52 protein-coding genes (2 of these 52 running past the window's edge) are annotated in these 56,681 nt (G+C 73.2%); 20 read left to right on the top strand and 32 right to left on the bottom strand.

The features are described from left to right. On the bottom strand, positions 1 to 27 hold the start of the coding sequence (locus SMD20_RS13060; RefSeq protein WP_329579751.1) for a hypothetical protein. 270 nt of this gene lie to the left of the window's left edge; 27 of the gene's 297 nt are visible here — the first part of the coding sequence; the start codon lies at positions 25 to 27; its stop codon lies off the left edge, out of view. Between the two features lie 656 nt (positions 28 to 683). Between SMD20_RS13060 and SMD20_RS13055 the strand changes: the two genes are divergently transcribed. Then, positions 684 to 1,130, top strand: coding sequence for an ester cyclase (locus SMD20_RS13055; RefSeq protein WP_329579748.1), 447 nt, complete (start codon positions 684 to 686; stop codon positions 1,128 to 1,130). A gap of 227 nt (positions 1,131 to 1,357) precedes the next feature. On the opposite strand, the gene SMD20_RS13050 is transcribed toward SMD20_RS13055, so the two are convergent. Next, positions 1,358 to 2,086, bottom strand: a complete 729-nt coding sequence (locus SMD20_RS13050; RefSeq protein ID WP_329579746.1) for an ABC transporter permease — start codon at positions 2,084 to 2,086, stop codon at positions 1,358 to 1,360. After that, a complete protein-coding gene (locus tag SMD20_RS13045) occupies positions 2,083 to 2,796 on the bottom strand; it encodes an ABC transporter ATP-binding protein (RefSeq protein WP_329579743.1) in 714 nt (237 codons plus the stop codon). The genes SMD20_RS13050 and SMD20_RS13045 overlap by 4 nt, the downstream gene beginning before the upstream one ends. A 130-nt stretch (positions 2,797 to 2,926) precedes the next feature. On the opposite strand from SMD20_RS13045, the gene SMD20_RS13040 reads away from it, so the two are divergent. Then, positions 2,927 to 4,054 carry a sensor histidine kinase gene (locus SMD20_RS13040; RefSeq protein ID WP_329579740.1) on the top strand — a complete coding sequence of 376 codons (1,128 nt, stop codon included), beginning with the start codon at positions 2,927 to 2,929 and terminating at the stop codon, positions 4,052 to 4,054. Positions 4,055 to 4,057: 3 nt separating this feature from the next. After that, positions 4,058 to 4,705: a response regulator transcription factor gene (locus SMD20_RS13035; protein WP_329579738.1), complete on the top strand. Its 648-nt coding sequence runs from the start codon at positions 4,058 to 4,060 to the stop codon at positions 4,703 to 4,705. A 49-nt stretch (positions 4,706 to 4,754) separates the two neighbouring features. On the opposite strand, the gene SMD20_RS13030 is transcribed toward SMD20_RS13035, so the two are convergent. Beyond that, the gene (locus SMD20_RS13030; RefSeq protein WP_329579737.1) at positions 4,755 to 5,615 is read right to left on the bottom strand and encodes a helix-turn-helix transcriptional regulator; all 861 of its coding nucleotides are present in this window, start codon (positions 5,613 to 5,615) and stop codon (positions 4,755 to 4,757) included. 136 nt (positions 5,616 to 5,751) lie between these two features. Here SMD20_RS13030 and SMD20_RS13025 point away from each other — a divergent pair, with 136 nt between their 5' ends. Beyond that, positions 5,752 to 6,747: an aldo/keto reductase gene (locus SMD20_RS13025; RefSeq protein ID WP_329579736.1), complete on the top strand. Its 996-nt coding sequence runs from the start codon at positions 5,752 to 5,754 to the stop codon at positions 6,745 to 6,747. A 16-nt stretch (positions 6,748 to 6,763) separates the two neighbouring features. Here the strand turns inward: SMD20_RS13025 and nadE are convergent, their stop codons facing one another. Further along, the gene (gene nadE, locus SMD20_RS13020) at positions 6,764 to 7,594 is read right to left on the bottom strand and encodes an ammonia-dependent NAD(+) synthetase (RefSeq protein ID WP_329579735.1); all 831 of its coding nucleotides are present in this window, start codon (positions 7,592 to 7,594) and stop codon (positions 6,764 to 6,766) included. A 96-nt stretch (positions 7,595 to 7,690) separates the two neighbouring features. Further along, positions 7,691 to 10,753, bottom strand: coding sequence for an ATP-binding protein (locus SMD20_RS13015; RefSeq protein WP_329579733.1), 3,063 nt, complete (start codon positions 10,751 to 10,753; stop codon positions 7,691 to 7,693). Between the two features lie 124 nt (positions 10,754 to 10,877). On the opposite strand from SMD20_RS13015, the gene SMD20_RS13010 reads away from it, so the two are divergent. From SMD20_RS13010 to SMD20_RS12985, 6 genes are all read left to right on the top strand, one after another. Beyond that, a complete protein-coding gene (locus SMD20_RS13010; RefSeq protein WP_329579731.1) occupies positions 10,878 to 11,228 on the top strand; it encodes a VOC family protein in 351 nt (116 codons plus the stop codon). 24 nt (positions 11,229 to 11,252) lie between these two features. Then, the gene (locus tag SMD20_RS13005) at positions 11,253 to 11,864 is read left to right on the top strand and encodes a glyoxalase (protein WP_329579728.1); all 612 of its coding nucleotides are present in this window, start codon (positions 11,253 to 11,255) and stop codon (positions 11,862 to 11,864) included. A gap of 313 nt (positions 11,865 to 12,177) precedes the next feature. Then, a complete protein-coding gene (locus tag SMD20_RS13000) occupies positions 12,178 to 15,687 on the top strand; it encodes an nSTAND1 domain-containing NTPase (RefSeq protein WP_329579727.1) in 3,510 nt (1,169 codons plus the stop codon). A 226-nt stretch (positions 15,688 to 15,913) separates the two neighbouring features. After that, positions 15,914 to 16,207 (top strand): hypothetical protein, encoded by a 294-nt coding sequence (locus tag SMD20_RS12995; RefSeq protein WP_329579722.1) that lies wholly within the window; start codon positions 15,914 to 15,916, stop codon positions 16,205 to 16,207. A gap of 36 nt (positions 16,208 to 16,243) precedes the next feature. Further along, positions 16,244 to 16,621, top strand: a complete 378-nt coding sequence (locus tag SMD20_RS12990; protein ID WP_329579720.1) for a hypothetical protein — start codon at positions 16,244 to 16,246, stop codon at positions 16,619 to 16,621. Between the two features lie 85 nt (positions 16,622 to 16,706). Beyond that, positions 16,707 to 18,575: an AfsR/SARP family transcriptional regulator gene (locus tag SMD20_RS12985; protein WP_329579717.1), complete on the top strand. Its 1,869-nt coding sequence runs from the start codon at positions 16,707 to 16,709 to the stop codon at positions 18,573 to 18,575. Here the strand turns inward: SMD20_RS12985 and SMD20_RS12980 are convergent. The 6 genes from SMD20_RS12980 to SMD20_RS12955 all read right to left on the bottom strand — a co-directional run bounded on the left by SMD20_RS12980 (position 18,572) and on the right by SMD20_RS12955 (position 24,532). Then, positions 18,572 to 18,889 carry a hypothetical protein gene (locus SMD20_RS12980; RefSeq protein WP_329579714.1) on the bottom strand — a complete coding sequence of 106 codons (318 nt, stop codon included), beginning with the start codon at positions 18,887 to 18,889 and terminating at the stop codon, positions 18,572 to 18,574. The genes SMD20_RS12985 and SMD20_RS12980 overlap by 4 nt on opposite strands. Before the next feature lie 280 nt (positions 18,890 to 19,169). Further along, positions 19,170 to 20,522 carry a cytochrome b gene (locus SMD20_RS12975; protein ID WP_329579711.1) on the bottom strand — a complete coding sequence of 451 codons (1,353 nt, stop codon included), beginning with the start codon at positions 20,520 to 20,522 and terminating at the stop codon, positions 19,170 to 19,172. A 124-nt stretch (positions 20,523 to 20,646) separates the two neighbouring features. Continuing rightward, positions 20,647 to 21,909: a Dyp-type peroxidase gene (locus tag SMD20_RS12970; RefSeq protein WP_329579708.1), complete on the bottom strand. Its 1,263-nt coding sequence runs from the start codon at positions 21,907 to 21,909 to the stop codon at positions 20,647 to 20,649. Positions 21,910 to 21,947: 38 nt separating this feature from the next. After that, entirely contained in the window at positions 21,948 to 22,490 is a 543-nt protein-coding gene (locus SMD20_RS12965) for a copper chaperone PCu(A)C (protein ID WP_329579706.1), read from the bottom strand. 139 nt (positions 22,491 to 22,629) lie between these two features. After that, positions 22,630 to 23,235 (bottom strand): MFS transporter, encoded by a 606-nt coding sequence (locus SMD20_RS12960; protein ID WP_329579703.1) that lies wholly within the window; start codon positions 23,233 to 23,235, stop codon positions 22,630 to 22,632. 58 nt (positions 23,236 to 23,293) lie between these two features. Then, positions 23,294 to 24,532: a phospholipase D-like domain-containing protein gene (locus SMD20_RS12955; protein ID WP_329579700.1), complete on the bottom strand. Its 1,239-nt coding sequence runs from the start codon at positions 24,530 to 24,532 to the stop codon at positions 23,294 to 23,296. Positions 24,533 to 24,691: 159 nt separating this feature from the next. Between SMD20_RS12955 and SMD20_RS12950 the strand changes: the two genes are divergently transcribed. Beyond that, a complete protein-coding gene (locus SMD20_RS12950) occupies positions 24,692 to 25,435 on the top strand; it encodes an SDR family oxidoreductase (RefSeq protein ID WP_329579697.1) in 744 nt (247 codons plus the stop codon). 68 nt (positions 25,436 to 25,503) lie between these two features. On the opposite strand, the gene glpK is transcribed toward SMD20_RS12950, so the two are convergent. Both glpK and SMD20_RS12940 read right to left on the bottom strand, forming a co-directional pair. Beyond that, positions 25,504 to 27,012: a glycerol kinase GlpK gene (gene glpK / locus SMD20_RS12945; protein ID WP_329579695.1), complete on the bottom strand. Its 1,509-nt coding sequence runs from the start codon at positions 27,010 to 27,012 to the stop codon at positions 25,504 to 25,506. An 11-nt stretch (positions 27,013 to 27,023) separates the two neighbouring features. Further along, positions 27,024 to 27,824, bottom strand: coding sequence for an MIP/aquaporin family protein (locus SMD20_RS12940; RefSeq protein ID WP_329579691.1), 801 nt, complete (start codon positions 27,822 to 27,824; stop codon positions 27,024 to 27,026). 105 nt (positions 27,825 to 27,929) lie between these two features. On the opposite strand from SMD20_RS12940, the gene SMD20_RS12935 reads away from it, so the two are divergent. Then, positions 27,930 to 29,609, top strand: coding sequence for a glycerol-3-phosphate dehydrogenase/oxidase (locus SMD20_RS12935; protein ID WP_329579688.1), 1,680 nt, complete (start codon positions 27,930 to 27,932; stop codon positions 29,607 to 29,609). Here the strand turns inward: SMD20_RS12935 and SMD20_RS12930 are convergent. The 7 genes from SMD20_RS12930 to SMD20_RS12900 form a co-directional block, all read right to left on the bottom strand. Further along, the gene (locus SMD20_RS12930; RefSeq protein WP_329579685.1) at positions 29,599 to 30,198 is read right to left on the bottom strand and encodes a maleylpyruvate isomerase family mycothiol-dependent enzyme; all 600 of its coding nucleotides are present in this window, start codon (positions 30,196 to 30,198) and stop codon (positions 29,599 to 29,601) included. The genes SMD20_RS12935 and SMD20_RS12930 overlap by 11 nt on opposite strands. A gap of 68 nt (positions 30,199 to 30,266) precedes the next feature. After that, complete coding sequence (locus SMD20_RS12925) at positions 30,267 to 31,238, bottom strand: RNA polymerase subunit sigma-70 (protein WP_329579682.1); 972 nt, start codon at positions 31,236 to 31,238, stop codon at positions 30,267 to 30,269. A 43-nt stretch (positions 31,239 to 31,281) separates the two neighbouring features. After that, positions 31,282 to 32,022: an SDR family oxidoreductase gene (locus tag SMD20_RS12920; RefSeq protein ID WP_329579679.1), complete on the bottom strand. Its 741-nt coding sequence runs from the start codon at positions 32,020 to 32,022 to the stop codon at positions 31,282 to 31,284. Positions 32,023 to 32,091: 69 nt separating this feature from the next. Then, the gene (locus tag SMD20_RS12915; RefSeq protein WP_329579677.1) at positions 32,092 to 33,843 is read right to left on the bottom strand and encodes a hypothetical protein; all 1,752 of its coding nucleotides are present in this window, start codon (positions 33,841 to 33,843) and stop codon (positions 32,092 to 32,094) included. Continuing rightward, positions 33,840 to 34,772: a protein phosphatase 2C domain-containing protein gene (locus tag SMD20_RS12910; protein WP_329579674.1), complete on the bottom strand. Its 933-nt coding sequence runs from the start codon at positions 34,770 to 34,772 to the stop codon at positions 33,840 to 33,842. Before SMD20_RS12910 ends, SMD20_RS12915 begins: the two co-directional genes overlap by 4 nt. A 31-nt stretch (positions 34,773 to 34,803) precedes the next feature. Beyond that, positions 34,804 to 35,481: a vWA domain-containing protein gene (locus SMD20_RS12905; protein WP_329579671.1), complete on the bottom strand. Its 678-nt coding sequence runs from the start codon at positions 35,479 to 35,481 to the stop codon at positions 34,804 to 34,806. A gap of 101 nt (positions 35,482 to 35,582) precedes the next feature. Next, a complete protein-coding gene (locus SMD20_RS12900) occupies positions 35,583 to 36,098 on the bottom strand; it encodes a PadR family transcriptional regulator (RefSeq protein ID WP_329579669.1) in 516 nt (171 codons plus the stop codon). A 54-nt stretch (positions 36,099 to 36,152) separates the two neighbouring features. Here SMD20_RS12900 and SMD20_RS12895 point away from each other — a divergent pair, with 54 nt between their 5' ends. Next, complete coding sequence (locus SMD20_RS12895) at positions 36,153 to 36,830, top strand: cysteine hydrolase family protein (protein WP_329579667.1); 678 nt, start codon at positions 36,153 to 36,155, stop codon at positions 36,828 to 36,830. 34 nt (positions 36,831 to 36,864) lie between these two features. On the opposite strand, the gene SMD20_RS12890 is transcribed toward SMD20_RS12895, so the two are convergent. Genes SMD20_RS12890 through SMD20_RS12880 form a run of 3 tightly spaced genes read right to left on the bottom strand, consistent with a single transcriptional unit; the run spans position 36,865 to position 38,561 of the window. Then, positions 36,865 to 37,644, bottom strand: coding sequence for an LLM class flavin-dependent oxidoreductase (locus SMD20_RS12890; protein ID WP_329579664.1), 780 nt, complete (start codon positions 37,642 to 37,644; stop codon positions 36,865 to 36,867). A gap of 10 nt (positions 37,645 to 37,654) precedes the next feature. Further along, positions 37,655 to 38,026: an STAS domain-containing protein gene (locus tag SMD20_RS12885; protein ID WP_329579662.1), complete on the bottom strand. Its 372-nt coding sequence runs from the start codon at positions 38,024 to 38,026 to the stop codon at positions 37,655 to 37,657. Between the two features lie 31 nt (positions 38,027 to 38,057). After that, a complete protein-coding gene (locus tag SMD20_RS12880) occupies positions 38,058 to 38,561 on the bottom strand; it encodes a YybH family protein (protein ID WP_329579659.1) in 504 nt (167 codons plus the stop codon). A 93-nt stretch (positions 38,562 to 38,654) separates the two neighbouring features. Between SMD20_RS12880 and SMD20_RS12875 the strand changes: the two genes are divergently transcribed. Next, the gene (locus SMD20_RS12875) at positions 38,655 to 39,110 is read left to right on the top strand and encodes a MarR family winged helix-turn-helix transcriptional regulator (RefSeq protein WP_329579656.1); all 456 of its coding nucleotides are present in this window, start codon (positions 38,655 to 38,657) and stop codon (positions 39,108 to 39,110) included. Positions 39,111 to 39,126: 16 nt separating this feature from the next. On the opposite strand, the gene SMD20_RS12870 is transcribed toward SMD20_RS12875, so the two are convergent. Both SMD20_RS12870 and SMD20_RS12865 read right to left on the bottom strand, forming a co-directional pair. Next, positions 39,127 to 40,488, bottom strand: coding sequence for a glycoside hydrolase family 43 protein (locus SMD20_RS12870; protein ID WP_329579653.1), 1,362 nt, complete (start codon positions 40,486 to 40,488; stop codon positions 39,127 to 39,129). Positions 40,489 to 40,621: 133 nt separating this feature from the next. Beyond that, a complete protein-coding gene (locus tag SMD20_RS12865; protein WP_329579651.1) occupies positions 40,622 to 42,166 on the bottom strand; it encodes an alpha-N-arabinofuranosidase in 1,545 nt (514 codons plus the stop codon). Between the two features lie 104 nt (positions 42,167 to 42,270). Between SMD20_RS12865 and SMD20_RS12860 the strand changes: the two genes are divergently transcribed. Both SMD20_RS12860 and SMD20_RS12855 read left to right on the top strand, forming a co-directional pair. Continuing rightward, complete coding sequence (locus SMD20_RS12860) at positions 42,271 to 43,365, top strand: diaminopropionate ammonia-lyase (RefSeq protein WP_329579648.1); 1,095 nt, start codon at positions 42,271 to 42,273, stop codon at positions 43,363 to 43,365. A gap of 21 nt (positions 43,366 to 43,386) precedes the next feature. Continuing rightward, positions 43,387 to 44,553: an ArgE/DapE family deacylase gene (locus SMD20_RS12855; RefSeq protein WP_329579645.1), complete on the top strand. Its 1,167-nt coding sequence runs from the start codon at positions 43,387 to 43,389 to the stop codon at positions 44,551 to 44,553. Positions 44,554 to 44,561: 8 nt separating this feature from the next. Here SMD20_RS12855 and SMD20_RS12850 read toward each other — a convergent pair whose 3' ends face one another. Then, on the bottom strand, positions 44,562 to 45,476 hold the full coding sequence (locus SMD20_RS12850) for an LLM class flavin-dependent oxidoreductase (protein ID WP_329579643.1): 915 nt from the start codon (positions 45,474 to 45,476) through the stop codon (positions 44,562 to 44,564). Positions 45,477 to 45,521: 45 nt separating this feature from the next. After that, the gene (locus SMD20_RS12845; RefSeq protein ID WP_329579640.1) at positions 45,522 to 46,004 is read right to left on the bottom strand and encodes a MarR family winged helix-turn-helix transcriptional regulator; all 483 of its coding nucleotides are present in this window, start codon (positions 46,002 to 46,004) and stop codon (positions 45,522 to 45,524) included. 256 nt (positions 46,005 to 46,260) lie between these two features. Between SMD20_RS12845 and SMD20_RS12840 the strand changes: the two genes are divergently transcribed. Further along, positions 46,261 to 48,324, top strand: coding sequence for a SpoIIE family protein phosphatase (locus SMD20_RS12840; RefSeq protein WP_329579637.1), 2,064 nt, complete (start codon positions 46,261 to 46,263; stop codon positions 48,322 to 48,324). A gap of 103 nt (positions 48,325 to 48,427) precedes the next feature. Further along, a complete protein-coding gene (locus SMD20_RS12835; RefSeq protein ID WP_329579634.1) occupies positions 48,428 to 50,239 on the top strand; it encodes a spherulation-specific family 4 protein in 1,812 nt (603 codons plus the stop codon). A 5-nt stretch (positions 50,240 to 50,244) separates the two neighbouring features. On the opposite strand, the gene SMD20_RS12830 is transcribed toward SMD20_RS12835, so the two are convergent. From SMD20_RS12830 to SMD20_RS12820, 3 genes are all read right to left on the bottom strand, one after another. After that, positions 50,245 to 53,055, bottom strand: a complete 2,811-nt coding sequence (locus SMD20_RS12830) for an FAD-binding and (Fe-S)-binding domain-containing protein (protein WP_329579631.1) — start codon at positions 53,053 to 53,055, stop codon at positions 50,245 to 50,247. Positions 53,056 to 53,098: 43 nt separating this feature from the next. Beyond that, positions 53,099 to 53,947 (bottom strand): fumarylacetoacetate hydrolase family protein, encoded by an 849-nt coding sequence (locus SMD20_RS12825; protein ID WP_329579627.1) that lies wholly within the window; start codon positions 53,945 to 53,947, stop codon positions 53,099 to 53,101. 64 nt (positions 53,948 to 54,011) lie between these two features. Then, complete coding sequence (locus SMD20_RS12820; protein WP_329579624.1) at positions 54,012 to 54,797, bottom strand: IclR family transcriptional regulator; 786 nt, start codon at positions 54,795 to 54,797, stop codon at positions 54,012 to 54,014. A 90-nt stretch (positions 54,798 to 54,887) separates the two neighbouring features. Between SMD20_RS12820 and SMD20_RS12815 the strand changes: the two genes are divergently transcribed. Further along, on the top strand, positions 54,888 to 55,301 hold the full coding sequence (locus SMD20_RS12815; RefSeq protein ID WP_329579621.1) for an ArsR/SmtB family transcription factor: 414 nt from the start codon (positions 54,888 to 54,890) through the stop codon (positions 55,299 to 55,301). Beyond that, positions 55,301 to 56,212 carry a cation diffusion facilitator family transporter gene (locus SMD20_RS12810; RefSeq protein WP_329579618.1) on the top strand — a complete coding sequence of 304 codons (912 nt, stop codon included), beginning with the start codon at positions 55,301 to 55,303 and terminating at the stop codon, positions 56,210 to 56,212. The genes SMD20_RS12815 and SMD20_RS12810 overlap by 1 nt, the downstream gene beginning before the upstream one ends. Before the next feature lie 16 nt (positions 56,213 to 56,228). Here SMD20_RS12810 and SMD20_RS12805 read toward each other — a convergent pair whose 3' ends face one another. Then, positions 56,229 to 56,681, bottom strand: partial view of a LysE family translocator gene (locus SMD20_RS12805; protein ID WP_329579615.1) — the 3' portion only. 177 nt of this gene lie beyond the right edge of the window; 453 of the gene's 630 nt are visible here — the last part of the coding sequence; the start codon falls outside the window, past its right edge — the gene reads right to left on this strand; the stop codon is at positions 56,229 to 56,231.

Below are 56,681 nucleotides of genomic sequence, written 5' to 3'. Positions count from 1 at the left end.
GGCGGTACGCGGCGGAATCCTGAACACGCCCCCAGCATCCGACATGATCGAGCTGTCGGCCACTCGATATTCGCCCCATACGCCCAGGCATGATCTCGCCGAGCGCAGGCGTGATCTCGACGAGCGACGACGACTCCCCGCCCCTTCCCTCACCGCACCCGCAGCCCATCGCCGGATCCCTCGTCGGATCGAACCGGGCATTTACCCCGCGCTTCCATCGGGCGCCGCTGTCGAGGCCGATTTTGACGGGCGCTTGGCCCCGTCGTGCGTGCCATCGCACGGACACTGAAGGAAGGGATGAAAGCGTCGATAAGGACACGAGGTGGCGCGGGCGCTGTCCGCACCGCGCGAGGCCATGAGCACATTGGGCACGCCCGTATCAGGCGGCTCCCGAACCCGAGCCGCAGAGGAACGACCGCCGTGTCCCGTCACCGCGACCCCTGCCATACCGCTGCCAGCAGTACGGACGCCGCCCGCCGCCCGCCCCTCCCCATCAACGGCCACGCGGCGCACCCACCAGGTACATCGCGAAACACCCGGTTCATCGGGCTCCCCACCGAAAGGACCGTCGTACTGGGAAGCAGCCAACGCGCCAACCACCAGCCGCCCGCCCTCAGACTTCGCCGTACTCCCCGCCCACCCACGATGCTCGCCGGAACGAACCGACTCGCTTGGAGGTGCCCATGTCGACCCAATGGGATCTCGCTCACCGGTTGAACCAGGCCGTCAACGCGCACGACGTGTCCAGCGTGCTCGCCTGCTACAGCGAGGACGCCGTCTTCGTCTCGCCGGCGGGCGTCGCGCAGGGACACGACGAGATCGGCTGGGTCTACCAGCAGAACTTCAGAGCGTTCCCGGACTTTCACATGGCGGCGTGGTTTGAGCTGGACGTCTGTGACAACCCGGTCTGCACCGAATGGACCTACACCGGCACCCACACCGGCCTGCTCCTGATGCCGGGCGGGCGTGAGATAGCGGGTACGGGCCGCCGCATCGCCATCAGAGCGAGCTGCGCCGCCCACATCTCCGACGGCAAGATCGACTCACACCGTGAGTACTTCGACCAACTCGAGCTCTACAGCCAGCTCGGCTTCGGACTGGTGGAGCTGGACCAAATCGATGTGCGATGACCATCTGACAGGAATACTCGGCAGCTGCGGGCTGGAGGGGGGACGGTACGGACTGGACGACAGGACGGGCGGGACTGGATGGTTGGGCGGAACCGGCGGTCCGAGGGACCTGATGGTCCGAGGAACCTGGTGGTCGGGCGGGACCGGGTGGTCCTTGGGATCTGGTGGTCGGGCGGGACCCGTGGTCGCGGCGGGGCGCTGAGTGGCGGGGGCGATCGGGGACCGGGCTATCTCACCTCCTTGCGAGACGTACGGACGACTCCGGCCAGCAGTGGGAACACGATCCACAGGGCGGCTGAGGCGGCGAGCCGCAGGAAGTCGACGTCGGCCCAGTCGCCGGCCGCGAGGGGAGCGGTGGTCCTGTTGGGGTCGAGCCATTCGGCGAGCGTCTGGCCCGTGGTGCCGAGCAGGGCGACGGCGTTCCACACGGCGGTGCCGGCCAGGCAGACGACGATGGCGGCCGGTGCGTTGAGCAGGAGCGCGCCTAAGGCGGTGCCCATCATGACGAAGAGCACGTTCGTCGCGGTCCAGCCCGCCATCGTGGCGAAGGTGAGGTTCCAGTGGGCGGGAGTGTGCTGCGCGGCGCTCGTCAACGCGGTCGCGGGAACCGCGACGAGCAGCGCGAACAGGCTGGCCACGGCAGCCGTCAGCGCCGGCGGGAGCGCTTTGGCGGCCGTCACCCGCCATCGCCGGGGCTCCAGCACGAACGTGGTCAGCGCCGTGCGATGGCTCCATTCGCTCGTCACCGCGAGGACGCCGAGCACCGGCAGGAGGGTGGCGTAGCCGATGCCGGCCGTCCACACCAGCCGCTGCAGGTCGGGGCCGCTGTAGAGGCCCCGACCGACGATCGCCGCGACGGTGAGGCAGAGCAGGCACGCGGTCAGGATCTTGGCGCTGCGGGTGTCGAAGAGCTTGCGGAGCTCGACGGCCAGCAGACGGTGGAAGGGGATCGTCACTTCGGGCTCCGGTCGGTGGACGTGGTCAGTTCGAGGAAGGTCTGCTCCAGGCTGCGGCCCTGGTTGAGCTCGGTCACGGTGCCCTGGACGAGCACCCGGCCGCCGCCGATGACCACGATGTGGTCGGCGACCTGTTCCACCTCGTGCAGCAGGTGGGAGCTGAGCAGCACGGCACAGCCGGCGTCGGCCAGGTCGCGTAGCAGCTCGCGCAACCACCGGATGCCCTGGGGGTCGAGGCCGTTGGCCGGCTCGTCGAGTATGAGCGCGCGCGGCCTGCCGAGCAGCGCGTGCGCGAGGCCGAGCCGCTGCCGCATGCCGAGGGAGTAGGAGCCGACGGTCCGCCGCGCCTCCTTGGCCGACAGGCCGACCAGCGAGAGCACCTCGGCGACCCGCGATCTGGGCAGCTCTAATGCGATGGCGCCGAGGGTCAGTGTCTCGCGGCCGGTGCGGCCCGGATGGAACGCGCCGGCGTCGAGCAGCGTGCCGACCTGGCAGGCGGGACGCTCCAGCTCACGATAGGGACGCCCGAGCACGGTGGCCGACCCCGAGGTGGCGCGGGCGAGCCCCACCAGGATGCGCAGCGCGGTGGACTTGCCCGCGCCGTTGGGGCCCACGAACCCGGTGACGCTGCCGGGCCCGACCGTGAAGGACACGTCGTCGAGCGCCCGCACGTCCTGGTAGGTCTTGCTGACACTGTTGAACTCGATCACGGGCTCAAGTTCATCGTGAGCGGGCCGGTTCGCTCATCGGATCCAGGTCGATCGTCGTATAGACCCAGGGTGGTAAGACGATCGACCCAGGTAGCTAGAGCAGGGCCGGAGAATTCCTAGGCTTGGACGCGTGCACGACCGCCCGGACTATCAGCCGCCCCTCGACGGATGGGGCGTCGCGCTGCGCTACCTCGCCGCGCTGGCGCCGATCCTCTTCTACGGCACGGTTTGGGTCTGGGTCGTCCTGCACCATCCGGAGCGGCTGTCGCGCGCCCTGGTCGACGCCGGCCTGAGCCTGGCGGGGCTGGTCCTCATGCGGTGGAGGCGCCGGTGGCCGTGGCAGGTCGCCGCCGTGACCGCGTTGATCACCGCGCTGTCCAGCATGGCGACCGGCCCCGCTCAGGTGGCCTACGTGTCGCTGTGCACGCACCGCCGCTGGCGGCAGATCATCCCGATCGGGGTGCTGTTGTGGGCCAGCATGGGCCTGTACGCCGTCTCGAACGGCATCACCCAGCAAGGCGTGATCAGCCTCGCCACCGGCACGGCGATCCTCGCCGGGCTGACGGTCTTCGGCCTCTACCTCCGTTCCCTGCGCGACGCCGACCTGGCCGCCGAGCGGGCGGAGCGGCAGCGCATCGAGCAGGCCAAGCTGACCGAACGCGCGAAGATCGCCCAGGAGATGCACGACGCCCTGGCCCATCGCATGTCGCTGCTGGCGATGCTCGCCGGGGGCCTGGCCTTCCGCACCGACCTCGGCCAGGAGGAGATGCGGCAGACCGCGCACGCCATTCAGCACAACGCCCACCAGTCGCTCAACGAGCTCCGCACCGTGCTCGGCACCCTCCGCTCCGACGGCGTCACCGCCGCCCCGCAGCCGACCCTGGCCGATCTGGAGGAGCTCTTCCACGAAGTGCGGGCCGCCGGCCAGAAGGTCGCCGTGACCGACACCGTCGAGCAGCGCGACCTGCTTCCGACGCAGACCGGCCGCAACGCCTACCGGGCCGTCCAGGAGGCGCTGACCAACGCCCGCAAACACGCGCCGGGCAGCAGCGTCACGGTCGAGCTCGACGGACGTCCGGGCGACGGGTTACGCATCCGCGTGAGCAACCCGGCGCCCTACGGGGTCTCCGGCGGGCCCGGCGGCAGGCTGGGTCTGGTCGGCCTGGGCGAACGGGTACGGCTGGCGGGCGGCACGATCACGCACGCTCAGCAGAATGGGCGCTTTGTCCTTGATGTTCGGTTGCCGTGGGAGGTTTGACCTGTGATCCGGGTGGTGATCGTCGACGACGACCCGATGGTGCGTACGGGCCTGCGCCTCATCCTGGGCGGCGGATCCGGCGTGGAGATCGTCGGAGAGGCGGGCGACGGCCGTGAGGCGCTGGGCGTGATCCGCGACCTGCGGCCCGCTGTCGTGCTGATGGACATCCGCATGCCCGGCCAGGACGGCCTGGTCACCACCGAGGCGCTGCTGTCCTGGCCCGAGCCGCCGCGCATCCTCGTGCTGACCGCCTTCGACGCCGACGACATGGTGCTGCGGGCGCTGCGCCTCGGGGCCGCCGGGTTCCTGCTCAAGCACACGCCGCCGGCCCGGATGGTCGAGGCGGTCCGCGCCGTGGCCGCGGGCGAGCCGGTGCTGTCGCCGAGCGTCACCCATCAGGTGATCGCCGCCGCCACCGGCGGTCACGAGCCGGGCCGCGAGGAGGCGCGGCAGGAGCTGGCCAGACTGACCGAACGGGAGCGGGAGGTCGCCATCGAGGTGGCCCGAGGCCGCTCCAACACCGAGATCGCGGAGCGCCTCTACATGAGCACCGCCACGGTCAAGGCCAACGTCACCCGCATCTTCGCCAAGCTCGGCACCGACAATCGGGTGCAGGTTGCCATGAAGGTGCGTGATGCCGGGTTCGTGTGATCCACCCTTCGTCGCGCCCGGCTCGGCCCGGAAGATCTGGATGATCATGTCATGGACGCCTGTCCCTGACCTCTCCGGTGGGGAAGTCCTCGGTGCCCAGCACGCGCAGCAGCTCAAGCCGTTCGCGGGCCTCGTCGTCCACCGGGGTGAACACCAGCAGTTGCTGCCCCTGGTCGGGGGTGACCAGGGTGGTGCAGTCCATCACCAGCCGGCCCACCCGCTGATGCACCATGCTCTTGCGGTCGGTACGCCGGACCGCCACCTCGTGCTCCGGCCAGAGCCGGCGGAAGTCGGCGCTCGCGGCCAGCAGGCGTTCGACCAGCCGGGTGACCACGGGGTCGCCGGAGCGGCGGCCGGCGACCGCGCGCAGGTCCGCCACGAGCTGGCGGGCGTGATGCTCCTGCTCCTCGGGCGGGTGGATGGCGCGTACGGCGTCCTCGGTGAACCAGCGGTAGACGAGGTAACGGCGGTCCCCGGTGAGGCCGGTGTGGTCGCCCATCAGCAGGACGGCCATCCGGTTCTGCGCGAGGAACTCGCCGAGGTCGGACAGCACCACGGCCGGGGTGTCGCCCAGCAGGTCGAGCATGCGGATCAGCCCGGCGCGGGCCAGGCCGGCGAGGCCGTCGGCGGGCGGCGGCCGGTGCCCGGCCAGGTGGAACAGATGGTCGCGTTCGTCATCCGAGAGCCGCAACGCCCGGGCCAGCGCGCCGAGCAACTGGACCGACGGCTGGCTGCTGCGGCCCTGCTCCAGGCGTACGACGTAGTCCACCGACATGCCGGCCAGCATCGCGACCTCCTCCCGGCGCAGGCCGGCGGCGCGGCGGCGGGGGCCGTCCGCGAGGCCGACCTCGGTCGGGCGGATCGCCTCCCGGCGGCGGCGCAGGAAGTCGGCGAGCTGCTCACGTTCCATGACGTCATCCTGCCTCGCCGCCGTCGGGCCGAGCCAGGGAGGGGCGCTCCCATGATGAACGCTCCGCTTCCGCCCGTCCCGGACCCGGCACAGGGTGGGGAGGGACGGAAACAACGTGACAACAAGGAGAAACGTGATGCGGACCCGAACCCTGGGAAGCACCGGACCGGCCGTCTCCACGCTGGGCCTCGGCGCGATGGGCATGTCGGGCGCGTACGGCGAGGCCGACCGCGCGGAGAGCATCGCCACCGTGCACGCCGCGCTGGAAGCCGGCGTCACCTTGATCGACACCGGCGACTTCTACGGCGCGGGCCACAACGAGCTGCTGCTCGCCGAGGCGCTGCGTGGCCGGGCTCGCGACACGTACGCGCTGAGCGTGAAGTTCGGCATGCTGCTGCGGCCGGGTGGCGGGTTCGGCGGGAACGACGGCCGTCCCGAGGCGGTGAAGAACTTCCTGACGCACTCGCTGACCAGGCTCGACACCGATTACGTCGACATCTACCGCCCGGCCCGGCTGGACCCGGCGGTGCCGATCGAGGAGACGGTGGGCGCGATCAAGGAGCTGGTGGACGCCGGATACGTCCGGCACATCGGGCTCTCGGAGGTCGACGCGGCCACGATCCGCCGGGCGCATGCCGTGCACCCCATCGCCGACCTGCAGATCGAGTACTCGGTGATCTCCCGCGCGGTCGAGGCGGACGTCCTGCCCACGTTGCGGGAGCTCGGGATCGGGCTGACCGCGTACGGGGTCCTCGGGCGCGGCCTCATCTCCGGGCACTGGACCGCCGACCGCACCGCCGGGCCCGGCGACAGCCGCGCCTTCGGCCCCCGGTTCGCCAGCGGGAACGTGGAGCACAATCTCGCCCTCGTGGCCGAGCTGCGCCGGGTCGCCGAGGCCAAGGGCTGCACCGTTGCGCAGCTCGTCATCGCCTGGGTGGCCGCGCAGGGCGAGGACATCGTGCCGCTGATCGGCGCCCGTACCCGCGAGCGGCTGGCCGAGGCGCTGCCCGCCGCCGAGCTCCAGCTCACCGCCGACGACCTCGCCGTGATCGAGAAGGCGGTGCCGCCGGGCGCGGCGCGCGGCGACCGGTACCCGGCGGCGTTCATGGCCGGACTCGGCGTGGGCAACTGAGCCCCCGGCCGGCGGCTCAGGGCGTGATCGGCGGGCGGCGCTTGTGCTCGGTACGCCGGTAACGGTCGATCAGCAGGGCGAGGGCGGCGTCGTCGACCGGCTCGCCCTCCAGGAAGTCGTCGATGGTGTCGTAGGAGACGCCGAGCACCTCCTCGTCGGCCACGCCGGGGTTCAGCGTCTCCAGGTCGGCGGTCGGGACCTTGCACACCAGGGCGGCCGGCGCGCCCAGCGCCTCGCCGACGGCCCGCACCCGGCGCTTGCTGAGGCCGGCGAGCGGGACCACGTCGGCGGCGCCGTCACCATATTTCGTGTAGAAGCCGGAAATCGCCTCGGCGGCCTGGTCGGTGCCCACCACCAGGCCGTCGTGCGCGTTGGCCACCGTGTACTGGACGATCATGCGCTGGCGGGCCTTGACGTTGCCGAGCACGAAGTCCTGGTGCCGTTCGTCACGGAAGACCAGGCCGGCGGACAGCACCCCCTCCAGCGAGGCGTCGCTCGCGGGTTTCACGTCCACCGTCATGACCCGGTCGGGCCGGATGAACTCCAGCGCGAGCCGGGCGTCCCGCTCGTCGGCCTGCACGCCGTACGGCAGCCGCATCGCGATGAACGTCGCCTCCCGCCCGGCCTCGCGGACCCGTTCGGCCGCGAGCTGGCACAGCCGGCCCGCGACGGTGGAGTCGACGCCGCCGCTGATGCCGAGCACCAGCGCGCGCCGGTCGGAGGCGGTGAGCTGCGCGGCGAGGAAGGCCACCCGGCGCTCGACCTCCGCCGCGGCCTCGAAGGACGCGCTCACCTGGAGCTCCTTGGCGATCTCCTGCTGCTGGGACGTGGGCGCGGGGGCGGTCAAGTCTGCTCCTCAGTCGGTCGTCGGGGGTTCGCGCCGCGTCCGGGGAAATGGACGCGGACACCGTACTGTTCCCGGCCGAGCGCAAGATGAACGGGCTCACCAGATGTCGACGGCCTTCGGCGCGAGGCCGAGGGCGGCGAGCGCGGCCGTCCCGCGTCCGGCGTGCTCACCGCCGGCGAGCAGCAGGGTCCGCGCGGACTGGTAGGGGCAGCGGGCCGCGTCGAACGCGTCCGCCGTGGCGAGCAGCGCGTCACGGTCGCCGTCGAGTACGGCCGCGGCCCGCGCCACGAGGGCCTCGGCGACCGGGTTTCCGGCCACGGCGGCGCGCGCCTCGGTCACGTGGCGGGGGGCGTCGGGGTCGCCGGCGAGCACGACGGCCTCGGTGAGGGCGACGTACCAGTGGTGCCAGATCCAGCTCACCCACTTCCAGACCTCGCTCGCCTCCGGGGCCATCCGCTCCAGGGCCTCCCGCGCCTGCCCGCGGTGCAGCAGCAGCACGCCGTCGAAGACCGCCGCGTAGCCGTGGGCGCGCTCCGCCGAGACGTCGAGCCGGTCCAGGATCTCCCGCCAGTCGCGCTGGGCGTCGTGGTCGTCGCGCAGGCCGTGGACCATCGCCACGGCGGCCACCGCCGGCCCGAGGTGGGCCCGCGCGGGGCTGCCCGCCCGCCGCCAGGCGTCGAGCAGCCGTACGCTGCCGGCCAGCACCTCCTCGACGTTGCCCGCCAGCGCGTCCACCATCAGCGGCGCCCGGTGGCCGACCTCCGCCAGCGACGGGTGCCCGTCGAGCTGCCGGGCCCACCGGCAGGCGTCCGGTACGTCCCCCGCGCCCAGCGCGGCCTCGGTGACCATGCCGAGCGCGTCGATCAGTTCGTGGGTGACGGCCGGCGAGGGCGGCAGGGACGACAGGAGCGTGACCCGCCGCCGGGATCTGGCGGCGGCGGCGAAGGTGTCGCCCGCCCAGATGTGCGCGCAGGTGAGCGCGTCGAGCGCGGCGGACTCGGCGAGCGGGTCACCGGTCCGGGCGGCCAGCTCGACCGCCCGTTCGGCGCACGCGATCGTCTCGGGCACCGCGACGTTGTCGGCGGGGCCCTGCACGGCCCCGAACGCGTCGGTGACCACAGCCGCCTCGGCCAACGCCAACGCGGCCAACGCGGCGGGGCCGCCATCGGCCAAAGCGGCCACGTCGCCATCGGCCGGCGTGGCCAGGTCGTCAGCGGCCTGTGCGGCTTGCGTGGCCGGGTCGCTACCGGCCTGCGTGGCCGGGCCGTCTCCGGCCTGCGCGGCCTGCGCGGTCTGTGCGATCGGTGTGGCCTGTGCGGCCTGTGCCGTTTGCATGGCATGCGCAGTTTGCGTGGCCTGCGTGACTGGGGCGCTACCGGCCTGCGCGGTATGCGTGGCCGGGATGCTGGCCTGCGTGGCCGGGGTGCTACCGGCCTGCGCGGCTGGGGAGTTGGCGGCGGTCTTGCGTGCGTCGGCGATCAAGGCCAGGGCCTCCTCGCGGGACGGCACCCGGACGAACGTGGCCCAGTACCGGAACGCCATCGTCGCGGCGGTCGCCAGGTCCACGGCGGCCCCGGCCGCATCGCCGGCCTCGCGGGCGGCCGTCGCGGCGGCGAGGCGCAGGCGGTACATGTCGTCGCCCGCCGCCCGGCAGCCGGCCACGGCGGCGGCCTGCCGGAGCATGGCGGCGCTCTCGGCGGGGCCGGCCGCGAGTGCCGCCGCCTGTTCGAAGCGGCGCTGGGACTCGCCGGTCAGGTTGCGGGTGAAGGCCAGCTCCGCCAGCCGGCGGGCGAGCCCGAAGGCGTCCGCGCGCCGCTCCGGCTGCTCGGCCGCCCAGGCCAGGGCCGCGCGCAGGTCGTCGGCGACCTGGTCGAACCCGGCCCGCCAGTCCGGCCGGGCCGCCTCCAGTCCGGCGGCCCGCGCCAGACACCAGCGCAGGTGCCGGGAGCGGACCTCGTCCGGCTCGCCGGCCTCGGCGAGCCGCTCGGCGGCGTACTGGCGGATGGTCTCCAGCGCGCGGTACTCCGTGCCGCCCGGCGCCGCCGCCACCACGAGCAGGCTCTGCTCGGCGAGCCGGGCCAGCCCGTCGGCGACCAGGCCCTCCTCGACCCCGGCCACCTCCGCTGCCGCGGCGGCGGTGAACGGCGCCGCGAACACCGACACCCGGCGCAGCAGCATCCGGTCGGCCGGTTCCAGCAGGGCGTGGCTCCAGTCCAGGGCCGCCCGTACCGACCGGTGCCGCTCGTCGGCGCGGGAGCCGCCGGTGAGCATCCGCAACGGGTGGGACAGGGCCGCGGTGATGCCGTCCAGCCCGAGCGTGGGGCAGCGGGCCGCGGCCAGCTCGATCGCCAGCGCCATCCCGTCCAGCCGCGCGCAGACGGCGGCGATCTGGCCGCGCAGGGCGGCGTCCAGAGGCCGGCCGACCGCCGCCGCCCGCTCCATGAACAGCGCGACCGCGTCCGAGTCGCCGTCGGCGGCCAGCGACAGCGGCGGGACGGGATACACCCGCTCGAACGGCACCATCAGCCGCGCCCGGCTGGTCGCCAGCACCGTCAGGCGCGGACACGTGGCCAGCAGCCGTTCGAGGAACGGCGCCACCCCGTCCAGCACGTGCTCGCAGTTGTCCAGGACGACCAGCGCGTCCCGGTCGGCCAGCGCGGCGGCCACGGACTCGGCCAGGTCGCTGCCGGGCTGCTCGCCGAGGCCGAGCGCGCCGGCCACGGCGGCGGCGATCATGCCGGGATCGGTGACCGGCACCAGGTCGGCGAACCACACGCCGTCGGGGTAGGCGCCGGCGGCCTCCGCCGCCACCGCCAGCGCCAGCCGGGTCTTGCCCACCCCGCCGGGGCCGACCGCGGTCACCTGCCGGTGCTCCTTGAGCAGCGCCGCCAGCTCGGCCCGCTCGCGGGCGCGGCCGATGAACGAGGTCAGCGGGGCCGGCAGGACCGCCGCCGAACGGTCCGGTACGGGGGCGCGGCGGGCGAGGGCCCGGCGGTCCGGCACCTCCAGCTTGCGCAGCAGCGAGGAGACGTGGCTCTCCACGGTCCGGATCGAGATGCACAACCGGGCCGCGATCTCGGCGTTGCTGAGGTGGTCGCCGACGAGCTCCAGCACCTCGGCTTCCCGAGGGGAGATCTCGGCAGCTGCCGCTTGCGTCACCACTGTCCTAGTTCCCGTATCCGGTACGTACCGGGAATCCGTGGTCACCACGGATGTGGCGCGGGCGGTCCGGCGGCCAAGCTGTGACCACGCAGAACGCGACCCACGACCATGAGGAGCGACCATGACCGGCACTTCCGGCATCAGGACCGTGCTGCACCCGGTGTCCGACCTGGCGAAGGCCAAGGCGGTGTACGCGGCCCTGCTCGGCGTGCAACCGCAGGCCGACTCGCCCTACTACGTCGGCTTCGAGGCCGAGGGCCAGCACATCGGGCTCGTGCCGGGCGGCGGGCCGCAGGCCATGACGACGCCGGTGGCGTACTGGCACGTCCAGGACCTCGACGCCAAGCTGGCCGAGCTCACCGCCGCCGGGGCCGTGGTGCGGGAGGCCGCGCACGAGGTCGGCGGCGGCCGCCGGGTGGCCACCGTCACCGACCCCGACGGCAACGTTCTCGGCCTCCTCCAGGACCAGTAAGCCCGCACCAGAAGGAGAACCGTCATGACCGCTTTCACCACCGTCACCCTCGAAGTTCCCGACCCGGCAGCCGCGAGCGCCTTCTACGAAGCCTTCGGCCTGAGCCCGTACGTGCGCCTCAGGGCCGCGCAGTCGCCGACGGACGGCTTCCGCGGGTTCGCGCTGTCCCTGGTCGTCGCCCAGCCGGGCGACGTGGTCGCCTTCGTCGCCGCCGCCCTGGACGCCGGCGCGACGACGCTCAAGCCGGCGGAGAAGAGCTTCTGGGGCTACGGCGCCGTCGTCCGGGCCCCGGACGGCGCCATCTGCAAGATCGCGAGCTCGGCCAAGAAGGACACCGCCCCCGTCGCCCGCCGGATCGGCCAGGTCGCGCTGCTGCTGGGCGTGGCCGACGTCAAGGCGAGCAAGCGCTTCTACACCGGGCGCGGCCTGGCCGTGGCCAAGAGCTTCGGCGGCAAGTACGTCGAGTTCGCCACCCCGTCGTCGGCCGTCACGCTGGCGCTCTACCCGCGCCGCGCGCTCGCCAAGGACGCCGGTGTCCCGCAGGAGGGCAGCGGCTCGCACCGCCTGGTGATCGGCGGCGATGCCGGGCCCTTCACCGACCCGGACGGCTTCGTGTGGGAGCCGGCGTCCGCCTGACGGCCGCCCGCGGGATTCAGCCGCCCACCAGGCGGGTCGTGGATTTCCGCGGGCCGATTTTCCCTTGTTCCGCGGGCCATACCGGCCCGTACAATCAGGGCTGATTCGGGGGGAAAGTCGTCAGCCTTTTCGGGGGAAGTGAAAGTCATTGGGGCGGCCAGAGCGTGAACTCGACCCGGAAAACAATCCGCTGCACCGGTTCGCCGCCGAGCTTCGGCGATTAAGGGACGAGGCCGGTAAGCCGAGTTATCGGGAGCTGGCCAGACGCGCGTGTTTCTCGGTAACAGCGCTTTCCGAAGCGGCCGGCGGGCGGGTGGCGCCGACCCTGCCGGTCACCCTGGGGTACGCGGTGGCGTGCGGCGGTGACCAGTCGGAGTGGGAGGCGCGCTGGCACCTGCTGATGCGGGAGCTGGAGGGCGACGTCCCGCCTCCGGCCGAGGAGGTCGCGCCCTACCGCGGGCTGGTGGTGTTCCAGCCGGAGGACGCGAGGTGGTACTTCGGGCGTGAGCGGCTGGTGCGCGAGCTGTGCGACAGGCTGCCGGGGACGCCCTTCCTCGCCGTCATGGGCACGTCAGGAAGCGGGAAGTCCTCTCTGCTCCGCGCCGGCCTCCTGCCCGCGCTGCGCCGGGGGATCACCGCCGACGGCGCGGAGTGGCCCGCCGTCGTCATGGTCCCGGGCGAGCACCCGCTGCGGGCACTCGCCGCCCATCTCGGTGAGGACGACCTCGGGGAGGACGGCCCGCCGCGCGCCGCCGCCCGGTTCGTGGCCGGCAGGCCGGCCGGGGCCCGGCTGGTCGTCATCGTGGACCAGTTCGAGGAGGTGTTCACCCTCTGCCGCGACGAGGGCGAGCGGGCGGCGTTCGTCTCGGCGCTGCTCGCGCTGGCGCGGGAGCCGCGCACGCACGTCGTCGCCGGCATGCGGGCCGACTTCTACGCCCGATGCGCCGAGCTGCCCGGCCTGGCGTCGGTGCTGCAGGACAACCAGCTCATCGTCGGCCCGATGGAGGAGGAGGACCTGCGGCGGGTGGTGACGGGCCCCGCCGGGCGGGCGGGCCTGACGGTCGACGCCGAACTGGTCGAGCTGGTCGTGAACGAGGCGCAGGGGCAGCCGGGCGCGCTCTCCCTCGTCTCCCACGCGCTGCTGGAGACGTGGAGGCGGCGCACCGGCCCGGCGCTGACCGTGGCCGCCTACCTAGCCGCCGGCGGGGTGCGGGGGGCGATCGCGCAGACCGCCGAGCACGTGTACGGCGAGCTGGACGCGCAGGGACGCGAGATCGTCAGGCAGATGTTCCTGCGGCTGACCGTCCCCGGGGACGGCACGGAGGACACCCGGCGGCGCGCGCCCCGCGACGAGCTTCTCGACGGGGCCGGGGCGCTTCCCGGCCGGCGGGGCGGGCCGGACGGTGACGCCGTGGCGGCCGTGCTGGACAAGGTCATCGCGGCGCGGCTGGTGATCGTCGACGAGAGCTGCGTGACCATCGCGCACGAGGCGCTCATCCGCGGCTGGCCGCGGCTGCGTTCCTGGCTGGAGGAGGACCGTGAGGCGCTGCGGGCGCACCGCCGGCTGACCGAGGCCGTCGCGGAGTGGGAGGAGCACGGCCGCGACGACGCCTTCCTCTTCAGCGGGAGCCGGCTGGCGGTGTGGGAGGGGGACAGGACCTACCGGCTGAACTCGCTGGAGCGGGAGTTCCTGGAGGCGAGCGGGCGACGCGAGGAAGCCGTGCGCCGGGCGGGGCGGCGGCGCGTACGGCTGGCGCTGACCGGGCTCACGGCGGCCGTGGTGGCGATGACGGTGCTCGCCTGCCTCGCCGTGGGCCAGGCTCACGAGGCCACGGAGCAGAGGGACATCGCGCTCTCCCGGCAGATCGCGGCCGAGGCACGCAACCAGCTGCACCTGGACCCGAAGCAGGCGCTGCGGCTCGCCAAGCAGGCGTACGCGCTGTGGCCGACCGCCGAGGCGGAGGGGGTCCTCCGGCAGGGGATCGCCGATGACCACCTGCTCGACACGCTTCCCGGTCTGGGGCGCGCGCTCGGCGTGGCCTTCAGCCCCGACGACGCGCGCCTGGCCGCCACCAGCGCGGACGGCCTGGTCCGGGTGTGGTCCTGGTCCGGCGGAGGCGTGTCGCCCGATCCGCCGGCCGTGCTGCGCGGGCACCAGGGCGAGGTGTGGAGCCCGGTGTTCAGTCCCGACGGGCGCAGGCTGGCGACCGCCGGCCTGGACGGCACGGTCAGGGTGTGGGACCTGGAACGCCCCGAGGCGACGGTGAAGCTGACCGGACATACGGGCGCGGTGTGGAACGTGGCCTTCAGTCCCGACGGCCGTGCCGTGGCCGGCGCCGGCGACGACGGCACCGTACGGATCTGGAACCTCGGGGACGGCGGCGGGCAACGGGTCCTGCGCGGGCCCGAGGGCGCGGTCATCGGGGTCGCGTTCAGCCCCGACGGGCGCCGCCTCGCCGCCGGTGGCGAGGACGGCACCGTACGGATCTGGGACCTGGCGGGCCCGGACGCGCCGCTCCTGCTGCGCGGGCACGGGGGCGTCGTGAAGAACGTGGGCTTCAGCCCCGACGGGCGCCGCCTGGCGAGCACCAGCACGGACGGCGCCGCGCGCGTCTGGCGGCTCGACCAGCGGGAGAGCCCGCCTCTCGTGTTCCGGCACGAGGGCACGGCCGAGGGCATGGCGTTCAGCCGCGACGGACACTGGCTGGCGACCACCGGCGACGATTCCACGGTCCGCCTCTGGTCCCCGGACGGTGGGGGAGACCCTCTCGTGCTGCGCGGTCACCAGCGGGTGGTGTGGGAGGCGTCGTTCAGCGCGGACGGGCGCCGGCTGGCCACGGCGGGCGAGGACGGCACCGTACGGGTCTGGGACCCGAGGGGGACGGGCGACCCGGTGGTGCTGCGCGGGCACGACGGCGCGGCGCTGGCCGTCGGATTCTCCCCCGACGGGCGCGTGGTCACCGGCGGCGTGGACAGGACCGTGCGGATCTGGGAGCCGGCGACGGGCGCGCACCGGGCGCTGCGCGGCCACACCGACGAGGTGATGGGGCTCGCGGTGAGCCGCGACGGGCGGCGGGTCGCCGGCGCGAGCAGGGACGGCACGGTCCGGATCTGGGAGGCCGACGGCGCGGGCGACCCGCTGATCCTGCGCGGACACGACGGGGTCGTGTGGAGCGCCTCGTTCAGCCCCGACGGGCGGCGGGTGGCCGGCGCGGGCGCGGACGGCACGCTCCGGATCTGGGACACGGCGGACCCGGGACGGCCGCCCCTCCTGTTCAGGGCCGACGCCCGGCAGATCAGGTTCGCCGCGTTCAGCCCCGACGGGCGGCACGTGGCCACCGGCGGACAGGACGGCACCGTCAGGATCTGGGACGCCACCGGCGCCACGGCCCCGCGGATCCTGCGCGGCCACGAAGGTCTCGTGTGGGCCGTCGCCTTCAGTCCCGACGGCCGCCGGGTGGCGGGCGCCGGCACCGACGGTACCGTGCGGATCTGGTCCACCACCGGCGAGGGCGAGCCTCTGGTGCAGCGCGGCAGCCCGAACATGGTGTGGTACGTCGCCTTCAGCCCGGACGGACGCTGGGTGGCCGGAGCGGGCAAGGACGGCACCGTGCGGATCTGGCGGAGCGACACCGCCTCCCCGCCGATCGTCATCGGCGGATTCGCCGCGACCGTCGAAGCCGTCGAGTTCAGCCGCGACGGCCGGCTGCTGGCCACGGCCCACGGCGACGGCACCGTACGCGTGCGGCGCTGCGACGTCTGCGAACCGGTCCCGGCGCTGCTCGCCCAGGTGGACGACCGGCTGGCCGGCATGGCGGACTGACGCGCTCGCGCACCGCCTCACCTGGGACGACGGGGTTGTCCAGAACGCCGCGATGTTTGTCCATCGCGCCGAGCGTTGCTGGACAACTTCCCGCCGGTCTAGAACGGTCACGCCGCCACGCCCACGTTTCTGGATGCGTGGGCCTGAACGCGCGGCGACTCCCTCACACCGTCCGCTCCTCGCCGTTGCCACGGCGTGGCGGGCACGAAGAGAAAGGAGGAGCACGGTGATCAGAAAGCTGTCCGCGATGGTGCTCGTGACCGCCGGCGCGCTGACGGTCGCCGCCGCGCCCGCCACGGCGGCGACCGGCCGCCTTGTCCTGCACGGAGCGGCCGTCCGCGTGGTGATCGACCCCGGTCCGGGCTGTTACGGCTCGGTGACGCCGTACTCCGGCGTCACGAACGACACCGACACCGCCGTCACCGCGTACTCGGGGAGCGGCTGCACCGGGCTCTCCCTGGTCGTCCCGCCGGGCGGGAGCGCGACGGGCGCGTTCCGCAGCGTCCGCGTCCTCTCCTGACGGCTCCGCCAAGCATTGACATCGAAAGGAATTCCGATGCGCTTCTCCCACAAACTGATCGCAGGAGCGGCTGCCATGGGGGCGGCCCTGTCGATCGGGGTCGCCGCGACCTCCACGGCGGCCTCGGCCTCGCAGGCCGCGGCCATCTGCAACCCTGATTCGAGCAAGGCGCTTCAGTACGACTACTACAATTCCGGCTCCGGCGGCACGGTGGTGTCGAAATGGTACAACTGCACGGGCAGCCACTCCCAGACTACCTATGGGTACCGGATCCGGCCGGGCGGATATTCCGGCTACGTGTATTACTCGAATGGCGGAAGTGACTATTTCTGCGACTACCGGGACATTTATCTCGGGGCCAAGAAGGTGAGCAGAATCTACATGGCCGCCGCCAAGATCGAAGAGTGCTCGTAGGCGTTGTCCATGCCCGCGTCGCCGCGCTCCTTCAGCGGGAGCCGGTGACGCGGGCCGCGAGCCTCCCCGAGGAGGGGTGCGGCGGTTGAGGTTCGGCATTCTCGGGCCGGTGGAGGCGGTGGCGGACGACGGGCCCGTGTCGGTCGCGCAGCCCAGGCACCGGGCCCTGCTGGCGTACCTGCTGTTGCAGGCGAACCGGGTGGTGACCCCGGCGCAACTGGCGGAGGCGATCTGGGGCGGCGCCGAACCCGCCACCGCGCGGTCCCAGATCCACGTGGCGGTGTCCCGGCTGCGGCGGGCACTGCGCGACCACGGGCTGGACGACGTCATCGTCACCCGGCCTGGCGGATACCGCCTCTTCCTGGCGGACGATCAGCTGGACGCCGACCTGTTCGACCGGCAGGTCGAGGCCGCGCGCGCCTCCGCGGGGCGTGGCCGGCACGAGGAGGCGGCCCGTCACCTGCGCGCGGCGCTGGGGCTGTGGCGCGGCCAGGCGTTGACGGACATCACGGCGGCGTTCGCCGAGCCGGTGCGGCAACGGCTGCTCGAACAGCGTCTGATCGCGCAGGAGCTGCTGTTCGACGCGGAACTCGCGCTCGGGTGTCACGACAGGCTCATCCCGGGACTACGGAGGCTCCTGGAGGAGCATCCGACGCGGGAACGCGTGGCCTGCCGGCTGATGCTCGCCCAGTATCGGGCGGGGCTGCACCTCGACGCGCTGGAGACGGCCAGGCGGACGCGGGCTCTGCTCGCGGAGGAACAGGGGCTCGATCCCGGCCCGGAACTCTCGACGCTGGAGACCGCCATACTCAACGGCGACCTGGCGCTCGACGTCAGCCCCAGGGCCGGGGGAGTCCCGGCGTCGTCCGCCGCGACCCCACCGGCCCAGCTTCCGTTCGACGTGCAGGGGTTCGCCGGTCGTCGCCGGGAGCTCGGTCAGCTCGCCGTGCTGACCGAGGCCGCTGATCGGGCGACCATGGTGCTGATCGCCGGCACGGCCGGGGTCGGCAAGACCGCGCTGGCGGTGCACTGGGCCCACCGCCACCGTGACCGGTTCCCCGACGGGCAGTTCTTCGTCGACCTGCACGGCTTCGACGCGGCCAGGACGCCGGCGGAGCCGCTCGACGTCCTGCGCCGGCTCCTCCGAGCCCTGGACGTCGGCGACGCCGTCGTGCCGCAGGAGGTGGAGGAGGCCGCCGCCCTGTTCCGGTCGCGGCTTTCCCGGCGGCGCGTCCTCCTCGTGCTCGACGACGCCCGTAGCGCCGATCAGGTGCGGCCCCTGCTGCCCGGGTCCGGGACCTGCGCCGTCCTCGTCACCAGCCGGAACCAGCTTCGCGGGCTCGTGGCGTACGAAGGCGCCCGGCCGCTCCACCTCGCCCCGCTCACCGAGGCCGAGGCCGGCGAACTGCTCCGGGCCGCGCTCGGCGAGCGGATGGACGAGGCGGGGGGCGCCCTGCTCGCCCGGCGGTGTGCGTACCTGCCGCTGGCGCTGCGGATCGCGGCGGCCCGGCTGTCCTGCGACCGCCATCTGACGGTCGCCGGCTACGCGGGGGAACTGGCGGACGGCGACGCGTTCGCCGTTCTCGACGGACAGGGCGACCTGGACGGCGCGCTCAGCTCCGCGTTCGCGCTCTCGTACCGGGCCCTCGGGCCCGCCGCGCGGCGGCTGTTCCGGCGGCTGAGCCTGGTGCCAGGTCAGGACTTCACGTCGGTCACGGCCGCCGCCCTGCTCGGCGTGACTCCGCGCGCGGCGCGCGGCCCTCTTGAGGAGCTGTGCGCCGCTCATCTGGTCGCCGGACATCGCTCTGGCCGCTACGTCATGCACGAGCTGTTGCGCGGCTACGCCGCAGGCCGCCTCGCCGACGAGGAACCCGGGGCCGGTCGCGAGGCGTACCCGTTGGCAGGCCCCCGGCCTGTGGCACAGGACGGGGGCCGACGATCGGGTCCTCGCTAGACGTTACGGAACAGCCAGCTGCCGGACGCCGGCTCCTCGCTGGTCGTGCACTTGGCCACGGACCTCGCCGTGCCGACCCTGGTCCACGCTCCGTACCTGGTCGTGTAGGAGCTGGAACCGATCCTGTAGCACCGGACCTTCGCCCGGAACTCGTCCCAGTCGGAGGTGTAGCAGAACACCTCGTAGGTGTAGGTGGTGTAGGTGCCGTCGCAATTGTTGGCGGCGTGCGCGGCCGTGGCCGGCAGAACCGTCACGCCCGCTGCCAGCGCTCCGCCGATCGCCGCCAGCTGCAGCATTCTTTTGATGCTCTTCATCGTGCTCTCCACAGGAATGACACCCATGTCGCCATAAACGCCTTTTCGGCATTTATCGCATTTCCGGGATCAGCGTAACTGCCTGCCCTTATTCGACACCTTGCGATCGGCTATGCCAGGCTTACCGGGCTGCGGTTCAGGACCAGGGAGTCGAGGCGCGGCAGCCGCCTGGCGATGCACTCGGCCACCGCCCTGCGCAGAGGCCGCGCCGCCCTCACCCACACGCTCGACCGCCTGACCGCCGCCGGCGGCTGAGGCGGGCAGGGCAACCGTTCAGGATCTACTGGACCCAGGTCCTCGCCGCCACCAAGTGACCCGCTTCGCGGTCCGCCGGGGCGAGCCGCTCGTGGAACCCGCCGTCGGGGGAGCGCACGATGATGCCGGTCTCCACGCCGTGCTCGGCCGCCTCGCGCTCCGCCTGCCGGAGGGCGAGGCAGATCCACCTGGTGACGGCGAAGGCGACGACGGGCCCGATGACCACGGCGTACCTGAAGAAGACGGTCACGGCGTTCACGGTGAGGTGGAACTGGTGGGCGAGCTGGTCGTTGGCGGCGGCCGCCCACAGCAGGCCGTAGAACGTGACGCCGGCGACCGCGAGGCCCGTCTTCACGGGCGTCTCCCTCGGCCGGTCGAGCACGTCCCGGCGTAGGGCCGGCCTGCCGCGGCGGACGGCGAGGAAGCGTTCGGCCGCGGGGTAGGCGGCCAGGGCGGTGAAGAACACCCCGGGGACCACCAGCGTCGGTACGAGGACCGCGAGGCTGAGCGTGTGGCCGCCGACGGTGAGCTCCCAGGCGGGCATGATCCGCAGGGCGCCGTCGAGGAACCCCATGTACCAGTCGGGGACCGAGCCCGCCGAGATCTGCGACGGCGTGGCGGGGCCGTACAGCCAGATGGGCGCGATCTGGAAGCCGAACCCGAGGATGATCAGCATGCCGGTCGTCGCGGCCGCCATCAGCGGACGGGCGCCGCGCCGCTCCGGCAGCGAGGCGACGAACCGGGAGTGACCGTTCCGGCGCACCAGCAGCTCGCGGACGAGCAGCAGCGCGGTCATGACGAGCGGGATCACCAGGTGCAGGCCGTACATGACCGGAATGACCTGATCGCCGGGGAACTCCGCACCGAACAGCAGTGAGCCGGCCCAGGAGCCCACCACGGGGATCGACTGCACCACCGACAGGATCAGCCACAGGCTGCCGCCCGACAGGTTGTCGTCCGGCAGGGCGTTGCCCGTCTCGCCCGCGGCCATCGCCAGCCCGAGCAGCGTCACCCAGATCAGCCACTGCCGGGTACGCGGGCTGCGGAACGCGCCGGTGAGGAACATGCGCAGCAGCTGCAGCGCGACGGCGGCCACGAACACGAGCGCCGCCCAGTGGTGCATCTGGCGGATGAGCAGGCCGCCGCGCACCTCCAGGCTGAGGTGCATGGCCGAGTCGAAGGCCCGGCTGACGAGGAGCCCGCGCAGCGGGCCGTACGAGCCGTCGTAGGTCACCCGGGCCATGCCCGGGTCGTAGAACACCATGAGCACCGCCCCGGTCACCAGCAGGACGGCGAACGACCAGACGGCGATCTCCGCGAACATGAACGACCAGTGCGAGAACCGGAACGAGCGGCGCCCGGCCACCGAGGAACGCATCTGAGGCCCCCTTAACCTTGCCTGTACACAAGACGGTCAGGGGCCGGGCCCTGTGACATTCCGGAGGGCTCCGGCGACGGTGATGCTCGTCACGCCGCCGCCGCCGGGCCTCGTCCGGAGCCGCTCAGCTCAGCAGGGTCTGGCCGATCCAGCCGTCCGGGCCGCAGCCCGGCGGGATGGCGAAGACGGCCGAGCCGATCGGCGTGGTCCACTCGTTGAGCAGGTCCGCCTCGGCCAGCCGCCGCTGGACCGGGAGGAACTGGCGGGCGATGTCGGCCTGGTAGGCGGCGAACAGCAGCCCGCAGTCGGCGGTCCCGTCGGCTCCCACGCCCTCGTCGTAGTTGTAGACCCGGCGCAGCATGCGCAGCCCCGGGTCGGTGACGTGGGCGCGGCGGATGTGGGCGTACTCGGAGATGACCGGGAAGCCGACCGGGGTGAGCCGGTCGAAGTCCGGCTCGTCGTGCTCGCTCCGCCCGGTCAGCGGCGCGCCGTCGGACAGGCGGCGGCCCACGGTGAACTCCTTGGCCGTCGTGTCGGCGGCGTCCCAGGTCTCCATCTCGGCCCGGATCCGCCGCAGGACCAGGGTGGTGCCGCCGCGCAGCCGGCCCTCCTCGATCCACACCGCCCGGTCGAAGTCCGGCGTGCCGGGGACCAGGTTGACCGTGCCGTCGAGCTGCCCCATCACGTTGCGCTGGGTCGTGCCGCCGGGCTGGCTGTGCGCGGCGCGCCGGAACCCGCGCTGGGTCCAGCGGACCCTGGCGAACGCGCGGGCGTCCTTGACGATCATGCGCAGGGCGTGGGCCACGGTGAGCGGGTCGTCGGCGCAGATCTGCGCCAGCAGGTCGCCGCCGCTCCACTCCCGCCGCAACTTGTCGATCTTGAACGCGGGCAGCGCCGCCACCGACTCCGGCCGGTGCTCGTCCACGCCGGCGGCGTCGAAGAGCCCGGGACCGAAACCGTACGTGACGCTCAGCCGGGCGGGCAGCGCCGCCAGCTCCGGCTCGGTGTCGGCCAGCGCGGGCCGCCCCTGGGTGAGGCGGCGGGCGTCGTCGGTCAGCAGCCGCATCATCCGCGCCAGCGCCTCCCGGCCGACGCCCTTACGCAGGTCGAAGGCCACGAAGACGGCGTGGGCCTGCGGCGGCGTGGCCACCCCGGCCTGGTGCGGGCCATGGAAGGGCACGACCGCGCCGCCGTCCGGGGAGTCCGCGGGCGCCGTGGGCGACGGGGCCGCCTGCGAAGCGCCCGTTGGGGGAGCACCGGCCGCCGCGCCGCCCGTCACCGCCGCACCACCGGTCACCGCGCCGGCGGCGGCGAGCGCGCCGCCGCTCAGCAGGCCGCGCCGGGTCAGCCGGCGCCCGCCCCCTCCGGGGGCCTGCCGCTCACCCATGCCGGCCGCCCCCACCGGTACCCATCTCGGTGCCCATCTCAGTGCCCCTCGCCGGAGCCCATGTCCATGCCGGGCTGATAGTCCTCCTTGGCCCCGGCGAAGTCCTTGCCGAGAGCCGTGAAGGTGAACGTGCCGCCGTCCTTCAGCGTCAGCGTGAAGCTGATCTCGTCGCCCGGCCGTACCTCCTGGGCGAGGTCCATGAGCATGATGTGGTCGCCGCCCGGCTTGAGCTCGTGGCTGCCGTGCGCGGGGATCACGAAACCGCCCTCCTTGGGCCGCATGACCGACTTGCCCGCCGACTCCACCACCTCGTGCAGTTCGACCGACGGCGACAGCGGCGTGGCGCCCGACACCACGACCACGTCCGTGCCGGAGTTGTTGACCAGGGTGCCGAAGGCGGCGCTCATGCCCTTCTTCGCGGTCTTGACCCAGGGGTCGGTGATGGAGAGCGCGGGCCCGGCCTGCGCGGCCGGGGGAGTGGTGGCGGCGGCGGGAACGGCGGGCGCGGCCTGCTGCGGCGAACCGCCGCAGGCGGTGAGCACGACGACGGCGAGGCCGGCGACGGTGATACGCGAGAACATGACAAAGCCCTTCATCCGGCTCAAGCCGGAACGATGATGTGGCCCGGCGGCCGCCGCTGCGGGCGCGCACGCCGAGGACACCCCTGGACCAGGGGCGTGACAGGAGAACAGACCGGCCGGACGCGCTCCGCGGAGCGGGTCAGGCGGCCACGGGGACGGCGCGGCCGAAGGGCGGGCCGCGCCGGCCCATCTCGTGCCCGAGCAGAACCGGCCGCAGGACCATCGGCTCCCGGACCGGGGCGGCGATCAGGGGCCGGGCGGCCGGGACGATGACGGCGACGACCACGGCGAACAGCCGGACGGCCAGCCGCCGCAGCACCGCCCAGAGCGCCGCCTCGCCGCGGGCCAGCCAGGTCGAGGTCAGCAGGACCGCCCAGGCGTGCATGACCAGCATGCCGGCGTCCGGCGCCAGCCCGCCCTGGGCGGCGTGGTGGTGACCGGCGACCGCCGCCTCCACGGCGTGCGCCGAGGAGAACAGCAGGTGCAGCGCGACCTGCGCGGCCGCGAGCGTCGTCACGATGACCGGCAGCGCCCGTTCCCGCCCCGCCAGCAGGTACGCGGGACCGAACGCGACGCCCCAGGCCGGCAGCAGCCAGCCCGCCGCCACCGGACCGCCCGCCAGCAGGTGGGCCACCAGGCCGAGCAGCAGCGAGACCGCCGCGAAGACGGCGGCCCGCAGCGCGCGCAGCGCGAAGCCGGCCGGCCCGGAAACGGGCCCGGCGGCGGCTGGTACGGCGATCGACATGGCGCCGTCATCATCCCACGCGACCACCCCGGTGTCCCCGGCAGGTGAGCAGGAGGGATCAGGGCCCGCCGCAGGCGCGGCGCAGCCCGTAGAACCACGACAGGTACTGGTCGTGCACGTCCCTGCCGGCGATCCGCAGCATGGAGTCGTCGGAGTTCTCCAGGGTCGTGAAGTTCGCGCTGCCGGTGTAGACGCGCGGCGTGAGGTCGTCGTCGTAGAACCCGTCGATCATCATGATCTTGGTGTGCGTCACCACCGAACGGTCGCCCACCGCGAACCGGCACGGCGTGACCTGGAGATACTTGCCGTTCGACGCCCGCTCGGCGAGGCGCTCCCTGATGTAGGAGGTGACGCCGGTGCCGTCGTAGTAGACGACGTCGATCCAGCAGTTCTCGCCGCGCAGCCGCAGCAGCTCGTCCACGATCGCCTTGCGGTTGTAGTTGAAGGCGGTCAGCGCCAGGCGGATGTCGGTCTGGCGGGTGACGCCCCCGGCGTCCTTGTAGCTGCACTTGACCAGCTTCAGCACGTTCGCGATCGGGTCGCCGCTGGAGGAGCTGCGCGGGAAGAAGTGGGCCTTGTACGGCGTACCCGTCGGCGTCGTCCAGAAGTAGTCCGGGTCGACGGGCCGCATACGCCGGGCCCGTAGGTCCTTGAAGTAGGTGACGTACCCGTCGTAGGTCACGGCGTCGCTGACCGTGAAGCTGTCGTTGTAGGAGTTGTACAGGTACCAGTCCGACAGGTTGGACGAGGTCTGGAAGACGACCTTCGGGTACGTGACACCCCCGGCCACCACGCTGGAGAAGGTGGCGAACTTGGCGTGCAGGTAGTCCCTGGCGATGCAGCCCCGGTCGGCGCTCTCGTCCGGGTACTCGCAGCGCACGGCCCACGAACGGGCCGTCTCGGTGGTGCCGAGGGCGGCGCTGAGCTGGGCGAAGACGGCGTCGTTGCGGCCGTCGTCCTGGCTGTCGAGTACGACCTGCACGCCGACGCCCCTGGTGTGCGCGGCGGCCAGCTCCGCGGCGACCTCGCTCGACCGGTCGCCGGGGACGAACTGGTGCATCGCGAAGCGGATCTCACCGCCCGCGGGCACCGCCTTGATGAGCCTGATGAGCTGGTCCATGACGGCCGACTGCCGGGCGCTCGGGCTGTGGGCGACGCCCGAGTCCACGGTCGGGTCGTTGAACACCGGGGCGTCGATGACGGGCGGCCCGCTGACCGCGGCCCCGGCGGGGGCGGCCGGCGTGAGGGCCAGGCATAACGCGAGGAGGATGGCGACTGGGGGTTTCACGGCTGTCACGGTGACTCCTTCGTCGTGGGAGGTGACGCTGCCCGGTCAGACGTCCGCCGTTGTCGAGATCATGGTGAACGCCTGTCGAGGGTGTTTGTCAAGGAGCCGCCGGCCTGCTCGTCTAAGGTGGACGGAGTGCCGCCGGGCGACTCAGGAAGGCTGCCGCGCATGAAGATCGTCGTCGTCGGCGGGACCGGCCTCATCGGATCCCGCCTGGTCGGGCTGCTGACCGCGGCCGGTCACGAGGCGGTGCCGCGCTCGCGCTCCACCGGCGTCGACCTGCTCACCGGGCGGGGCCTGCCGGAGGCGCTGGAGGGCGCGGACGTCGTCGTCGACCTGACCAAGCCGCCGGCCTTCGACGACACCTCACCCGCCTTCTTCCGCGCCACCATGGGCCACCTGCTGGACGCCGCCGACTCCGCCGGGGTCGGCCACGCGGTCATCCTGTCCATCGTGGGCGCCGACCAGGTGCCCGACCTGGCCTACTACCGGGCGAAGGTGCTGCAGGAGGACCTCCTCAAGGCCGGCCCGGTGCCCTACTCGATCGTGCGCTCCACGCAGTTCTTCGAGTTCATCGACGCGATGCTGTCCTGGACGTCCGACGAGCACACCGTCCGCCTGCCCTCCACCCTTCTGCAGCCGGTGGCCGGGGACGAGGTCGCCCGAGTGGTCGCCGGCGTCAGCGTGGGGACGCCGCTGCGCGGCACCATCGACCTCGCGGGGCCCGAGGTGTTCCCGCTGGACGAGCTGGGCCGGATCACCCTCGCCGCCCGCGGCGACCGCCGCGAGGTCGTCACCGACGACGGCGCCGGACTGTACGCCGCCGCCCGGGGCCGCGCCCTCGTCGCCGGTGAAGGCGCCCTCATCGCCGTCACCACCTACCGCGACTGGCTCGCCCGCCAGGCTCACTAGCCGTCAGCTCGCGGCGGCCGTAGGGGGACGTCACCGCGCTCAGCCGCCCCGGTTCGCCGCGCCGCCCGTCACAGCCAGTCGAAGGACTTGGTGACGGCCTTCTTCCAGCCGGCGTACCCGCGCTCGCGCTGCTCCTCGCTCCACGTGGGCTCCCAGCGGCGGTCCTCGGCCCAGTGGGAGCGCAGCTCGTCCTGGTCGCGCCAGTAGCCCACCGCGAGCCCGGCCGCGTACGCCGCCCCGAGCGCGGTCGTCTCCGCCACCATCGGCCGGCTCACCGGCACCCCGAGGATGTCGGACTGGAGCTGCATGCACAGGGCGTTCGCGGTCACGCCGCCGTCCACCCTGAGCACGTCCAGCACCACCCCGGAGTCGCGCTGCATGGCCTCGACCACGTCGCGGCTCTGGTAGCAGATGGCCTCCAGCGTGGCCCGCGCGAGATGGGCGGAGGTGTTGTAGCGCGACAGCCCGACGATCGCGCCCCGCGCGTCGGCCCGCCAGTACGGCGCGAACAACCCCGAGAAGGCCGGGACGAAGTACAGGCCGCCGTTGTCGCTCACCTGCCGCGCCAGCGTCTCGCTCTGCGCCGCCGAGTTGATGACGTGCAGCTGGTCGCGCAGCCACTGCACGGCCGAGCCGGTGACCGCGATGGAGCCCTCCAGCGCGAAGACGGCCGGCTGGTCGCCGAACTTGTAGGCGACGGTGGTGAGCAGGCCGCTCTCCGAGCGCACCCGCTCGGTGCCGGTGTTGAGCAGCAGGAAGTTGCCGGTGCCGTAGGTGTTCTTGGCCTCGCCGGGCGAGAAGCAGACCTGGCCGACGGTGGCGGCCTGCTGGTCGCCGAGTATCGCGGTGATCGGCACCTCGCCGCCGAGCGGGCCGTAGCGGTAGGTGGTGCCGTAGGCGGCGGGGTCGGACGACGGGCGGATCTCCGGCAGCATCGCGCGCGGCACGCCGAAGTACGACAGCAGCTCGTCGTCCCAGTCGAGCGTGTCGAGGTCCATCAGCATGGTGCGGCTGGCGTTGGTCACGTCGGTGATGTGCACGCCGCCCTTGCGCCCGCCGGTGAGGTTCCACAGCGTCCAGGTGTCGGTGGTGCCGAAGGCGGCCTCGCCGCGCTCGGCCGCCTCGCGCACGCCGTCGACGTTCTCCAGGATCCACTGGATCTTGCCGCCCGAGAAGTACGCCTCCGGCCGGAGCCCCGTACGGTCGCGGATGACCTGGCCCCGGCCGTCCCGGTCCAGCGCGGCGGCGATCTCGTCGGTGCGGGTGTCCTGCCAGACGATGGCGTTGTAGTACGGCCTCCCGGTGCGCCGGTTCCACACGACGGTGGTCTCGCGCTGGTTGGTGAGGCCGAGCGCGGCGAGGTCGCTGTCCTGCAGCCCGGAGCGCTGGAGCGTCGTCTGGATCACGGCGGCGGTCCTGGTCCAGATCTCGATGGGGTTGTGCTCCACCCAGCCCGCCCTGGGCATGATCTGCTCGTGCTCGAACTGGAACTTGGCGACCTCGGCGCCCTCCCTGTCGAAGATCATGAAGCGGGTGCTCGTCGTGCCCTGGTCCACGGCGCCCACGAAGTCAGGCATGTCGTACTCCCTCAGTCGGACGGCTTGACGGTGTCGCGGTCCTCGTCGCGGGGGAGGTGGCAGGCGATGAGCGCCTGGTAGAGGCCCGCGCCGATTACTCCGCCGATCAGCGGGCCCACGATGGGCACCCAGAAGTAGAGGTCGCCGTACTGGTCGCGCCAGGCGCCGCGGTAGCCGGTGAGGAAGCTCGCCAGCCGCGGCCCGAAGTCACGGGCCGGGTTGATGGCGTAGCCGGCGTCGGCGCCGAGCGCCATGCCGATGCCGACGATGAGCAGGCCGATGACGAACGGTCCCATGTTCGCGCCGGGCGCTATGTTGCGGGTGTCGGACAGCGCGAAGATGACGAAGAGCAGCACGGCGGTGCCGATGATCTGGTCGCGCAGCGCGCCCCATTGGCCGACCGGCAGCGTGCCATTGCCCGGCAGCGTCGAGAACACCAGTTGCGTCTTGAGCGTGTGGCCGGGGTCGACGGCGGCGAGCACCTCGGTGTAGTTCCAGCGGATCAGCAGCGCGCCGACGAAGGCGCCCGCGGTCTGCGCCAGCACGTACGGCATCACCTTGTGCCACTCGAACCCGCGGAAGACGGCGAACCCCAGCGTCACCGCCGGGTTGAGGTGCGCGCCCGTGGTGCGGCCGGCGACGTACACGCCGAGCGCGACCCCGATGCCCCAGGCCCAGGAGATGCTGTCGTGGTTCCCCAGCTCGGCCGCGACCACCTGCGCGACGACGCCCACGCCGAACACGATGAGCACCATCGTCCCGGCGAACTCGGCGATCATCTCGCCGGCCAACCTCCTGCTGCTCAGCGCCACCCCGTCCCCTTCCCGGGCTCCTTCTCCGGCTGAGGTGAGCCTTCCCCCTTCCAGGGAAGGCATACAGTACGAATATGATCAGTTACGGAAAGTGAGGACAAGGCGATGGGAATCACCGGGGCGCTCGACGCGCGTGACCGCCAGGAATGCCTCGACCGGCTCCGGGCCCAGACCTTCGACGTCCTGGTGGTCGGCGGTGGGGTGACAGGGGCGGGCGCGGCCCTGGACGCGGCCTCGCGCGGGCTGCGGGTGGCCCTCGTGGAGAGCCGCGACCTCGCGGCCGGCACGTCGAGCCGGTCCAGCAAACTGATCCACGGCGGGCTGCGCTACCTGGAGCAGTTCGACTTCAAGCTCGTGCGCGAGGCGCTGAAGGAGCGCGACCTGCTGGTCGCGCGGCTGGCCCCGCACCTGGTGCGGCCGGTCACGTTCCTCTACCCGGTGCGCAACCGGATGATCGAGCAGCCGTACGTGACGGCCGGCCTGACGTTGTACGACGCCCTGGAGGGCGTGCGCCATCCGATGCCCAGGCACCGCAACCTGTCGCCGAAGGCGGCCCGCCGCCTGGTGCCCGGCCTGCGGACCGACGTGCTGAGCGGCGGCGTCATCTACTACGACGCGCAGGTGGACGACGCCCGCTTCACCCTCGCCCTGGCCCGCACCGCGGCCGCGCACGGCGCCGCCATCGCCACCCGTACCTCGGTGGTGGCGCTGACCAGGGACGAGTTCGGCGAGCGTGTCGTCGGCGCCCGTGTCCGCGACGAGGAGAGCGGCGCGCAGATCGACGTCTCGGCCGACGCCGTGGTGGTGTGCGCGGGCGTGTGGACCGGCCCCGTGACCAGCCTGCCGGGCGGCGCCGAGCCCGCCTTCCGGGTCAGGATGTCGAAGGGCGTGCACATCATGGTGCCCGGCGAGGCCATCGACTCCCAGACCGGCATGATCATCCGCACGGAGAAGAGCGTGCTGTTCATCATCCCGTGGACCGGGCGCCGCTGGATCGTCGGCACCACCGACACCGACTGGGACGGCGAGCGCGCCGAGCCCGCCGCCACCGGCGAGGACATCGACTACATACTCCACCACGCCAACGAGGTGCTGGTCAGGCCGCTGACCAGGGACGACGTCGTCGGCCTCTACGTCGGGCTGCGCCCGCTCGTGGCCGCGGACAAGACCTCCTCCACCGCGAAGCTGTCGCGGGAGCACGTGGTGGACGTGCCGGTGCCCGGCCTGGCGGCGATCGCCGGCGGCAAGTACACGACGTACCGGATCATGGCTAAGGACGTGATCGACACCGCGCTCGAAGGCTACGACGTGCCCGCCTCGGTCACCGACCGGCTGCCGCTGGTCGGCGCGGACGGGCTGCCCGCGCTGGAGGCGTCCGTCGGGCGGCTGGCCGAGGACCACGACCTCGAACCCGAGACCGTGCGCCACCTCGTCCGCCGCTACGGCACGCTCGCCCTGGAGGTGCTCGCCCTCGTCGCCCGCGACCGCTCGCTCGCCGAGCCGCTGATCGAGCCCGGTCCGTGGCTGCGGGCCGAGGTCCGCTACGCCGTCACCCACGAGGGCGCGCTGCACGCCGAGGACGTCCTCGCCCGGCGTACCCGGATGCTCATCGAGTCGAGCGAGCTGGCCGAGCGGGCGGCGCCGCGGATCGCCCGGCTGATGGGCGGCCTGCTCGGCTGGGACGAGCGGCGGGTGGAGGAGGAGACGGCCGCGTGCCTGCGGCTGGTGGAGGCGGAGCGGACCGCCCTGGCCGAGGCCAGGACGGCCGCAGCGGTCACGTTGTGACGGACGGCAGGGGACGGCGGCCGGTGATGGTCAGCAGGATGTCCTTGGCCGGCAGTTCGACCGGCTCGCCCGTGCCCACCCGCACGTCGGCGTCGGCGCCGCGCAACTGCACGCCCGTGAGATCGACGCCGAAATAGGAAAGGTTGCGGGGGTTCGTACCGGCCAGCACGAGGGCTATCCGCTCGACGGGCGGCGCGGGCAGGCCCAGCGGCTCGGTGATGTCAAGGCCGTGGATGGTGTCGTGGGACAGCGCTCCGCCGGTCCCGCCGCCCGGCGGCCGCCACGGGTGGGTGATGTTCGCGCGCAGGCACGCCAGCAGGTCGGCGTCGGACAGGCGGGCGGTGTCGCCGCGGGCGGCCCGGTCGGAGTAGCGGTCGAAGGAGAAACGGGCCGCGACCAGCCCCGCCACGACCCGGGGCAGACTGGTGCGGAACGGCGCGGTGATGTGCGCGACGACCTCGCGCACCCGCCACCCCGAGCACAGCGACGGGCTGCCCCAGCCCTCCGGGGAGAGCCCGGCGAGCAGCCCGGCCAGCCGCTCGCGCTCGGCGTGGACGTGCCGCCTCAGGTCGGCGTCGGTCGATGACATGAAGATGGCCTTCCGATCGGTCGTACGTGTCGCCTCTTGTACGACCGGCGGCAGCCGGACTCATCGGTTCACAGAGAAACGGGCAGGCCGTACGCGGCGAACCGGTCGCCGTACTCGAGATAGGTGACGACGTCGCCGATCCGCCCGCCGCGCAGCTCCAGCACCAGCAGCGCGAACGGCCTGAGCGCCCCGCCCGCGTCCGGCCGGTACTGTCCGAGCGTCCAGCACCCGCCGGCGACCACGCCCGGGACGAGCCGGTCCCCGGCGCAGGCGTCGGCCGCGACCGACAGCACCGCCGCGATGCCCGCCGGCCCGTCCAGCCACCACGGGAACGGCGGCATCCCCGACCGGGCGTCGTCGGCCAGCACGTCCACCAGCCCGCGCACGTCGTGCGTCTCGAAGGCGCGCACGTAGCGGCGCAGCAGGTCGCGCTGGGCCGGGTCGGCCGGCTCCGCCGGGTCGGAGGGACGCGGACGGCGCTGCTCCAGCGTCGCCCGCGCGCGCTGCAACGCGCTGTTGGCCGCCGCCACCGACGTCTCCATGACCTCGGCCGCCTCCACGGCGCTGAACCCGAGGACGTCCCGCAGCACCAGCACGGCCCGCTGGCGCGGCGGCAGCCACTGCAGGGCGGCGACGAAGGCCAGGCGCAGCGTCTCGTGCCGCAGCGCGAGGTGGGCGGGATCGTCCGCGCTCACCGGTCCGAGGCCGGGCGGCGGCTCCACCCACCGGCCGGGCGGCAGGGGAGCGCCGAGGTCGCCGCCGGTCGCGGCCGGCCCCATGTCCCACGGCAGCGCCCGCCGCTCGGCGCCGCGCAGCATGTCGAGGCAGACGTTCGTGGCGATCTTGTGCACCCACGTCGACAGGCCGGCCCGGCCGGGGTCGTAGCCGCCGATCGCGCGGAACGCCCGCAGCATGGTCTCCTGCACGGCGTCGTCGACCTCGCCCGACGCGCCGAGCAGGCGGTAGCAGTAGCCGGTCAGCGGGCCGCGCAGCGACTCCAGCCGAGCCACCAGGGATGCGGTCTCGTCCTGTACGGTCACCCTCCCATCATGGCAAGGGCTCAGGGCGGGCGAGGCACGTCGGTCAGCGGGCGAGCCAGTCGCGGTAGCGGATCCGGCCGAGACTCGCGCCGTCGCGGGGCACCAGCGTCTGATCGCCCGGCACGCTGCCGAAGTAGCGGGCCCGCTCGTCGGTGACCACCTCGCGCGGGTCGCCCCAGGCGGGCAGCGCCTCGCGGAAGAACTCGTCCATCCGGTACTGGTCCGGCCCGGCCACCTCGACCCGGCCGTTCAGCGGCGCGCTCATGGCGGCGCGGGCGACCGCGTCGGCCACGTCGTCGGCCGCGATCGGCTGGAAGCGTACCGGCGCGATGTGCACCTCGCCGTCCACCGTCGCCTCGTCGGCGATGGCCCGCGCGAACTCGAAGAACTGTGTCGCGTGCACCAGCGAGAACGGGATGCCCGACTTCTCGATCAGCCGCTCCTGGGCGATCTTCGCCGCGAAGTAGCCGTTGTCCGGCATCCGCTCGGTGCCCACCACCGACAGCGCGACGTGGTGGCCCACGCCCGCCGCCGCCTCGGCCGCGAGCAGGTTGCGGGTGGAGGTCTCGAAGAACTCCATGACCTCCGCCGGCTCGAACGACGGCGAGTTGGAGACGTCGACCACCGCCCCCGCGCCGGCCAGCGCCTGCTCCAGCCCCTCGCCGGTCAGGGCGTTGACGCCGGTTCTCGGCGACGCGGCCACCGCCTCGTGCCCCTCCTGGGTGAGCCTCTCCACCACCTTCGAGCCGATCAGGCCGGTGCCGCCGATGACCACGATCTTCATGGGTACGCTCCTGTCCGTGCCCAAGCCGAGGGCACTGGCCGGTCTCCTACCCGCTGAGCTGCGGGAGCGTCAGTCCGTGTCGTGGTAGACCATGGGGCCGACCGCGTGGAACGCCGCCTTGGAGGCGTCCTTGAGCCAGGGGCGCACCTTGGTGGAGTTCGCGCGGTTGGTGTAGATGGCCATGGTGTGCAGCAGATAGCGGTGGGTGTAGCCGACCCAGCCCCACGTCTGGGCGTTGTTCCAGTAGGTGGTGTGGCAGAGGCCGGAGCCGGGGCCCTTCTTGGGGCACACGATGCCCCAGTCGTCGGCGTAGGCGTTCTCCAGCCGCCCGTACGCGGTGGCGGCCCGCTCGTCGCTCTTCAGCGGCACCACCCACACGGACACCATGATCCGCTTGTTCGCCGGCGCGCCCGGGTTGACGTACGCGCCCTTGATCATCTTGCTGCACTTCGCCTTGCGCAGCGCGGAGCGGACGTTGCTGTCGGGGTAGGCGTCCGGGCACTTCGACACGCCGCTCGCCCGGAGGGTGTAGCGCACGCCCTTCGCGGACTTGAAGGACTGCGGCAGCAGCGCCGACGGCGTGACAGGGGTCGGGTCGGTGCTCTGGAGGTCGAGGTCGGAGAGACGGAACGGCTCCTCGGTGGGCTCCGGGGTGGGCGGCTCCTGGGTGGGCGGCTCCGTGGGCGGAGGGCTGGGGGAGAAGGGGGGCGACTCCGGGAGCACGGGCGGGCTGCCGGATGACGTCACGTCCACGCCCGCCGCGTCCCCCGGACCCTCCAGCGTCACGATCAGGGACCTTCCCACCAGTACGGCGACCAGGACGAACGCCAGCCCGACCACCGCCGCGCCCGCGCCGATGGCGATCATCTTCGGCATGGTGACGACGAACCCGGGACGCCCCTGCACCGGCGGCGGCACGGGCCCCGGCGGACCGGGCGGGGGCGGCGGGGGCGGTGGGGGAAGGGAGGGCACGGCCGAGGCCGATCCCGCCGCCTCCCGTAACGCCGCCGCCCACTGCTCCGGGCCCGGCCGCAGCGCGGGCTCCTTCTGCAGTCCCGCCGCGGCGAGGTCGGCCAGCGCCGGGCTGACCGCGGCCAGCCGACCGGGATCGGTGGAGCTCTGGTCGCGGGCGAACATCCGCACCACCAGGAGCGCGAGCTTGTACGCGTCGCCGCCCGGCGTGCCCTTCTCCTCGTCCTCGGGGAGCCGCCAGTCTGGCGTCTCCACCTGCGGCATCGCCTCGGCGCCTGCCAGCCGCATCGCGTCGCAGTCGATGAGGAAGCACTCCGGCGGCGCGTCGGCGGAGAACAGCAGGTTCTTGGGCGACAGGTCGCCGACGACGATGTCCATCGCGTGCAGGCGGGCCAGCGTGCCGGCCAGGTCGGCCATGAGCAGCAGGCGGTCCCGGTCGCTGATCCTGAGGCCGATGCCGGCGACGTACGCGTCGTCGTTGAGCAGGAACTCCAGCGTCGCCGGCCGCCGCTCGGCGCCCGACAGGGTCCGCAGGTCGAAGAAGTACCTCTGGGGCACCGCCCGCATGAGGAACCCGCTGACCGCGCCGCCGGTCTCCACGAGCTCGGCCGGCCAGGCCGTCTTGTCGCACAGCCAGGCGGCGTCCCATCCCGGCAGCCGGCCGATGAGGTCGGTCATGGCGGCGAGCGCGGCGGTGTCGAGGCTCTCCAGGACGCCGGGGTCGTACTCCTTGTAGGCGACGTCCCACTGGCCGTTGATGCGGCGGTTGAGCACCTCGTGCACGGTGCCCTGGCCGCCCTGGCCGAGGCGGCGGCCGAGGGTGAGCGTGTCGCGGTCGGTCCGGGTCATCGGGGGGCCTCGCTTCGCGGCCAGAGTGCCAGCAGCGTCCGGTCGTCGTCGAACGTCTCCCGGGAGAAGTCCAGCAGGTGGGCCAGCCACAGCGGGGACGGCGGCACGGCCAGGTGCTCGGCGAACAGCGCGCCCACCTGCCCGTCGCCGTCGCCGAGCGGGTCGCCGAACCCGTCGGTGCCGACCAGCAGCACCTCGCCGGGCGCGAGCCGGCCCGACCAGCGCTCCAGCGGCTCGGGCACCCTGGGCAGCGCGGCGACCGACGTGGGGACCAGGTCCCCGTCCGCCTTCGCCGCGAACAGGGGCCGGTAGCGGGCGCGGGCCGGGTCGAGCGTCCAGGCGGCCGAGTCGCCGATCCGGAACAGCGAGACCTCCGCGCCGTGCCCGCCCGGCCGGGCCACGCCCGCCACGAGGGTGGTGGCGACCAGCTCCTCGACCTGCGCGAGGCCGGGTTCGCGGCGCAGGAGGGCGGCGGCCTGCCGGTGCAGGGTCTCCGCAGCGTACCTGGCGGCGGCGTGAAAGTCGAGGTGAAAGTCGGCGTGAAAGCCGGTGGGGAAGCCGGTGCCGCCCTCGTCGAGCTGCGCGTGCAGCGCCCAGACCGCCGCCCGGCAGGCCTCGGCCGCGCCGATCGTCGCGGCGCTCGCGCTGGACAGCCCGTCGGCGACGGCGAACACCACGACGCCGCTCTCCTCGTGCAGCACGGCGCAGGTGGCGTCCTGCCGGGGCTGGCGGTAGTAGCGGTGCCGCTCGCCGCGTACCGAGGCGGACCTGAGCGTCAGGCCGGGGGCGGACCAGCCGTCGCACTCGGCGTCGGGGCAGGTGCCGCCCGTCACGCGCGGGGGCGTCGGCTCGAACCAGGGGCCGGGGACGTCGATGACGACCCGTTGCCAGGCCCGCGTCCCCTCGGCCTGCCGCTGCGGTCGGTGCACGTCCCCGAAACCTCCCTGGCTCCTGCCGCCGTCAGACCTCGTCGATCGCCAGCCGGAACTGCTCCGGCCGGGTCACCACGAGCTGCGGCTCGCCGCCGGCCAGGGCCCGCCCGGAGGCGACCAGGCTCGCCGTCAGCGCGTGGAAGAACTCCGCGATCGCCGTGCCGATGTCGGCGCTGGGCAGCGCGACGAAGGCGAACTCCCTGCGGGTGGCCACCTGCAGCATCGTGTCGGCCCGCGCCGAGCCGATGCCGCAGGCGATGATGTTGGGCGCGAACGGCGTGATCTCGCGGTCGACGAGCCTGCGGTGCGGCTCGTGCCAGTGCCGCCCGTCGGTGGGCTGGCCGTCGCTCAGGAAGAACGCCACCGGGCGGTGCACCTTGTAGCCCTCGTTCTTGAGCCACTGGATGTCGTGCGGGATGCGCCCCGCGAGGTCGGCGAAGGCCGCGCCGTAGTTGGTCGCCCCGCGTACGGCGAGCACGGGCAGCCGCTCGACCGTCCGCATGTCGCTGAGGCCCTGCCGCAGTTGCACGTCGTCGGAGAAGCCGAGGATGGCCAGCCGCACCTTCGCCGCGATCATCGGCTCCGCGCGCAGCCCGTTGCACAGGGACGCGAGCCCCGCCGACAGGGCCTGGTGGTGCGGCCCCATGGAGGCGGACTCGTCGGCCACCACATAGGCGGGCAGTAACACGCCCCTCGTCTCGGCCACCCGGCTCCACCGTCCTTCACGCATTTCTGTCAACCGCGACATTAGCGCCCAACCCATGAAGATCAAAGATCCACAGGGCGACACTCGCGTCCAGGAGGGCGTCAGGCGGACAGGATCTCGTGCAGCCAGTCGCGTTCGGCGCGGCTGGTGGCGCGCGCGACGACGAGCATGCCGCGCCGGTAGGGGTCGGCCAGGTCGCGGGCGGCGAGCGGCCGGTCGCCGTCGTAGAAGAAGCCGGCGGGCCGCTCCAGGAACTCCAGCCGCCGGCGCAGCACGGCGTGCTGGTCGGCGACGTCCGGCAGCAGCGACAGGAACGCGAGGATCGTGAAGAACCGGGTGCTGTCGGTGATGTCGTGCTCCGCCGGGTCGCGCAGCCGCCGTAGCAGGTCGGCGCGGCCCTCCCCGGTCAGGCTGAGCGTCTGGCGCTGCGCGGCGGAGGCACCCGGCTCGGCGCGCCGCTCCAGGAGGCCGGCTCTCGCCAGCCGGTTGATCGCCGGGTAGAGGCTGCCGTCGCTGACCGGGCGGGTGTGGCCGGACAGGGCCGCGACCCGGCGGCGCAGCTCGTAGCCGTGCAGCGGGCCTTCCGCCAGGAATCCCAGGATCGCCAGTTCGAGCATGGTGTTATCCTGCCACATCGAATCGACATACCTCGAATCGATATAGGAGTGGCGATGGGGGAGTACACCGAGGAGTGGGTGACGGCGCGGGCCAGGGACGCCTACGAGCGCGGGCGGGCCACGTTCGAGCTCCGCGCCGAGCGGGCGGCGCTGCTGGTCATCGACATGCAGGACGAGTTCGTCCGGCCGGGCTGGAGCCCGTACTGGGTGCCGGCCGCCACCCGGATGGCCCCGCGGCTGCGCGGGCTCGCCGATCGGTGCAGAGAGGCGGGCGTGCCGGTGATCTGGACCATCTTCGACGACACCCACCTCGGCCTGGACCGGCCGCAGGCGCTGGCGTACCTGCCGCACGGCGACACCGGCTGGCGGAGGCCCGGCCCGGCGGCGGTCTGGGACGCGATGGGCCACCGGGACGGTGAGGTGCTCATCCGCAAGCCGTCCTACGGCGCCTTCTACGACACCCCGCTCGACACGATCCTGCGCAATCTCGGCCGCGACACCGTCATCGTCACCGGCACGCTGACCAACTACTGCTGCGGCACGACGGCGCGGCAGGCGTACGAGCGGGGCTACCGGGTCGTGTTCGGCGCGGACGTCACGGCCACCGACGACGAGACGCGGCAGGAGCCGGAGCTCGCCGTCCTGCGCAAGGGCTTCGCGCTGGTGCTGACGGCCGCCGAGATCGAGGCCCGCCTGGCCGCCGGAGCGGCCTGCCCCGCCGATCGGGGATGACGGGCCCTGCCGGGCGGGTGAACGGGCGGGCGGGTCAGCGGGGCGGGCCGGCGGCGATGGTGGCGCGGGCGTTGGCGACGCCGCCCCGCCACCAGCCCATCGCCTCCACAAACCACGTCATGCCCGCCTCCGCGTACGCCTCCACGAGCCCGTCCGCGGCCCGGCCCTCCAGCGCGATGTCGAAGCCGTCCAGCGAGCCCCGCTGCTCGCCCAGGAAGTCCACCACGCGGGCGAACTCCGCGGCGGGCACCGGCCCCCGCTCCTGCCCGTACTCGCGGAAGGTCGGCATCGCCCCGTCCCACCGGACCGCCCGCCGGAACCCGGCCCGCACCGGCCACCGCCCCGGGCACCACACGGGGATCCGCGGCCGTTGCACCGGGGCCGGCGGCAGCTCCGCCCAGAGCCGGGTCAGGTCCGCCAGGCCCTCGTCCAGCCGGGCGGCGCGCACCTTCAGGTCGGGGTCCTCGCCGAACTCCGCGTACTCGGCGTCCATCGAGCCGAGACCGGCGCCGACGACCAGCCGCCCGCCGGACAGCAGGTCCAGCGTCGCGGTCTCCTTCGCCACCGTCTGCACCCGCCGCCGGGGCAGGGCCGTCATCAGCACGCCGATCCGGACCCGCCGGGTGCGCGCGGCGATCGCCGACAACACCACCGTCGGGCTCACGACCGGCCACTCCCGGTCGTGGTAGAGCAGGTGGTCCCACAGGAACACCCCGTCCCAGCCGTGCTCCTCGGCCGCCACGCCCAGCTCCGTCAGCACCTGAGGGTCGCCGAACTCGCCGACGTTCGGCAGTCCGACCGCGTATTTCACCATGCGCCCCAGGCTATGCCGGTGATCCTCCGGGCGCGGAGCCGTCGTCCAGGTCGAGCACCGCCTCGGCCACGGTGGCGAACAACGCCAGCCGGCCGCGCAGCCCCGGCCGGGTCAGGGCGCGCAGCGTGCCGCCCCGCGCGCCGGCCACCGCCATCCGCCCGCCCCGCTCGCGCACCGCGTCCGCCAGGCTCACCAGCATCTCGTACCCGTGGTCGTCGAGGTCCGCCAGCCGGCTCACCTCCAGGATCAGCCGGGGGCCGTCGCCGGGCAGGAGCTTCAGCTCCCGCTCGATCCCCGCCGCCGTGGCCGCGTCGAGGCGCTCGCTCAGCACGACCGCCGCCCAGCTCCGGCCGTAGTCCGGAACTTCCTGGTGCGCGGCCACGGTCGGGCTCCTCCGTCTCCTCGCGGTCGCGCTACCCCTTCCCCGTTTTCTGCTGAATCGTCGTACGGCGCCGGCGACAGCCGTGCGGCGCGGGCGCGGGCCGGGTGGCGGGCTGGAAGGCGAAGGAGACGGCCTCCATGAGGGGCTTGTGCTTGGTCTTCTGGACGGCGGCGATGCGCCACTGCCCGCCGGCCTGGCGGACGAGGGTGTAGGTGGCGAGCTTGCCGAGCTTCTTCGGGGTGCCCTTGGCGACCTCGCCGCGGGTGAGCACGACGGCGGTGTCGCCGTACTGGCGGAGGCCGGCTATCTCGATGGTCAGGCGGGTGCCTTTGAGAAAGCTGTCGAACAGGGCCTGGTGGGCCCGGCCGATCTCGGCGCTGCCCTGGTAGATGGTGCCGGCGAAGGTGACGTCGGTGGCGTCGTCGGTGAAGCAGGCGCCGTAGGCCGCGCCGTCGCCGGCGTTCCAGGCGTCCTGGCTGCGCCGCAGTACGGCGGTGATGGCGGCGAGGTCGGAGGAAGCGGTGGTGCCGGTCATGGTGATGCCCCTATCGTAGTGCCTGCAGAGGAGAAGTTTCTTCTCTGAAGATTTATCTTCTCTGAGGAAGAGAATAGGGAGCGGAGGACCCGGGTGTCAACGACAGGTGGACAGGCGGAGGCGAGCCGGCGCTACCGGCGCTATCTCAGCGCGGTGATGCTGCACGGCCAGGCCGGCGCCAAGGCGTGCGACCTCGGCGCCACCGACCTGTACGCGCTCAACGTCCTCGAACTGGCCGGCGCGATGACCCCGGGCGAGCTGGGCGCCCGCACCGGCCTGACCACCGGGCCGACCACCCGGCTCATCGACCGGCTGGAGCAGGCCGGCTACGTCCGTCGCGTCCCCGCCCCCGACGACCGCCGCAAGGTGATCGTCGAGCCGGCGGGCCGGCCCGCCGGGCTCGACCAGGCGCTGGCCCCCGCCCGGCAGAAGGTCGGCGAGATCCTGGCCGGCTACTCGCCGGAGCAGCTGGAGGTCCTGTACGACTACTTCGACCGGGCCGCCACCGCCTACCAGGAGGCCGCCGAGCTGCTGCGCTCCGGCTCCTGACCCCGAGCCACCCGGATCAGGGAGTGACGCGGAACGTCGCGTCCTCCCGGTCCGTCGCGGTGCTGACCGGGTCGATGCGCAGCAGATAGTTGTAATGCCGCAGGTAGCGGTCGGGGTGGCTGGCGGAGCGGAACGACGACCAGGCCGGGTCCGCGAGCCCCGCGACCCGGTGGAAGGTGGCGTCGGCGCGGAAGGTGGCGGTGCCGTCGTTCGCGTCCAGCCGGATCGCGTAGTCGTAGTGCCGCAGGTAGCGGCCGGGATAGTTGACCGACTCGAACGACACCCCGGCCGAGTCGGACAGTCCGGGCACCATCCGCCAGAGCTGGTCCTGGTACGGGTCGAAGGGATAGGCGTCCAGCCGCCCCGCGTAGTCGAAGTGGCGGACGTAGCGGTCGGGGAAGTTCGACGACTTCAGCCGCGTCCAGCTCGGCAGCCCCCAGCGGGAGACGAGGGCGTTGTACTCGGCGGTGCTGATCCCGGCGATGGAGCCGTGCTTGGCGTTCAGCGGCGGGGTGTAGGCGCGCTGGTTCAGCGCGGTCCAGGAGTTGCCGCCGACGTTCGAGGTGGACCAGGCGTAGTAGTCGTTGTTGACCGGGCTGAAGGAGTCGCCCCACAGCCGCCAGCCGCTGCCGTCGTTGTTCTTGACGAGCAGCGGCGCCTCGATGGCGTTGCCCTGGCGCAGGCCGCTCGTGTAGGTGGTGTAGCTGTTGGCGGCGCCGGTGCTGGAGCGGGCGCCGTACAGCAGGCCGTTGGAGAGGTTCTTGTAGTACAGGTAGAAGGTCGAGCCGTCCACGACGATGTCGCCGTCCAGCACGGGGAAGCCGGGGCTGAAGTAGACCTGGTTGGCGGTGACGGTGCGGAAGTCGGTCGTGTAGTTGACCATGAAGACGTCGGTGCTGCCGTTGTTCGCGGAGTAGACGATGCCGTACTGGCCTCGGGAGGCGTCCCAGAAGGCGGTCGGGGCCCAGGTGTGGGTGTTCAGGTTGTGCATCCTGATCCGGCGGTAGCCGGTGAAGGCGGTCAGGTCGGTGGAGTCCCACACGTGCAGGTACTGGTTGTTCTGCCCGAAGTCGGTGCCGTTGAGGTCGGTGGCGAGGACGACGAACGTGCCGTCCTGCTTGCGCAGGATGAACGGGTCGCGCAGGCCGAGCGTGCCGGCGGTCGGGGTGACCACGGGGTTGTTCTGGTTGAGCGGGGTCCAGTTGAGCCCGTCCTGGCTGACGGCGAGGTGCAGGCCGTAGTTGGCGCCGTTCATGTTCGGGGACTCGGTGAAGTAGGCGAAGACGTAGGCGGTGTTCGCGGCGGAGGCGGGGGAGACGCCGACGCCGAGCGCCGCGCACAAGACGGCGAGCAGGACGAGTGCTCTTCTGCGGTACATCGCGGTACGGCCCTTCCTGTCGGGGGGCGGGGCATGTGTTAGCGCTAACACTGCTGGGCTGGGCTCGCGATAACAGCCGAGCGAAGGGGGTTGTGCACGAGTGTTAACGCGAACATCACCGGGAGTCAAGGCCCTATGTGTCGGAGCCCGTCCCCGCCAGGCGTCCCGTCACGGTGACGAAGGAGCCGGCGGGCAGGTGTACCCGCAGGCCGGCCCGCGTGGCCGTCACCTGGTGCGGTCGGGGCGCGACGGCCCCGGGCGCGTCCGGGGTGTTGTGGTCCTGGAGCCTGCCCGCGGTGAGGATCCGCGCGCTCACCTCCGTCAGCGCGCCGCCGCGCAGGTCCAGCTCGACCTCGGCGGGCTCGTCGGCGTCCAGGTTGGACAGCGAGAACAGCGCCCTGCCGTCCTTACGGCTGGCCGACATCGAGACGGTGGCGAGCCGCGCGTCGCCGACCGCGCGCTCGGGCGTGCCGGCGGGCAGGTCCACGCGCAGCGAGGCCGCGTCCTGGTGGCCCTTGTTCATCTCGAAGACGTGGTACGTCGGCGTCAGGACGAGCGCCCCGGTGTCCGGATCGGTGAGGATCATGGCCTGGAGCACGTTGACGGTCTGGGCGATGTTGGCCATGACCAGGCGGCCGGCGTGCCGGTGGAAGACGTCGAAGTGCACGCTCGCCACGAGCGCGTCGCGCAGGGTGTTCTGCTGGTAGAGGAAGCCCGGGTTCGTGCCCGGCTCGACGTTCCACCAGGTGCCCCATTCGTCGAGCACCAGGCCGACGTTCCTGCCCGGGTCGTAGCAGTCCATGACGTTGGAGTGGCCGGTGATCAGCTCGTCCACGCGGGCGGCCTGGACCATCGTGCGGTAGTGGTCGTCGGTGTCGAAGACGGTGGCCGCGCCCTTGTCCTGCCAGGTGCCGGGGATCGTGTAGTAGTGGAACGACAGCGCCTGCATGAACGGCGCGGGCCGGTAGGCGCAGCCCAGGTCGCCGAGCTGCTTCATCAGGGTCTCGGTCCAGGCGTAGTCGGCGCCGTTGGCGCCCGCGGCGATGCGGTAGAGCGTGTTGCCGCCGTGGTCGCGGCAGTAGGTGCCGTAGCGGCGGGCCTCGGCGGCGTACTGCTCGGCGCGCATGTGGCCGCCGCAGCCCCACGCCTCGTTGCCGAGCCCCCAGAAGCGCACGCGCCACGGCTGCTCGCGGCCGTTGGCCTTGCGCAGCCGGACCATGGGGGAGTCGCCGTCGCGGGTGAGGTACTCCACCCAGTCGCTCATCTCCCTGACCGTGCCGGAGCCGACGTTGCCGCTGATGTACGGCTCCGCCCCGAGCAGCTCGCACAGCTCCATGAACTCGTGCGTGCCGAAGTGGTTGTTCTCCTCGACGTTGCCCCAATGGGTGTTGACCATCGAGGGGCGCCGCTCCTTCGGGCCGATGCCGTCCATCCAGTGGTACTCGTCGGCGAAGCAGCCGCCCGGCCAGCGCAGGTTGGGGATGTCGAGGGCGCGCAGCGCCGCCACGACGTCGAGGCGGATGCCGCCGGCGTTGGGCAGGTCGCTGTCCTCGCCGACGTAGAAGCCGCCGTAGACGCAGCGGCCCAGGTGTTCGGCGAAGTGGCCGTAGAGGTGCCGGTTGATCACCGGTCCGGGGACGTCGAGGTTGACGATGGCGGGCACGACGGGGTGGGTCATCGATGCGTACCTTGCTGTCGAACGGGTGTGGAAAGCGCTTTCTGGGGGTGATCTTAGCGCGTGTCCCGATGCGCGACGGGCGCGTACCGGTGCACCCTGGGGAGGTGCCGCAGAACGCCTCCCTCCGCAGCCCCTGGTTCGCGCCGCCCGCCGCCCGCGCCTGGAGATGCGCCCCCGCGCCCGCCGAGGTGCGCCGCTTCCACGCCTCCTTGCCCGGCTACGCGCCCACCCCGCTGACCGAGCTGCCGCCGCAGGCGGCGGAGCTGGGGATCGGCCGGATCTTCGTCAAGGACGAGTCGCGGCGGCTCGGGCTGCCCGCGTTCAAGGCGCTCGGGGCGTCCTGGGCTGTGCACCGGGTGCTCGCGGAACGCGACCAGGACGGCCCGGTCACCCTCGTGACCGCCACCGACGGCAACCACGGCAGGGCCGTGGCCCGCACGGCCCGCCTGCTCGGGCAGCGTGCCCGCGTCCTCGTCCCGCGCGGGGTGCACCCGCGGGCCGTCGCGGCCATCGCCGCCGAAGGGGCCGAGGTGACGGAGGTCCCCGGCTCCTACGACGAGGCCGTACGCCTGGCCGCCGAGGCCGCGTCCGCGCCGGACGCGGTCCTCGTCCAGGACACCGCCTGGCCCGGCTACGAGCGCGTCCCCGGCTGGATCGTCGAGGGCTACTCCACCCTGAGCGTCGAGATCGACGAGCAGCTCGCCGCCGCCGGGATCGACGGGCCTGACCTGGTGTCCGTGCCGGTCGGCGTGGGGTCGCTGGCGCAGTCCGTCGTCGCCCACTACCGCAGCCGCCGCTCCGGGAAGCCCCCGGCGCTGGTGGCCGTCGAGCCGGAGGCCGCGGCGTGCGTGCTCGCGAGCCTCACCCGGGGCGCGCCCGTCAGCGTCGCCACCGGCGAGACCACCATGGCCGGGCTGAACTGCGGCACCCCCTCCAGCATCGCCTGGCCCTTCCTGCGGAACGGGCTGGACGCCGCGGTGACCGTCCGCGACGCCGACAGCGCCCGCGCCGCCGCCGACCTCGCCGCGCTCGGCGTACGCTCCGGGCCCTGCGGAGCCGCCGCCCTCGCCGGGCTGCGCGCGCTGCTCGGCGGCGAGGGCGGCGCCGGGCACCGGGCGGCGCTGGGCCTCGGCCCCGACTCGGTGGCCGTGCTGCTCAGCACCGAGGGCCCGGACGCCAACCCGTACGCCGAGCCCTGACCCCCCAGGTGAGAGGACGCCATGCTCCCCGAGACGCCCTTGACTCCGGATGACGATCCCGCCGGCCTGCTGGCGCGGCTGATCGCCATCGACTCCGTCAACCCGGACCTCGTGGCCGGCGGCGCGGGCGAGAGCGCGATCGCCGCCTTCTGCGCCGCCTGGCTGGCCGCGCGCGGCTTCGAGGTGCACACCCTGGAGCGGCGCCCCGGCCGGCCCTCGCTCGTCGCGATCGCCCGCGGCGCCGGCGGCGGCCGCTCGCTCATGCTCAACGGTCACCTCGACACCGTCGGGCTGACCGGCTACGACGGCGACCCTCTCGAACCGAGGGTCCGGGACGGACGCATGCACGGCCGCGGCGCCTTCGACATGAAGGGCGGCCTCGCGGCCATGATGATCGCCGCCGCCCGCGCCACCGCTCGCGGGCCGCTGCGCGGCGACGTGCTTCTCGCCTGCGTCGCCGACGAGGAGCACGGCAGCTCGGGCACCGAGGAGGTGCTGGAGTCGTACACCGCCGACGCGGCGATCGTCACCGAGCCGAGCCACCTGGAGGTCACGCTCGCTCACAAGGGCTTCGCCTGGTTCGGCGTACGCGTCGAGGGCCGCGCCGCGCACGGCTCGCGGCCCGATCTCGGCGTCGACGCGATCGCCAAGGCCGGGCACTTCCTGGTCGCCCTGGAGGAGCTGGGGGCGCGGCTCGCGCGGGGCCCGGCCCACCCGCTGCTCGGCACCGGCACCGTGCACGCCTCGGTCATCTCCGGCGGGCGGGAGCCCTCCACCTATCCGGAACACTGCGAGATCACCCTCGAACGCCGCACCGTCCCCGGCGAGGACGCCGCCACGGTCGAGGCGGAGCTGACCGCGGTGCTCGGCCGCCTGGCCGCCACCGTCCCCGATTTCCGCTACCGCCTGACCCGCGGCCTGCACCGCGAGCCGTTCGCGGCCGACCCGGAGTCCGCGATCGTCCGCACCGTGACGAGGAACGCGGAGGCGGTGCTCGGGCACCCGCCCGCCGTGCGCGGCGAGCCGTTCTGGACCGACGCCGCCCTGCTGGACCGCGCCGGCATCCCCTGCCTGCTCTTCGGCGTGGACGGCGAGGGCGCCCACGCGGCCCGCGAGTGGGCGGACCTCGCCTCGGTGGACCGCCTGACCGCCGTGCTCACCGGTACGATCACCGACTTCTGCTCATGAACGCCCGCTCAGCCGCGCTCCTTGGCGACCGCCTCGCGCACGGCGGGGGCGATCTCCCCGGCCCAGCGGCCGAGCGTGACCTGGTCGGCGACGCCCTGCTCGGCGGAGAAGAGGATGAAGCCGGACGCGCCGTGGTCGAGCACGGCCCCGGTCAGCTCCTCGGCCCACTGGGCGGGCGAGCCGCCGAGCCAGCGGCCGTCGCGGTCGCGGGTGGCGGCGAGCGGCCGGTCGGTGATGCGGCCGGGCAGGTTGTAGACGGTACGGATCTCGCCCGGGTCGCGGCCGACGGCCGCCGCGGCCTCGTCGATGACGGGCCGTGAGCTGCGGTAGCGCTCGCTCAGCCAGTCGGCGGCGTGGCCGGGGATCCAGCCGTCGGCCACCCGGCCGGTCGCGGCCAGCGACTTCGGGCCGTTGGAGCCGGTCCACACCGGGGGAGCGGCCACCGGGGCCGGCTCGATGCCGTGCACCTGGTAGTGGCGCCCCTCGAAGGTGACCGGCGGGCCGCCGCCGGACAGCAGCCTGACCAGGACGATCGCCTCCTCGAACGCCTCCACGGCCGCGCCGGGCGACAGCCGGGGCACGCCCATGTCGGCGATCCGGTCCCACAGGCCGCCCGCGCCCATGCCGAGCACGACGCGGCCGTCCGCCAGCGCCGACAGCGACGTGACGGTCCTGGCCAGCATGGGGGCGGGCCTGGTCGGCAGGTTGGTGACGTTGACCAGGCCGGCGAGATGCCGGGTGCGGCCGAGGACGACGCCGAGGGCGGCGTAGGCGTCCAGGCGCCCGCCGAGGTAGGGGTGGTCCGACAGGGAGAACAGGTCGAGCCCGTCGCGGTCGGCCTGCTCGGCCAGGCGCAGCAGCTCGCCTGCCCCGCCGACGCCGCTGGGTGCGCCGAAACCGAAGACGACGCCGGATGCGGACATGATGAAGCCTTCCGTGGGGAAAGTCAGTTCGTGCTACGAACCATATTAGTTCGTGGCACGAACTTCAATTCCCGGAGCCGGTTCCTGGAACACCACGGGCACCTTGTTGGCCGTCACGACGGAACCGAGCAGCGCGGCGAGCGTCTCGCGATCGGCGTCGGACAGCTCCGCCGTCAGCCGCTCCACCCGGCGGCAGGTCTCGGCGTAGAACCGCTCGGCGAGCGCGGCGCCCTTCCTGGTCAGCGCGATCCGCACCGCCCGCGAGTCGCGCGGGTCCGTCCCGCGCCGGACCAGGCCGTTGCGCTCGGTGCGGTCCACCAGGCCGGTCAGGCTGGACTTGGCCAGCCCCAGCATCGTGCCCAGCTCGCCCATCCCGTACGGCCCCGGCATCAGCACGCACAACAACTGCCCCTGCTGGGCGGTGATGCCGAACTCCCTGGCGGACTCGGTGTAGACGGCGTTCACCAGGAACGCGCCGCGCACCAGCGCGGCCACCACGCCGATCCGTCCGTCTTCTTCTCCTGTCACGCGCCCAGCGTATGGGAAATTCGTGCCACGAACTAACCCCCGGTGGCCCGTCAACCCGTCCGACCGGCCAGGTTCTGGACCCGGCTGGAGAAGCTCGGATCGCGAGGAAGGTGCGGAGTGCAAATTTGTCCCCTTTTAGGGTTAATGTCCGGCTGCACTCTACACAACGTGTGCATCGTGCACATCCGGCGGGCGGCATCGAGCGCCCCTGACCGGGTAGGGCACCCCGTACACGTGGCCATCGGGGGAGGTCACCATGGGTGCGGATGAAGGCCGCGGGGACAGCGGTCTGTCGTTGGAGATGCTGGATCCCGCGCCGGTCGGCGTCGTGGTGACGCGGGGCCCCGACCACCGGCTGGTCTACACGAACGCCCTGTTCCGGTCGCTGTTCAGGGACCCCGAGGGCAGGGTGTCGGTGGAGGAGTCGTTCGCCAGGTTCGTGCGGCGTTACTACCGCCCGCGCATGGACCACGTCCACGCCACCGGCGAGCCGATCATGATCCTGGCCGAGCCCGAGCTGCCCTCCAGCGAGCGCCCCGAGCCCGAGCGGTTCTTCACCGCCAGCCTGTCGCGGATCTCCTTCGGCCCCGGCGACCACGGCGTGCTGGCCATGGTGATCGACGTGACCGACCAGGTCGGCGCCGCCCACCGGATCGCCGCCGTCGCCGAGGAGCGCCGCCGCCTCCTGCGCCGGCTGGCGAGCCTCATGGAGATCAGCGCGCCGATCATCTGGGTCACCAGCCGCGACGGCTTCGTCAGTGAGCGGAGCCGGAACTGGGAGCGGGTGACCGGCCAGACGTGGGAGGAGTACCGCGGCCAGGGCTGGCTGCGGGCGGTCCATCCCGACGACCGCCGGGCCACGATCAAATCCTGGGAGCGGGCCGTCAACGACGTCAGCAGGACGTGGGAGCACGTCTACCGGCTGCGCACCGTGTACGGCGGCTACCGGCACTTCCAGCTCCGCGCCGTGCCCATCTGCGAGGACGGCCAGGTGGTCGAGTGGGTGGGGTCGAGCACCGACATCGAGGACCAGTGGCGGGAGCAGCGGGCGCAGCGCCTGCTCGACCGCGCCGCCGAGGCGACGGGGCAGTTGCGCAGCCTGGAGGAGATGCTGGACGCGCTGGCCGGGGTGATCGTGCCGGAGATGGCCGACGGCTGCAGCGTCTACCTCGTCACCGACCTCTCCGACGGACGCCAGGGCGAGGAGCCGCTCATCGTCAGGAGGCTGGCCACCGCCGTCCGCGAGGGCCTGGAGCCTCCGGTGCCGTACTTCGAGGAGCGGCTGACGGGGCGGCACGCGTTCGTCAGGGCCGTACGGCGGCGCCGGCCCGTGCGCAGGACGTTCCCGGCCGGCTCGCCGCCGCCGGGCGTCGTCCCCGACGCGGCCCGGTCGTGGCTGGCTGACAACGGCGGCAACGGCGCGCTGATCCTGCCTGTCGTGGTCGACGGGACCGTGCCCGCCGTGGTCGTCGCCGTGACCTGCGGGGACCGCCCGCCCATCGGCGAGGAGGACGCCAGGCTGCTGGACCTGATGTTCGACCACACCCACGACGCGCTGAGCCGGGCCATCCGGTTCCAGCGGACCCAGCAGGTCGCGCTGGCCCTGCAGTACAGCCTGCTGGCCGAGCCGCCCCGCCTGCCCGACCTGCGCATCGTGGCCCGCTATCGGGCGAGCCCGGCCGCCGCGGAGATCGGCGGCGACTGGTACGACTCCTTCGTCCTGCCCGACGGCATCCCGGTGCTCGTGATCGGCGACGTGGCCGGCCACGACCTGAACGCGGCCGTCTCCATGAGCCAGCTCCGCAACATGCTGCGCGCCCTCGCCATGGACCGGCGCGAGCCGCCGGGGGACGTCCTGGCCCGGCTCGACACCGCGATGGAGTCGCTGGCCGGCGAGATCACCGCGACCTGCGTGTGCGCCCGCGTGGAGCCCGCCGGCGACGGCTACCGGCTGGACTACGCGGTGGCGGGCCACCCGCCGCCGCTGCTGGTCGAGCCCGGTGGCCAGGGCCGCTTCCTGGAGGAGGCCGTGAGCCCCCTGCTCGGTCTCACCCCCGGCGGGCACCGCCCGTCGGGGAAGGAGCCGCTGCCGCCGGGCGGCACGCTCCTGCTCTACACCGACGGCCTCGTGGAGCAGCCGGGCGAGCACCTGGACCGCGGTCTGGAACGGCTCCGGCTGGCCGCCGAGCGGCTCGCCGCCCGGCCCGTGGACAGCTTCTGCGACGCCCTGCTGGACGACCTTCCGACGACCGGTCTGGACGACATCGCGGTCATGGCCCTGCGGCTGCCGCCCCGGCCCCGGCGGACCCGTACCTCTTGACGACTTTCTGTGATGAAATGGTCTCTTAACGTGGCGGCATGGCGGTGGTCGTGGCAGGGTCGTGGTGGCGTGAACGCCCTGATTCCAGCGAGAGAGGCCGCACATGCCCGCTTTCCGCCTGCGCACGGTGCTCGCAGCCGTGCTCCTGGCCCTTCCGCTGCCGGCCGCCGCGCCCGCCCAGGCGGCGGACGCCGTGCTCGGCCAGCGCGTCGCGGTGCCCGCCTACTTCCTGCCGAGCGGCGACACCGCCGCCGACTGGAGCCTCATGAACACCGCGGCCGGCAAGCCCGGCATCCTGGTCGCGAACGTCGCCAACGGCCCGGACGACGCGGCCAAGCCCGCCTACACCAGCGCGTTGGCCGCGGCGCACGACGCCGGCATCAAGGTCATCGGGTACGTGGACACCGGCTACTTCGGCACCACCGGCTTCGGCACCCGGCTCGGCTCGGTCTCGGCCGACGACTGGCGGGCGCAGATCCAGTCCGACGTCAACACGTGGTACCGGTTCTACGGCTCCTCGATCGACGGCATCTTCTTCGACCAGGCGCAGAGCCTCTGCGGCCCGGCGGGCGTCGGCGACGCCTGGGTGAGCCTCTACCGCGAGGCCACCGCGTACGTGAAGAAGTACCACCCGGGGGCGACCACCATCGTCAACCCGGGCGTCTCCCCGCATTCGTGCTACGCGGACGCCGCCGACATCCTCGTCACCTTCGAGGGCCCCTACGGCTCCTATCTCGACCGGCAGGGGCCGTACCTGCCGGCGGCGTGGGAGGCCCGCCACGACCCCCGCCGCATCTGGCACCTGGTCTACGACGTGCCCGCGTCGGGGCTGGCCACCGTGATGAGCCTGTCCAAGGCCAACAACGCGGGCTACGTGTACGTGACCGACGACGTGCTGCCCAACCCGTGGGACCGGCTGCCGCCGTACCACACGGCGCAGGTCACGGCGGCCAAGGGCAGCGGCGGCGCGGTCCCGGCGACGCCCCCCAGACCGGCGGCGAGCCAGGTGACGGCCACGAGCCTGCGCCTGAGCTGGACCTCGGCCCTCTGCCCCGGCGCGGTCGGCTACGACGTCCACCAGGACGGCGTGAAGATCGGCACGCAGGCCGACTTCGCGCCGGCGGCGACCACGTACGACGTGGCCGGACTCGCGCCCGCCACCTCCTACACCTTCACCGTCAAGGCGCGCGACAAGGCCGGCAGGACCTCGGAGGCGAGCCGGGCGCTGACCGTGACCACCGCCGCGGCCAGCGCGAACGCCCCGACGACGCCCGGCACCCCGGTCGCCTCGGACGTCGGCCCGACCAGTGTCAGGCTGAGCTGGACGCCGTCCACCGACGCCGACCCCGGCGACCGCGTCCAGTACTACGACGTCTACCGGGACGGCGTGCGCGAGCTGGCCGTGCCCGGCACGCTGACCGGCGTCACCGTGGGCGGCCTGACCCTCGGCGGCACCTACGGCTTCACGGTGCGGGCCCGCGACACGACCGACCGGGTCTCGGCGCGGTCGGGCGCGGTCTCGGTGACGGCCGACCCGGGCCCGATCAGCGGCGCGACGGCGTCGGCGAGCGGGGGCGAGGCGATCTACCAGGCCCGGTTCGCCCTGCCGTACGCGCAGCGCCACGTCTTCATCGACACCGACGAGGACCACCGGACGGGCTGGCCGGTGTACACCATCGGCGCCGAGTACATGATCGAGAACGACACCCTGTTCCGGAAGACCGGCGCGCCCGGTGACTGGTCGTGGAGCGCGGTGGCCGGCGTCGGCCCGCTGGTCTCGAACGGCGTCCACCGGTGGTCGGTGCCGCTCTCGGTGCTGGCCGGCACGGGGAGCACGCAGAGGATCGTCTTCCACGGGACCGACGGCGTCCGCCACGACTACGCCCCGGAGGTCCTCACGCTCACCACGAGCTGACCTCCCTATGCGGAACCCGTGCACCGGTCGAGGAGTTCGAGCAGGTGGTGATAGGGCTCCCCGGTGGCGCGGGTCAGGCCGAGCTCACACGTACGGTTGACCGAGGCGTGCGCCGCGTGCTTCCCGGCCCGCACCGCGGCGGCCTCGGCCCGGGTCGCGGAGGCCGTCAGCTCCGGATGCAGCAGGCCGCGGTCACCGGCGAAGGCGCAGCACTGCCAGCCCTGGGGGACGACGACCTCCTCGGCCACGGCCTCGGCGATCAGGTTGATCGCCGCGTCCAGGCCGAGCTGCGTGGAGGAGCAGGTGGGGTGCAGCGCCAGCGAGGGCAGGCGGCGGGTGACGGTCAGGCGGGGGAGCAGGTGCTCGGCGGCGTACGCGACCGCGTCCACGACCCGCACACCCGCCGCCTCCAGGCCGAGGCGGTGGAAACCCTCGGTGCAGGAGGCGGCGTCGGTGATCACCGGGAGCCGCCCGCCGTCCGTGGCCTCCCGCAGCGCCTCGCGGACGCGCTCGCCCATCGTCCGCTGCCCGTCGGCGTAACCCTTCGACGACCAGGGGGTGCCGCAGCACAGGCCCGCGACCCCCTCGGGGACGCGCAGCGTGACCCCGGCCCGCTCGGCCAGACGCCGCACCGCGGCCATCACGCCGGGCCCGCCGTCGGCGGGGGCGAACATCGTGTTCAGGCAGGACGGCAGGTAGACGGCGTCGGGCGCGGCGGCCGGGACCGGGAGGCGGGGCTTCCCGCCCCGGGGCAGGTCACGGCTCCACCGGGGCACCGCCTCGGCGCTCGTGACGGCGCGGGCCGCCCGGCTCGCGCCCTCGGCCAGCGCGGGCGGGACCGCCGCCGCGGTGTCGAGGGCCAGGTTCATCGCCCGGGTGACGCCGTCCCAGTGCTTGGCGGCGCCGTTCCAGCCGGCGCGGGCCGCGCGGCCGTGGCGCTCGGCGCGCAGCCGCTTGGTCAGGTCGCCGGTGTTGATGCCGACGGGGCAGGCGGTCGCGCACATGCCGTCCACGGCGCAGGTGTCCACCGCGTCGTAGCCGTAGTCGGCCTCCAGCGCGCGGGCGAGCGCGCGGTCGCCCGCCTCGCGGGCGGCGGCCAGCTCGCGGCGCAGCACGATGCGCTGGCGGGGCGTGGTGGTCAGATCGCGGCTGGGGCAGACCGGCTCGCAGTAGCCGCACTCGACGCACCGGTCGACCTCGGGCTCGACGGTGACCACGTTCTTGAGGTCGCGCAGGTGCGCGTCGTCGGTGTCGGTGAGCACGACGCCGGGGTTGAGCGTGCCCGCCGGGTCGCACAGGCGCTTGACCTCGCGCATCACCTCGTACAGCTCGTCGCCGTACTGGCGGCGGACGAACGGCGCCATGACCCGGCCGGTGCCGTGCTCGGCCTTCAGCGTGCCGCCGCGCTCCAGCACGGCGGTCACCAGGTCCTCGGTGAAGTCGGCGTAGCGCTCCAGGTCGGTGGCGAAGCGCTCGTTCAGCATGAAGTGCAGGTTGCCGTCCTTGGCGTGGCCGAAGACGACGCTGCGCTCGTAGCGGTGCTTGGCGAACAGCGCGTTCAGCTCCTCGCACAGGTCCGCCAGGGCGGGCACCGGCACGGCGACGTCCTCCAGCAGGGCCGTGGTGCCGGAGGGGCGGGCGCCGGCGACGGCGGCGTACAGGCCCTTGCGGATGTGCCAGAGCGCGGCCCGGCCGCCGGCGTCGCGGCTCAGCCGGGCCGGCGCGGCCAGCTCCAGCGCGCCGAACACCTCCTCGGCGGCCCGCTCCCGCCCGGCCAGCACGCCGGCGTCGGACTCCTGCCACTCGATCAGCAGGGCCGCGTGCCCGGCGACCTCCATCGAGCGCAGCACGTCGTCGGCCTTCGGGTCGGCCTGGGCGACCCGCAGCGACTCGGCGTCCAGCAGCTCGACCGCGGCCGGCTCCGCGGCCACCAGCTCCGGCATGGCGGCCATCGCCCGCCCCAGGGAGGGGAAGACGAGCAGCCCCGTGGCGGCCAGCGGATGCGCGGGGACGGTGCGCAGGACCGCCTCGGCGACGAAGCCGAGCGTGCCCTCGCTGCCGATGACCAGGTGGGCGAGGATCTGCGCGGGGGAGTCGTGGTCGAGGAAGCTGTTGAGGCCGTAGCCCATGGTGTTCTTCAGCGAGAACTGCGCCTGGACCCGCCGCACCGAGTCGGGGTTGCCCCGCACCCGGTCGCGCAGCCGCAGCAGGCCCTCGGCCAGCTCGGGTTCGAGCGCGCGCAGCCGCTCGTCGGCGTCCGGCGCGCCGGTGTCGACGACGGTGCCGCTCGCCAGCACGAGCGTCATCGACTCCAGCATCCGGTACGTGTTCGCGTGGGTGCCGCAGGTCATGCCGCTGGAGTTGTTGGCGACCACGCCGCCGATCGTGCACGCCGACTCGCTCGCCGGGTCGGGGCCGAGCTTGCGGCCGTAGGGCGCGAGGCGGGCGTTGACCTGGCGCAGGACCGCGCCCGGCTGCACCCGTACCCGCGCGCCGCCGTCCAGCACCTCGATGTCCCTGAAGTGCCGGCGCGTGTCCACCAGCAGGTGCTCGCTCACGCCCTGACCGCTGAGGCTGGTGCCGCCGGAGCGGAACGTCAGCGGCAGCCCGGTCCGCAGCAGCGCCGCCACCTGCCCGGCGCTCTCCGGCACCAGCACCGCCTCCGGGGTGAGCAGGTAGTGCGAGGCGTCGTGGGCCATGCCGAGCCGGTCGCTCGCCCTGGTCCTGGCGATGCCCGGCACGGCCGCCTCCACGCGGGACAGGACGGCGGGGTCGGGGGCGGTCAGACGGGGCGGTCGGGCGTGGGTCACGGTCATGCTCTCTTCGGTGGGGACGTGCTGATGGTGCGGGGGCCGGGCGCTAGCGCGGCCCGACGACGTTCTGGCGCTGGCTGCCGAGTCCTTCGATGCCGAGCTCCATCACGTCGCCCGGCTGGAGCCAGATCTGCGGGTCGTGGCCCATGCCGACGCCCGGCGGGGTGCCGGTGTTGATCAGGTCGCCCGGCTCCAGCACCATGAACTGGCTCAGATGGTGCACGATGACGTACGGGTCGAAGATCATGGTCTTGGTGGTGCCGGTCTGCCGGCGCACCCCGTTGACGTCGAGCCACATGCCGAGGTTCCTGACGTCGGCGAGCTCGTCGGGGGTGACCAGCCACGGGCCGGCCGGGTTGAAGGTCTCGGCGGACTTGCCCTTGCTCCACTGCCCGCCGCGCTCCATCTGGAACGCCCGCTCGCTGACGTCGTTGACCACGCAGTAGCCGGCGATCACGTCCTTCGCCTCCTCGACCGAGTCGAGGTAGGAGGTGCGCCTGCCGATGACGATGCCCAGCTCCACCTCCCAGTCGGTCTTGGTGGAGCCGCGCGGGATGCGTACGTCGTCGTTCGGGCCGACCAGCGTGTTGGGCGACTTGGTGAACAGGATCGGCTCGGCCGGCACCGCCTGGCCGGTCTCGGCGGCGTGGTCGCTGTAGTTGAGCCCGATGCACAGGATCTGGTGGGGACGGGCGATCGGCGCGCCGATCCGCTCGCCGGCGAACGCGCGCCGCTCCCCGGCCGCGACCCGCTCGGCGAGCAGGGCGGGGCCGCCCGCGGCGAAGAACCGCTCGTCGAAGTCGGGGGTGATGTCGGAGACGTCGACGTAGTGCCGTTCGTCCACGCGGACGACGGGCTTCTCGGCGCCGGGAGCGCCGATGCGCATGAGGTACACGGGTCTCTCTCTCAGAGGGGGTTCCAGCAGGGCATGGGCAGGCCGCGGACACCGGCGGTGATGTTCACGAAGGGTCCTCTCCGGTGACGATGGCGCGGATGGCGGGCAGGTCGTCGATCAGGGCGCGCAGCGGGGTGCGGTAGGCCAGGCCGCTGACGCTGATCGCGCCGCTGGGAGAGGTGGGCGAGGTCAGGTAGGCGGGGACCGCCACGCAGTTGACGCCCGGCTCGTTCTCCTGGTCGTCGGCCGCGTAGCCCTGCTCGCGGACGCGGGCCAGCTCGGCGTGCAGCTCGCCGGCCGTGCCGATCGAGCGCTCGGTGCGGCGTTCCAGCGTACGGCCGCCCACCCAGGCGCGGACCGCGTCCTCGTCGGGTAAGGCGTGGGCCAGCAGCACCTTGCCGACCGCGGTGCAGTGCGCCGGGTTGCGCCCGCCCACGACGGACGTCAGCCGCACCGCGCCCATCGGGGGATCCAGCTTGGACCGGTAGACCACCGAGGCCCCGTCCAGCACCGCGTAGTGCACGGTCTCGCCGTGCCGGTCGCAGAGCGCCTTGAGCATCGGGGTGACGCGGACGTGGTCGGGCCGCTCCTCGTGGTGCGCGAAGGCCATCCGCAGGAACTCGTCGCCCAGCACGTAGCGGCCGTGGCCGTGCTGCGCGGCGAACCCGGCCCTGCGCAGCGCCGCCAGCGCGCGGTGCACGGTCGGCTTCGGGCTCGCCACGGCCCGCGCCATCTCCTCCAGCCCGATGCCGTCGGGGTGGCGGGCCAGCTCGGCGAGCACCGCGAGCACGCGGTCGGCCCCGACGAGCCGGGTCTCGGCGGCGGGATCGTCAGGAGTGGCTCGCGACACGTTCCGAACATTAGACCATCGTTCCGTCAAACGAAAGTTGGCCCCTTTTGGATCTGTTGACAACCTCTGTGCCAGCGACACAATAGATATATGAACAAGTCTTCAGATGTGAGCGTGACCGCCGTGGACGGCTGTGCACTCAAGGTCGTGGACGCCGACCGGGTCGCCGCGGTGCGCGAGCGGATGCCGCCCGGCGACGACCTCGCCGACACGGCCGACGTCTTCGGCCTGCTGTCGGACACGAACCGGCTGAAGCTGCTCGTCGCCCTCCTGGAGGGCGAGCTGTGCGTGTGCGACCTCGCCGCCGTCACCGGCCAGAGCGAGTCCGCCGTCTCCCACGCCCTGCGGCTGCTGCGCGCGCACCGTATCGTCGCCGCCCGCCGGGCGGGCCGGATGGCCTACTACCGGCTGGCCGACCCGCACGTACGGATGCTGCTCGACCTGGCGCTCGCCCACACCGAGCACACCGACGCCATCCACCCCGAACGCTCCGGAGACCGGTGATGGGCGCGGGACACGGGCAGGGACATGGGCACGGCCATGCGGCCGGGCGGCACCGCTGGCGGCTGGCGCTCGCGTTCGCCCTCATCGGCTGCTTCTTCGTGGTCGAGCTGGTCTACGGGCTGCTCTCCGGCTCGCTGGCCCTGATGTCGGACGCCGGGCACATGGCCGCCGACGTGGTCACGCTCGGCGCGGCGCTGGTCGCCACCCGGATCGCCACCCGCCCCGACACCACCGGCCGGCGCAGCTACGGCTCCTACCGGGCCGAGGTGTTCGCCTCGCTGCTGGCCGTGGTGCTCATGCTGGGCGTCGCGGTCTACGTGGTCGCCGAGGCGATCGGCCGTATCGGCGGGCAGGCCGAGGTCTCCGCCGGGCCGATGCTCGTCGTCGGCGCGATCGGTCTGGCGGTCAACCTGGTGGCGCTGGTCCTGCTGCGCGCCGGCGCGCGCGAGAGCCTCAACGTCAAGGGCGCCTACCTGGAGGTCGTCGCCGACACCGCCGGCTCGGTCGGCGTCATCGTCGCGGGCTGGCTCATCGCGGCGACCGGGCAGGTGTTCTGGGACACGCTGATCGCCCTGGCCATCGGGGTGTTCGTCGCCGTACGGGCCGTCTCGCTCGGCCGGGAGGTCTTCGCCGTGCTCGGGCAGCACGTGCCGGAAGGGCTCGACGCCGCCGCCGTCGCCGCTGACCTCGCGGCCATCGAGGGCGTGCGCGACGTCCACGACCTGCACCTGTGGACGCTCACCTCCGGCATGAACGTCGCCACCGCCCACCTCGTCACGGCCGACCAGGACGACCACCACGCGGTGCTCGACCAGGCCCGCGACCTGCTCCGCCGGCGGCACGGCGTCGCCCACGCCACCCTTCAGGTGGAGCCGCACGACCACACCGGCTGCGACGAGATCGGCTGGTAGCCCCGCCCGGGGCGGCTCAGTCGCCGAGCGCGAGCCGGACGCCGAAGGCGGCGATCACCGTGCCGGTGACCCGGTCCAGCAGCCGCCTCGCGCGGGTCGTCCTCAGCCGTTCGCGCAGGACGCGGGCGAAGGCGACCAGCACCGTCGACCAGACCAGCCCGAGCACGGCGTGGACCGAGGCGAGCAGCACCCCCATCGCCAGAGGGGCGGCCCCCGCCGGGATGAACTGCGGCAGCACGGCGACGTAGAACGCGCCCACCTTCGGGTTGAGCAGGTTCGTCGTGAGGCCCTGACGGAAGCCGCGCGTCAGGGTGTCCTCCGACACGGGGGCGGCATCCGGTCCGGGCTCCTCCCTGCGGAAGGTGCCGATCAGCATCCGGGCGCCCATCCACACCAGGTACGCCGCCCCCGCCCACCGCAGCGCCTCGTACGCGAGGTGCGAGGCGGTGAGCACGGCCGTCACGCCGAG

This window comes from Nonomuraea sp. LP-02, from assembly GCF_036289125.1.
In the GTDB taxonomy this organism is placed as follows: domain Bacteria; phylum Actinomycetota; class Actinomycetes; order Streptosporangiales; family Streptosporangiaceae; genus Nonomuraea; species Nonomuraea bangladeshensis.
Note: the sequence above shows the minus strand (reverse complement) of the source record. Positions and strands in the feature narration are given on the sequence as shown.

Coding starts and splice junctions, on each gene's coding strand:
- SMD20_RS12850 (WP_329579643.1), bottom strand. CDS start 45,476: ATGTCCGCATCCGGCGTCGTCTTCGGTTTCGGCGCACCCAGCGGCGTC.
- SMD20_RS12975 (WP_329579711.1), bottom strand. CDS start 20,522: ATGCGTTCCTCGGTGGCCGGGCGCCGCTCGTTCCGGTTCTCGCACTGG.
- SMD20_RS12900 (WP_329579669.1), bottom strand. CDS start 36,098: ATGCTCGAACTGGCGATCCTGGGATTCCTGGCGGAAGGCCCGCTGCAC.
- SMD20_RS12990 (WP_329579720.1), top strand. CDS start 16,244: ATGCGCTTCTCCCACAAACTGATCGCAGGAGCGGCTGCCATGGGGGCG.
- SMD20_RS12965 (WP_329579706.1), bottom strand. CDS start 22,490: ATGTTCTCGCGTATCACCGTCGCCGGCCTCGCCGTCGTCGTGCTCACC.
- glpK (WP_329579695.1), bottom strand. CDS start 27,012: ATGCCTGACTTCGTGGGCGCCGTGGACCAGGGCACGACGAGCACCCGC.
- SMD20_RS12920 (WP_329579679.1), bottom strand. CDS start 32,022: ATGAAGATCGTGGTCATCGGCGGCACCGGCCTGATCGGCTCGAAGGTG.
- SMD20_RS12950 (WP_329579697.1), top strand. CDS start 24,692: ATGAAGATCGTCGTCGTCGGCGGGACCGGCCTCATCGGATCCCGCCTG.
- SMD20_RS12810 (WP_329579618.1), top strand. CDS start 55,301: ATGGGCGCGGGACACGGGCAGGGACATGGGCACGGCCATGCGGCCGGG.
- SMD20_RS12895 (WP_329579667.1), top strand. CDS start 36,153: ATGGGGGAGTACACCGAGGAGTGGGTGACGGCGCGGGCCAGGGACGCC.
- SMD20_RS12815 (WP_329579621.1), top strand. CDS start 54,888: ATGAACAAGTCTTCAGATGTGAGCGTGACCGCCGTGGACGGCTGTGCA.
- SMD20_RS12960 (WP_329579703.1), bottom strand. CDS start 23,235: ATGTCGATCGCCGTACCAGCCGCCGCCGGGCCCGTTTCCGGGCCGGCC.
- SMD20_RS12890 (WP_329579664.1), bottom strand. CDS start 37,644: ATGGTGAAATACGCGGTCGGACTGCCGAACGTCGGCGAGTTCGGCGAC.
- SMD20_RS13005 (WP_329579728.1), top strand. CDS start 11,253: ATGACCGCTTTCACCACCGTCACCCTCGAAGTTCCCGACCCGGCAGCC.
- SMD20_RS12870 (WP_329579653.1), bottom strand. CDS start 40,488: ATGTACCGCAGAAGAGCACTCGTCCTGCTCGCCGTCTTGTGCGCGGCG.
- SMD20_RS12855 (WP_329579645.1), top strand. CDS start 43,387: ATGCTCCCCGAGACGCCCTTGACTCCGGATGACGATCCCGCCGGCCTG.
- SMD20_RS12880 (WP_329579659.1), bottom strand. CDS start 38,561: ATGACCGGCACCACCGCTTCCTCCGACCTCGCCGCCATCACCGCCGTA.
- SMD20_RS13010 (WP_329579731.1), top strand. CDS start 10,878: ATGACCGGCACTTCCGGCATCAGGACCGTGCTGCACCCGGTGTCCGAC.
- SMD20_RS12930 (WP_329579685.1), bottom strand. CDS start 30,198: ATGTCATCGACCGACGCCGACCTGAGGCGGCACGTCCACGCCGAGCGC.
- SMD20_RS13030 (WP_329579737.1), bottom strand. CDS start 5,615: ATGGAACGTGAGCAGCTCGCCGACTTCCTGCGCCGCCGCCGGGAGGCG.
- SMD20_RS13055 (WP_329579748.1), top strand. CDS start 684: ATGTCGACCCAATGGGATCTCGCTCACCGGTTGAACCAGGCCGTCAAC.
- SMD20_RS12830 (WP_329579631.1), bottom strand. CDS start 53,055: ATGACCGTGACCCACGCCCGACCGCCCCGTCTGACCGCCCCCGACCCC.
- SMD20_RS12865 (WP_329579651.1), bottom strand. CDS start 42,166: ATGACCCACCCCGTCGTGCCCGCCATCGTCAACCTCGACGTCCCCGGA.
- SMD20_RS12835 (WP_329579634.1), top strand. CDS start 48,428: ATGCCCGCTTTCCGCCTGCGCACGGTGCTCGCAGCCGTGCTCCTGGCC.
- SMD20_RS12840 (WP_329579637.1), top strand. CDS start 46,261: ATGGGTGCGGATGAAGGCCGCGGGGACAGCGGTCTGTCGTTGGAGATG.
- SMD20_RS12935 (WP_329579688.1), top strand. CDS start 27,930: ATGGGAATCACCGGGGCGCTCGACGCGCGTGACCGCCAGGAATGCCTC.
- SMD20_RS12915 (WP_329579677.1), bottom strand. CDS start 33,843: ATGACCCGGACCGACCGCGACACGCTCACCCTCGGCCGCCGCCTCGGC.
- SMD20_RS12980 (WP_329579714.1), bottom strand. CDS start 18,889: ATGAAGAGCATCAAAAGAATGCTGCAGCTGGCGGCGATCGGCGGAGCG.
- SMD20_RS12970 (WP_329579708.1), bottom strand. CDS start 21,909: ATGGGTGAGCGGCAGGCCCCCGGAGGGGGCGGGCGCCGGCTGACCCGG.
- SMD20_RS13025 (WP_329579736.1), top strand. CDS start 5,752: ATGCGGACCCGAACCCTGGGAAGCACCGGACCGGCCGTCTCCACGCTG.